The organism is Cuneatibacter sp. NSJ-177, assembly GCF_022867805.1.
In the GTDB taxonomy this organism is placed as follows: Bacteria; Bacillota; Clostridia; order Lachnospirales; family Lachnospiraceae; genus Pseudolachnospira.
In genome coordinates, this window is the sequence record NZ_JALIFO010000006.1 from 230,687 (window position 1) to 288,357 (window position 57,671).

At 53.3% G+C, this 57,671-nt stretch carries 53 protein-coding genes (2 of these 53 running past the window's edge); 44 read left to right on the forward strand and 9 right to left on the reverse strand.

Annotated elements, in window-relative coordinates; genetic code table 11:
* The 25 genes from MUB23_RS09000 to thiI all read left to right on the forward strand — a co-directional run.
* Positions 1 to 475 carry the 3' portion of an AEC family transporter gene (locus tag MUB23_RS09000; protein ID WP_244800149.1) on the forward strand. It extends 440 nt beyond the left edge of the window, so the window shows 475 of its 915 coding nt (coding positions 441-915); its start codon lies off the left edge, out of view; the stop codon is at positions 473 to 475.
* Positions 476 to 585: 110 nt separating this feature from the next.
* Positions 586 to 2,859, forward strand: coding sequence for a helix-turn-helix transcriptional regulator (locus MUB23_RS09005; protein ID WP_244800151.1), 2,274 nt, complete (start codon positions 586 to 588; stop codon positions 2,857 to 2,859).
* Positions 2,843 to 3,895: a TRAP transporter substrate-binding protein gene (locus MUB23_RS09010; RefSeq protein ID WP_244800153.1), complete on the forward strand. Its 1,053-nt coding sequence runs from the start codon at positions 2,843 to 2,845 to the stop codon at positions 3,893 to 3,895. The genes MUB23_RS09005 and MUB23_RS09010 overlap by 17 nt, the downstream gene beginning before the upstream one ends.
* Before the next feature lie 458 nt (positions 3,896 to 4,353).
* Positions 4,354 to 5,196 (forward strand): sulfide/dihydroorotate dehydrogenase-like FAD/NAD-binding protein, encoded by an 843-nt coding sequence (locus MUB23_RS09015; protein WP_244800155.1) that lies wholly within the window; start codon positions 4,354 to 4,356, stop codon positions 5,194 to 5,196.
* Positions 5,197 to 5,198: 2 nt separating this feature from the next.
* On the forward strand, positions 5,199 to 6,593 hold the full coding sequence (gene gltA, locus MUB23_RS09020) for an NADPH-dependent glutamate synthase (RefSeq protein WP_244800157.1): 1,395 nt from the start codon (positions 5,199 to 5,201) through the stop codon (positions 6,591 to 6,593).
* A gap of 392 nt (positions 6,594 to 6,985) precedes the next feature.
* Positions 6,986 to 8,335 (forward strand): ABC transporter substrate-binding protein, encoded by a 1,350-nt coding sequence (locus tag MUB23_RS09025; protein ID WP_244800159.1) that lies wholly within the window; start codon positions 6,986 to 6,988, stop codon positions 8,333 to 8,335.
* A 76-nt stretch (positions 8,336 to 8,411) separates the two neighbouring features.
* On the forward strand, positions 8,412 to 9,263 hold the full coding sequence (locus MUB23_RS09030) for a branched-chain amino acid ABC transporter permease (RefSeq protein WP_244800161.1): 852 nt from the start codon (positions 8,412 to 8,414) through the stop codon (positions 9,261 to 9,263).
* The gene (locus tag MUB23_RS09035; RefSeq protein WP_244800162.1) at positions 9,257 to 10,300 is read left to right on the forward strand and encodes a branched-chain amino acid ABC transporter permease; all 1,044 of its coding nucleotides are present in this window, start codon (positions 9,257 to 9,259) and stop codon (positions 10,298 to 10,300) included. The genes MUB23_RS09030 and MUB23_RS09035 overlap by 7 nt, the downstream gene beginning before the upstream one ends.
* A complete protein-coding gene (locus MUB23_RS09040) occupies positions 10,275 to 11,024 on the forward strand; it encodes an ABC transporter ATP-binding protein (protein ID WP_244800164.1) in 750 nt (249 codons plus the stop codon). The genes MUB23_RS09035 and MUB23_RS09040 overlap by 26 nt, the downstream gene beginning before the upstream one ends.
* Positions 11,002 to 11,706 carry an ABC transporter ATP-binding protein gene (locus MUB23_RS09045; RefSeq protein ID WP_244800166.1) on the forward strand — a complete coding sequence of 235 codons (705 nt, stop codon included), beginning with the start codon at positions 11,002 to 11,004 and terminating at the stop codon, positions 11,704 to 11,706. Before MUB23_RS09040 ends, MUB23_RS09045 begins: the two co-directional genes overlap by 23 nt.
* Before the next feature lie 173 nt (positions 11,707 to 11,879).
* Positions 11,880 to 12,764, forward strand: a complete 885-nt coding sequence (locus MUB23_RS09050; RefSeq protein WP_244800168.1) for a LysR family transcriptional regulator — start codon at positions 11,880 to 11,882, stop codon at positions 12,762 to 12,764.
* A gap of 10 nt (positions 12,765 to 12,774) precedes the next feature.
* Positions 12,775 to 14,169 carry an MFS transporter gene (locus tag MUB23_RS09055; RefSeq protein ID WP_244800171.1) on the forward strand — a complete coding sequence of 465 codons (1,395 nt, stop codon included), beginning with the start codon at positions 12,775 to 12,777 and terminating at the stop codon, positions 14,167 to 14,169.
* A complete protein-coding gene (locus tag MUB23_RS09060; RefSeq protein ID WP_244800172.1) occupies positions 14,169 to 14,924 on the forward strand; it encodes a YlmH/Sll1252 family protein in 756 nt (251 codons plus the stop codon). Before MUB23_RS09055 ends, MUB23_RS09060 begins: the two co-directional genes overlap by 1 nt.
* Positions 14,925 to 15,037: 113 nt before the next feature.
* Complete coding sequence (locus tag MUB23_RS09065) at positions 15,038 to 15,823, forward strand: peptidoglycan recognition protein family protein (RefSeq protein WP_244800173.1); 786 nt, start codon at positions 15,038 to 15,040, stop codon at positions 15,821 to 15,823.
* 8 nt (positions 15,824 to 15,831) lie between these two features.
* A complete protein-coding gene (locus tag MUB23_RS09070; protein ID WP_244800174.1) occupies positions 15,832 to 16,038 on the forward strand; it encodes a DUF1858 domain-containing protein in 207 nt (68 codons plus the stop codon).
* A gap of 132 nt (positions 16,039 to 16,170) precedes the next feature.
* Positions 16,171 to 16,551, forward strand: coding sequence for a hypothetical protein (locus tag MUB23_RS09075; RefSeq protein WP_244800175.1), 381 nt, complete (start codon positions 16,171 to 16,173; stop codon positions 16,549 to 16,551).
* A gap of 262 nt (positions 16,552 to 16,813) precedes the next feature.
* Positions 16,814 to 17,839, forward strand: a complete 1,026-nt coding sequence (gene hrcA / locus MUB23_RS09080) for a heat-inducible transcriptional repressor HrcA (RefSeq protein WP_244800176.1) — start codon at positions 16,814 to 16,816, stop codon at positions 17,837 to 17,839.
* A gap of 12 nt (positions 17,840 to 17,851) precedes the next feature.
* Positions 17,852 to 18,454, forward strand: a complete 603-nt coding sequence (gene grpE, locus MUB23_RS09085; protein ID WP_244800177.1) for a nucleotide exchange factor GrpE — start codon at positions 17,852 to 17,854, stop codon at positions 18,452 to 18,454.
* Positions 18,455 to 18,536: 82 nt separating this feature from the next.
* Entirely contained in the window at positions 18,537 to 20,417 is a 1,881-nt protein-coding gene (gene dnaK / locus MUB23_RS09090; RefSeq protein ID WP_244800178.1) for a molecular chaperone DnaK, read from the forward strand.
* A 143-nt stretch (positions 20,418 to 20,560) separates the two neighbouring features.
* Positions 20,561 to 21,694 carry a molecular chaperone DnaJ gene (gene dnaJ / locus MUB23_RS09095; protein ID WP_244800179.1) on the forward strand — a complete coding sequence of 378 codons (1,134 nt, stop codon included), beginning with the start codon at positions 20,561 to 20,563 and terminating at the stop codon, positions 21,692 to 21,694.
* Positions 21,694 to 22,722 (forward strand): 50S ribosomal protein L11 methyltransferase, encoded by a 1,029-nt coding sequence (prmA, locus tag MUB23_RS09100; protein WP_244800180.1) that lies wholly within the window; start codon positions 21,694 to 21,696, stop codon positions 22,720 to 22,722. The genes dnaJ and prmA overlap by 1 nt, the downstream gene beginning before the upstream one ends.
* 98 nt (positions 22,723 to 22,820) lie before the next feature.
* Complete coding sequence (locus tag MUB23_RS09105; protein ID WP_244800181.1) at positions 22,821 to 23,684, forward strand: hypothetical protein; 864 nt, start codon at positions 22,821 to 22,823, stop codon at positions 23,682 to 23,684.
* Positions 23,685 to 23,933: 249 nt separating this feature from the next.
* Positions 23,934 to 24,698, forward strand: coding sequence for a 16S rRNA (uracil(1498)-N(3))-methyltransferase (locus tag MUB23_RS09110; protein WP_244800182.1), 765 nt, complete (start codon positions 23,934 to 23,936; stop codon positions 24,696 to 24,698).
* Positions 24,679 to 25,833 carry a cysteine desulfurase family protein gene (locus MUB23_RS09115; RefSeq protein WP_244800183.1) on the forward strand — a complete coding sequence of 385 codons (1,155 nt, stop codon included), beginning with the start codon at positions 24,679 to 24,681 and terminating at the stop codon, positions 25,831 to 25,833. Before MUB23_RS09110 ends, MUB23_RS09115 begins: the two co-directional genes overlap by 20 nt.
* A gap of 12 nt (positions 25,834 to 25,845) precedes the next feature.
* Positions 25,846 to 27,027, forward strand: a complete 1,182-nt coding sequence (thiI, locus tag MUB23_RS09120) for a tRNA uracil 4-sulfurtransferase ThiI (RefSeq protein WP_244800184.1) — start codon at positions 25,846 to 25,848, stop codon at positions 27,025 to 27,027.
* A gap of 137 nt (positions 27,028 to 27,164) precedes the next feature.
* Here the strand turns inward: thiI and MUB23_RS09125 are convergent, their stop codons facing one another.
* Positions 27,165 to 27,401: an HPr family phosphocarrier protein gene (locus MUB23_RS09125; RefSeq protein ID WP_244800185.1), complete on the reverse strand. Its 237-nt coding sequence runs from the start codon at positions 27,399 to 27,401 to the stop codon at positions 27,165 to 27,167.
* A 78-nt stretch (positions 27,402 to 27,479) separates the two neighbouring features.
* Between MUB23_RS09125 and mtaB the strand changes: the two genes are divergently transcribed.
* The 12 genes from mtaB (at position 27,480) to recO (ending at position 39,514) form a co-directional block, all read left to right on the forward strand.
* Positions 27,480 to 28,757 carry a tRNA (N(6)-L-threonylcarbamoyladenosine(37)-C(2))-methylthiotransferase MtaB gene (gene mtaB / locus MUB23_RS09130; RefSeq protein ID WP_244800186.1) on the forward strand — a complete coding sequence of 426 codons (1,278 nt, stop codon included), beginning with the start codon at positions 27,480 to 27,482 and terminating at the stop codon, positions 28,755 to 28,757.
* Between the two features lie 151 nt (positions 28,758 to 28,908).
* Entirely contained in the window at positions 28,909 to 29,175 is a 267-nt protein-coding gene (locus MUB23_RS09135; protein WP_244800187.1) for an IreB family regulatory phosphoprotein, read from the forward strand.
* A gap of 8 nt (positions 29,176 to 29,183) precedes the next feature.
* Positions 29,184 to 29,603, forward strand: a complete 420-nt coding sequence (gene ruvX, locus MUB23_RS09140; RefSeq protein ID WP_244801172.1) for a Holliday junction resolvase RuvX — start codon at positions 29,184 to 29,186, stop codon at positions 29,601 to 29,603.
* Positions 29,604 to 29,607: 4 nt separating this feature from the next.
* Positions 29,608 to 29,868 (forward strand): DUF1292 domain-containing protein, encoded by a 261-nt coding sequence (locus MUB23_RS09145; protein ID WP_244800188.1) that lies wholly within the window; start codon positions 29,608 to 29,610, stop codon positions 29,866 to 29,868.
* Positions 29,869 to 29,966: 98 nt separating this feature from the next.
* The gene (locus MUB23_RS09150; protein ID WP_244800189.1) at positions 29,967 to 31,631 is read left to right on the forward strand and encodes a ribonuclease J; all 1,665 of its coding nucleotides are present in this window, start codon (positions 29,967 to 29,969) and stop codon (positions 31,629 to 31,631) included.
* A 21-nt stretch (positions 31,632 to 31,652) separates the two neighbouring features.
* Complete coding sequence (locus MUB23_RS09155; RefSeq protein WP_244800190.1) at positions 31,653 to 32,177, forward strand: endolytic transglycosylase MltG; 525 nt, start codon at positions 31,653 to 31,655, stop codon at positions 32,175 to 32,177.
* Positions 32,177 to 32,860, forward strand: coding sequence for an O-methyltransferase (locus MUB23_RS09160; RefSeq protein WP_330641838.1), 684 nt, complete (start codon positions 32,177 to 32,179; stop codon positions 32,858 to 32,860). The genes MUB23_RS09155 and MUB23_RS09160 overlap by 1 nt, the downstream gene beginning before the upstream one ends.
* Positions 32,847 to 34,064 (forward strand): peptidase U32 family protein, encoded by a 1,218-nt coding sequence (locus MUB23_RS09165; protein WP_244800191.1) that lies wholly within the window; start codon positions 32,847 to 32,849, stop codon positions 34,062 to 34,064. Before MUB23_RS09160 ends, MUB23_RS09165 begins: the two co-directional genes overlap by 14 nt.
* Before the next feature lie 19 nt (positions 34,065 to 34,083).
* Entirely contained in the window at positions 34,084 to 34,818 is a 735-nt protein-coding gene (locus MUB23_RS09170; RefSeq protein WP_244800192.1) for a YdcF family protein, read from the forward strand.
* A gap of 169 nt (positions 34,819 to 34,987) precedes the next feature.
* Positions 34,988 to 37,918 (forward strand): insulinase family protein, encoded by a 2,931-nt coding sequence (locus MUB23_RS09175; RefSeq protein WP_244800193.1) that lies wholly within the window; start codon positions 34,988 to 34,990, stop codon positions 37,916 to 37,918.
* Positions 37,919 to 37,950: 32 nt separating this feature from the next.
* Positions 37,951 to 38,853, forward strand: a complete 903-nt coding sequence (gene era, locus MUB23_RS09180; RefSeq protein ID WP_244800194.1) for a GTPase Era — start codon at positions 37,951 to 37,953, stop codon at positions 38,851 to 38,853.
* Positions 38,846 to 39,514: a DNA repair protein RecO gene (recO, locus tag MUB23_RS09185; RefSeq protein ID WP_244800195.1), complete on the forward strand. Its 669-nt coding sequence runs from the start codon at positions 38,846 to 38,848 to the stop codon at positions 39,512 to 39,514. The genes era and recO overlap by 8 nt, the downstream gene beginning before the upstream one ends.
* A 139-nt stretch (positions 39,515 to 39,653) precedes the next feature.
* On the opposite strand, the gene MUB23_RS09190 is transcribed toward recO, so the two are convergent.
* Positions 39,654 to 40,943: a sensor histidine kinase gene (locus tag MUB23_RS09190; protein ID WP_244800196.1), complete on the reverse strand. Its 1,290-nt coding sequence runs from the start codon at positions 40,941 to 40,943 to the stop codon at positions 39,654 to 39,656.
* Positions 40,936 to 41,616, reverse strand: a complete 681-nt coding sequence (locus MUB23_RS09195) for a response regulator transcription factor (protein ID WP_244800197.1) — start codon at positions 41,614 to 41,616, stop codon at positions 40,936 to 40,938. Before MUB23_RS09195 ends, MUB23_RS09190 begins: the two co-directional genes overlap by 8 nt.
* A 286-nt stretch (positions 41,617 to 41,902) precedes the next feature.
* Between MUB23_RS09195 and MUB23_RS09200 the strand changes: the two genes are divergently transcribed.
* From MUB23_RS09200 to MUB23_RS09225, 6 genes are read left to right on the forward strand one after another with little or no spacing between them, the layout of a single operon-like run.
* A complete protein-coding gene (locus MUB23_RS09200; RefSeq protein WP_244800198.1) occupies positions 41,903 to 44,272 on the forward strand; it encodes an extracellular solute-binding protein in 2,370 nt (789 codons plus the stop codon).
* Positions 44,273 to 44,310: 38 nt separating this feature from the next.
* On the forward strand, positions 44,311 to 45,165 hold the full coding sequence (locus tag MUB23_RS09205) for a carbohydrate ABC transporter permease (protein ID WP_244800199.1): 855 nt from the start codon (positions 44,311 to 44,313) through the stop codon (positions 45,163 to 45,165).
* A 3-nt stretch (positions 45,166 to 45,168) separates the two neighbouring features.
* Entirely contained in the window at positions 45,169 to 46,011 is an 843-nt protein-coding gene (locus MUB23_RS09210; RefSeq protein ID WP_244800200.1) for a carbohydrate ABC transporter permease, read from the forward strand.
* Between the two features lie 21 nt (positions 46,012 to 46,032).
* A complete protein-coding gene (locus MUB23_RS09215; RefSeq protein ID WP_244801174.1) occupies positions 46,033 to 47,658 on the forward strand; it encodes an HlyD family efflux transporter periplasmic adaptor subunit in 1,626 nt (541 codons plus the stop codon).
* Positions 47,655 to 48,902, forward strand: a complete 1,248-nt coding sequence (locus tag MUB23_RS09220; RefSeq protein WP_244800201.1) for an ABC transporter permease — start codon at positions 47,655 to 47,657, stop codon at positions 48,900 to 48,902. The genes MUB23_RS09215 and MUB23_RS09220 overlap by 4 nt, the downstream gene beginning before the upstream one ends.
* On the forward strand, positions 48,868 to 49,551 hold the full coding sequence (locus tag MUB23_RS09225; protein WP_244800202.1) for a DUF624 domain-containing protein: 684 nt from the start codon (positions 48,868 to 48,870) through the stop codon (positions 49,549 to 49,551). The genes MUB23_RS09220 and MUB23_RS09225 overlap by 35 nt, the downstream gene beginning before the upstream one ends.
* Positions 49,552 to 49,568: 17 nt before the next feature.
* Here MUB23_RS09225 and MUB23_RS09230 read toward each other — a convergent pair whose 3' ends face one another.
* The gene (locus MUB23_RS09230) at positions 49,569 to 50,648 is read right to left on the reverse strand and encodes a ribonuclease H-like domain-containing protein (RefSeq protein ID WP_244800203.1); all 1,080 of its coding nucleotides are present in this window, start codon (positions 50,646 to 50,648) and stop codon (positions 49,569 to 49,571) included.
* 229 nt (positions 50,649 to 50,877) lie between these two features.
* On the opposite strand from MUB23_RS09230, the gene MUB23_RS09235 reads away from it, so the two are divergent.
* Positions 50,878 to 51,633: a ClpP family protease gene (locus tag MUB23_RS09235; RefSeq protein ID WP_244800204.1), complete on the forward strand. Its 756-nt coding sequence runs from the start codon at positions 50,878 to 50,880 to the stop codon at positions 51,631 to 51,633.
* Positions 51,634 to 51,824: 191 nt separating this feature from the next.
* Here MUB23_RS09235 and nspC read toward each other — a convergent pair whose 3' ends face one another.
* The 5 genes from nspC to MUB23_RS09260 form a co-directional block, all read right to left on the reverse strand.
* The gene (nspC, locus tag MUB23_RS09240; protein ID WP_244800205.1) at positions 51,825 to 53,042 is read right to left on the reverse strand and encodes a carboxynorspermidine decarboxylase; all 1,218 of its coding nucleotides are present in this window, start codon (positions 53,040 to 53,042) and stop codon (positions 51,825 to 51,827) included.
* Entirely contained in the window at positions 53,042 to 54,244 is a 1,203-nt protein-coding gene (locus tag MUB23_RS09245) for a saccharopine dehydrogenase family protein (protein WP_244800206.1), read from the reverse strand. The genes nspC and MUB23_RS09245 overlap by 1 nt, the downstream gene beginning before the upstream one ends.
* Positions 54,245 to 54,500: 256 nt before the next feature.
* Positions 54,501 to 55,352: an agmatinase gene (speB, locus tag MUB23_RS09250; protein WP_244800207.1), complete on the reverse strand. Its 852-nt coding sequence runs from the start codon at positions 55,350 to 55,352 to the stop codon at positions 54,501 to 54,503.
* Positions 55,342 to 56,193 carry a polyamine aminopropyltransferase gene (gene speE / locus MUB23_RS09255; RefSeq protein WP_244800208.1) on the reverse strand — a complete coding sequence of 284 codons (852 nt, stop codon included), beginning with the start codon at positions 56,191 to 56,193 and terminating at the stop codon, positions 55,342 to 55,344. Before speE ends, speB begins: the two co-directional genes overlap by 11 nt.
* Positions 56,194 to 56,293: 100 nt before the next feature.
* Positions 56,294 to 57,671: the 3' portion of an aminotransferase class I/II-fold pyridoxal phosphate-dependent enzyme gene (locus MUB23_RS09260; protein WP_244800209.1), read on the reverse strand. The gene runs 101 nt beyond the window's last position; the window shows 1,378 of its 1,479 coding nt (coding positions 102-1,479); the start codon falls outside the window, past its right edge; it ends in the stop codon at positions 56,294 to 56,296.

Below are 57,671 nucleotides of genomic sequence, written 5' to 3' on the forward strand. Positions count from 1 at the left end.
CAAAGCGGAGGGGGAGAAGGTTACGGTGAAGGACATCTTCCGGAAACTTTTTCATTCCGTGACGATCCTGACCTATCTGACCTTGATTATTTTGGCTTTGTTCGGGATCCGTCCGCCGGAGGCGCTGGTGACGGTGGCTCAGCCCACAGGGAATGCCAATGCGTTTGTATCCATGTTTATGATCGGCCTGATGTTTGAGATCCGATTTGACAAAGCATACATCAAGGCGGCTTTTGGGATTCTCTGGAGAAAATATATTTGCGCGCTTTTACTCGCGTTGGTTTTCTATTTTCTGCTGCCCTTTGATGGCCTGACCAGACAGGTTCTGGTGATGTGCGCGTTTGCCCCGATTCCCAGTATCGCAGGCATTTATACCGAGCAGATCCAGGGCGATGTGGGACTGGCCAGCTTCACGACCTCGCTTTCCTTCCTGATCAGCTGCGGTATTATGGTAGTCCTGATGGCAATGTTGTAGATTGGATTTCAATTGCTGAAATAGGGAAACAAAACACGCAGGGATGATTTCTTCCTTGCGTTTTTTGTGCCTGGGCTTTATAATAAATAGATATGAAACGGGGAGGTAGCATGGGAAAAAATCGAAAAATGCCGTTGTTTGTGAACGCGTTTCACAGAAAGAGTATTTTTTATAAGACTTTTGGGATGCTGTCTATTCTGTCGGTAGTTACTGTTCTAATGTTTGCCCTTTTTATCAATCAGTTGGTGGTCCGCACGCAAAAGGACCGGATCGACGATTTGAATCTGACTCAGCTGCGCCGGATCGGGGATGATGTGGACACGCGGCTTCAAAATATTGCTCAGAATATGGAACAGAGTCTCTGGTCCAGTGATTTCATTTCTCTGATGGTGAATCCTTATAATAAAGACTCGGATCGTTCTTTCCGGATTGTGGATCAACTGGCCGGGTATGTGACGGGAAATGCTTTGATCGAGCAGGCGTTTCTCTATCTTCCCGCATCCGAGGAGGTTTTTGGTTCCGACGGAAACTATCTTCCCTTGGACAGTTTTTCCGACCAGAATGCGATTCGGTTGTATTTGGACAACCATGACCGGGAGCGGAAGAGCCAGGGGGACACAGAGTGGAAAATCTTTTCCTATGAGGATCACCTCTATGTGGCTGTGGATTTCTGCGTACCCAATTTTATCGGAGCTATTTTCGCCCAGCTGAACACAGATCAGCTCTACACGGTGATTCAGTCGGAGGGAGCTGAGGCGGTCGTGCAGGTGTTTGACGGCGGAGGGAATACGTTGTTTGCCGGGAAGAAGGGGCAGCAGGAGGGCGTGTCTTTTGAGGAACTGTCCGGGGATAATTGGTACCGGTATCAATCGCCGGTGACCGAGTGGACTTACCTGCTTCCGGTGGGAAGCGAGGGGCTGACCAGCAACCTGCTCCCTGCGGTCGGGATCGGCCTGCCGTTCTTGTTGGCATACGCCCTGTTCAGCCAGTTGTTTTCCGTCTATATTACCCGCAGCATCTATCAGCCGATCAACCGGCTGATGCAGATGACGGCCGGGCATCAGGATTTGGAAGGGATGCCGGCGGATAAGGTGCGGAATGAGACAGATTATCTGGAACTGGCCTACGCAAACCTGGTGGGAGAAAACATGCAGCACCGCCAGTTGATGCAGTCGGTGTCCCAGGATATCATGGAGCAGATGTTCCGGAAGATTTTGCAGCGCAAGGAGATCACAAAGGAGCAGATCAAGAATACACTGGAAGGAATCGGGATGTCCGATTTTATTACCGGCCGGTATCTGGTACTTGCCGGGGCGCTGGTTCTGCCGAAAGACCGGGAGCTGACCATGGTGGAGACCAATCTGTATCAGAGGAGTATCGTTGGTATCTTAAGTGAAATGGAGCCCAAAGAAGGGCGGCTGTTTCCCTTCTATATGGAGAAGGATATTTTGGCGGTGATCTGCTGTTTCCATGAAGAGATTTCCGTCATCCAGGTAAAACAGCAGGTCCGGGAACTGATCGGGCGGGTGGAAAACCAGACCGAGGCACTGCCTTATGAGGTTTTGTTTGGAAAAGGGAAAGTGTACAGCGACATGCTCTCCCTGTCCTACTCATTCCAGGAAGCCGTGGCAGAGGTGAGATACCGCCGGTACATGGCGGAAGACCCGGAAAACGAAAACATTGTGGATTTCGGCCAGAAATATTACCGGGACCGGGGCACTCAGATCGCCGAAATGGTGGAGAAGAGCGGAAAGGATGAATCGGAAAAGGCGGCGGAAAACCTGATCCAGGAGATCGGAGAAGGGGAAGAGCCGGGGGACTGCCTGCCTTATTATGAGTTGATTATGGAGATTATGCTGGAAAAGCTGGCCGCCTGTCATGTCATGGATGGGGAGAAAAAGGAAGAAAGTTTTTCTGAATGTCCGGAGCGGCTCCGGCAGATCGGCGACGTGCGGGAGATGGAACAGTTTATGCGCGATTTTTATCGCAGAGCCATTCACGTCATCCAGACCGGAAGCAAGAAAAACCGTTACAAATATGTGGAGGCGGCGAAGGATTATATTGCTTCCCATTATTCGGACGGGAATTTGTCCTTGAATGAAGTCAGCGAGGCCATCGGAATTTCCTCGCCTTACCTGAGCGGGATTTTTACCGAGGTGAATAAAGGAGGTTTTTCTTCCTATTTAAATGCGTTTCGTGTCGAACAGGCCAAACAGTTTTTGAAGGAAGCCGAGGAGAGTGTGGCTGAGATCGGTTACAAGTGTGGATTTAATTCAGCCCAGAGTTTCAGCCGGGTATTTAAGAAGCATACGGGATTTACTCCGGGCCAATACCGGGAGCGCCAGAAGGAAGGGGGAGAGGGAAATAGTGAAACGCATTCTTAGCATCGCCCTTGTACTGTTGCTCGGCCTGGCCGGATGCAGTGGGCCGATGGAGGAAATAACGACGGAGGCCCCGACCGAAGCGCCGGAGACGGATTCCGTCCGTCTGGTCATGGCGACTTCCGCCAACTGGACCGGCGTCCTTCGGGGGGAAGTGTTTGAACAGTGCTGCGATGCCCTGGAGGAATGGTCCGGCGGGAAACTGACCATGGACATGTACGATGCGGCTAAATTGGGCGGCGATATCGAGCTCATTGAGGGTGTAAAACTAGGGACGTTGAACATTGTCAACACGGTGCCGGCCTATCAAAAGGAGGCTGTGGCAGAAGCGGCGCTCCTGGATGCGCCGGGGATTTTTTCCAGCGTGGAGCAGTACAATCAGATGATGGACGACGGGTATCTGGAAATCATGCAGGAATATTACCGGGATGCCGGTCTGGAACTTTTAGAAAGCTATGCCCTGTCCTTCCGCCAGCTGAGCAGCAACAAGCCTGTGTACACGATGGAGGATTTTAAAAACCTGCGGATTCGGACGATGGAAAGCCCTTACCAGTCTCTGTATTGGTCTTCTTTGGGCGCCGTTGCCATGCCGCTTCCCTACAGCGAGGTCTATATCGCCCTCCGCCAGGGAACCGTGGACGCCCAGGAGAATCCGTTGTACAATTTGGTCTCCAAGCGGTTCTATGAGGTTCAGAAATACCTGATCTTGACCAACCATGTGCCGATGGTCACCAACTATGTAATGAATAAAGAGCAGTATGACGCGCTGTCTGAGGAGAATAAAGATCTTTTGGCGCGCTTTATGAGCAAGCTGAAAGAGGAGGATATCCGAATGATGCCCCAGGAAGACGCCAAGCAGTTGCAGCAGCTTCAGGAGGAATGGGGGATGGAAGTGATTGTGCCGTCCAATGACCTTTTGGAGCAGATGCGTTCCGGAAATGCGGATCTGTTGGATCAGCTGCGGGCGGATCTGGGGGTGGAAAAAGTCAACGACTTCTTGGCTGCGGCGGAGAAGGCGAGAATCGAGGTCAGCCGGTGAATGTTCCGTGACGGTGCGATAGCCCGGCGAAAAAATGGTAAAACAGGCCGTTTTCCAGGTATTTTTCCGGAGAGCTCCTGTTTTTCCTGCATTTAGAACAATTTTACACTGTGGAATTCTTTTTCAAGAAAAACCGTGATGTTCGATTAACAAAATAAAGTCTGACTGAGTTCCATGGAGTTAGAAGGTGCTTATAAATACATAATTAATATAAAAATATATAGAAATATTTATAAAAGATAGGGGATCTGCAATGGAAAACTTGTTAATTCTGTAACAGGGAAGCCTGTTAACCCGGAAAAAGCAAGGAAAACATAAGGTTTGGGGATACAATATATACCGTTGACAAATAAGGATTTTTCCTTCAAATTTTATTTTACAAATATGATCAACTTTGTTATAATACAGAAAACAGCGTTGCTGAGAGCTGTGTAAACTCAGAGAAAGGTATGGTGGATATGTACAAGATTTTACGAAAAGCTGAGCTGAATCCTACGGTGACCCTGATGGATATCGAGGCTCCCCATGTTGCCCGGAAAGCAGAACCCGGTCAGTTTATCATCTTGCGCGTGGATGAGAACGGCGAGAGGATCCCGCTGACGATAGCGGATTATGACAGGGAAAAAGGGGTCGTTACGATTATTTATCAGATTGTCGGAGCTACAACGGCAAAGCTGAACCACAAAGAGGCCGGCGATTATATTCAGGATTTTGTGGGACCGCTCGGTACTCCGTCCCATCTGGAGGGATTGAAGAAAGTTGCGGTTGTCGGCGGCGGCGTCGGCTGCGCGATTGCGTATCCGGTTGCGAAAAAGCTCCACAGCATGGGCTGTGAGGTACATACGATCGTTGGTTTCCGCAGCAAAGATATTGTGATTTTAGAAGATGAGTTCAAAGCTGTCAGCGATAAAATGATCATGATGACGGACGACGGAACCTACGGCGTCAAGGGACTGGTTACTCAGGGACTGGAGGAACTGATTCTGGCCGGTGAGAAGTACGACGAGGTCATTGCCATCGGACCGGTTATCATGATGAAATTTGTTTGCCAGGTTACCAAGAAATATGACATCAAGACCGTGATTTCCATGAATCCGATCATGATTGACGGTACGGGTATGTGCGGCGGCTGCCGTCTGACCGTGGGCGGCGAAACCAAATTCGCCTGCGTGGACGGCCCGGAATTCGACGGACACCAGGTAGACTTCGCAGAGGCAATGTCCCGCGGCGCGATGTATAAGCCGTTCGAGAAGGAAAGATACGATGAAACCTGCAATCTGTTTAAGAAGGAGGTTCAGTAATCATGGCAAACATGTCTCTTGTTAAAAATAAAATGCCGGAGCAAGATCCGAATGTCAGAAATAAAAATTTCAATGAAGTAGCGCTGGGATATACCGCAGAACAGGCGGTCGATGAAGCGCAGCGCTGCCTGCACTGCAAGAAGAAACCTTGCGTACAGGGATGTCCGGTTAACATTAAGATTCCTGAGTTCATCGCCAAAGTGGCGGAAGGAGATTTTGAGGGCGCTTACCAGGTCATCAATGAGGACAGCTCCCTGCCCGCCGTCTGCGGCCGTGTCTGCCCCCAGGAAAGCCAGTGTGAGAAGTACTGTGTCCGCGGCGTAAAAGGCGAGCCGGTTGCCATCGGCCGTCTGGAGCGTTTTGTGGCGGATTATCATAACGCGAACTGCTCTGAGGCTCCGGCGAAACCGGAACAAAACGGCCACAAGGTTGCCATCGTCGGCGCCGGCCCGGCCGGACTTACCTGCGCCGGTGATCTGGCGAAGATGGGCTATGCAGTAACGATCTATGAAGCGCTGCATCTGGCTGGCGGCGTGCTGGTATATGGTATTCCGGAGTTCCGTCTTCCGAAGGCCATCGTCCAGAAGGAAGTCGATACTTTGAAGGAGCTGGGCGTAAAGGTTGAGACCAATATGGTGGTCGGCCGTTCCATCTCTGTAGACGAGCTGATGGAAGAAGAGGGCTTCGAGGCTGTATTCATCGGGTCCGGCGCGGGACTTCCGAGCTTCATGAAGATTCCGGGCGAAAACTTAAAGGCAGTATACTCGGCCAATGAATTCCTGACCCGCGTAAACCTGATGAAGGCTTACAAGGATGGAAGCGATACGCCGGTCATGCACGCGAAGAGAGTTGCGGTAGTTGGCGGCGGAAACGTGGCCATGGACGCCGCCCGTTCGGCCAAGCGTCTGGGCGCGGAGGAAGTTTATATCGTATACCGCCGTTCTGAGGCAGAGCTTCCGGCCCGTGCCGAGGAAGTGGAGCACGCGAAGGAAGAGGGAATTATCTTCAAACTCCTGACTGCTCCGACTGAGATCATCGGAAATGACGAAGGCTTTGTGGCAGGCATGAACTGTATTCAGATGGAGCTGGGAGAGCCCGATGCCTCCGGCAGACGCCGTCCGGTAAAGATCGACGGATCGGATTTTAAACTGGATGTCGACTGTGTAATCATGGCCATCGGAACCTCGCCGAACCCTCTGATCCGCAACACGACCAAGGGTCTGGAGACCAACCGTCACGGCTGTATCGTGACCAACGGCGACGACGGGCTGACCAGCCGCGAGGGCGTATATGCCGGCGGCGACGCGGTGACCGGCGCGGCTACGGTTATCCTGGCCATGGGCGCAGGAAAATCGGCTGCCGCTGCCATTGATCAGTATATTAAAGGAAAGAAATAAGGTGCCTTGGTAGGATTTACTGAGAAATTTTATCATGCTTAGGGAAGAGTCTGTGCGGCTCTTCCCTTTTTGTTGTTCAGACAAGGAGCGTCCGCAGTTTGAGCCCTGCCGCCAAAGAAGACAGTTAATTTACCAGGAAGAAGACCGGAAGGTTCGGTATGGAAACCATTGGATTTCCAAAAGGGAGCTTTGAAAAACAAGAATAGCGGGAGTTAACTTGAGAAAAGTAAGGGGGATGGTTTTGCGTGCGAAAAAATTGATGATACCATTAGTTTATTTGGAATATGTTTGAAAAAGAAACTGTGATAAACTCTAAATATCGAAAACCTAATCTTTTTAATATAAAATTAAAAAAATAGGTTGGGATCGAAAAAAAATCAGGGAGGTAAAGTATGAAAAGGAAAATGTTTGGCAAAGTTGTCTCAGTCTGTCTCTGTTTGGCAATGGTGTTCGCCTTCACTGCCTGTAGTTCAGAATCGGGGGCCACAACAGAAGCGCCCGCTTCCGGCTCCGAATCACAGGCGCCTGCCACGGATAATACGAAGGCGGAAGCCACGACGGCTGCCCCTGCTGCTGCCGGCGATACGATTGAAATCGGCGCCGTTTTACCTTTGACCGGATCGTCCACCGGCGAGTACCTGAAGGCAGCCATGGAAGTGGCCCAGGATATCATCAATAACTCCCATGATTTGGATTGGGATCTGGCAAAAAAGGAAGGAATCCTGGGCGGATCAAAGATCGAACTGGTTTTTGCGGACCACGAAGCCAACTCGGATAAAGCCACCACCGAAGCCAGCAAACTTTTGGACCAGGGCGTCGTAGCGATCACCGGCGCATACAACAGCGGATGCTCTGCGGCAGTGGCGAATGCAGCGCTGGAATACAACGTTCCGATGATCTGCGGTTCCTCCAGCTCCGCAGCTCTGACCGACGGGACCACCTACGCATTCGGCTCCATTTTTAACCGGGTAGCGGCTAATGATGAGCAGGAGTCCGACGAATTCTTCGAATACCTGACGTATCTCAATGAAAAGTACAATGCCGGCATTGAGAAGGTTGCCATTGCCTGGATCAATAATTCCTACGGCATCCACGCGGAAGAAATGTTTAAGAAATTTGCGGAACAGTATCACTTTGAGGTTGTGGAAAGCGTTTCCTACGATGCGTCCAGCACCTCCTTTGATACCGAGGCGGCAAAGATCAAAGAATCCGGCGCGCAGGTGGTCTTCCAGGCCTCCTACATCGGCGACCTGACTTCCTTTGCGAAAGCCTACAAGTCTCTGAATTTTGACCCGACGGCAATCATCTGTTACTGCGGCGGCTTCCAGGATGCTTCCTTTGCTGCGGTGGCGGCGGATCTCGGCACGGATACCTATGCCGGAGGCCAGGCCTGCACGGCCCAGCTTTCCAGCAAGATGGAGATTTTTTCCTATGTAAATGAGCTGTACAAGGCGAAAACCGGCCAGGACATCGACGGTCCGGCCCTCGAAGAATTTGCTTCCGTTATTGTAGCGGCCCAGGGAATTGAGAAGGCGGGCAGCACCGACGCCGACGCCATCATCAAAGCGCTGAAAGAAAATAAATTTGAAGCTCCGTATCTGATCACAGAAGAAATCCAGTTTGACGAAAATGGCCAGAACATTATCATGCCGGCCGTCGTCACACAGTTGATCCAAGGGAAGTATGAGGTGGTCTATCCGATCAACGATTACACCACGGCAGAACCCGTGCTGAATCCGTAAATTTAGCAAAGGGAGGCCGGAAAAGAACCGGCCTCCCTTTTTGGAACACAGGCTCTGTGAGGAACAGGAGGATTTTATGGGACAGATCATGATCAATGGGCTCATGAACGGTTTCGTCTATGCGCTGGTTGCCGTTGGCCTGACGCTCACCTGGGGAGTGATGGACATCGTCAATTTTGCCCATGGCGAGATGCTGCTCTGGGGCATGTATGCGGCATTCTGGATTTGGAGTCTCCTCTCCATTGACCCGATCCTATCTTTGCCGATCGTTATACTCCTTATTTTTATTCTGGGCGTGCTGATGTATTTCCTGGTCATCAAACGAGTGTTAAACGCCCCGCCTTTGACGGCGCTTTTGGCTACCTTTGGTCTCAGCATGGTTTTGAAAAATTTAACTCAGTTTTTCTGGACCGCCAACTACCGGAACATTACAAACCCCCTGGTCGGGAGCGACAGCATCCAGATCGGAGAACTGTTCATCCGGAAAGACTATATTGTGGCCGCCGTGGGATCCCTGCTGCTGACCTTTGTGGTCATCTGGTTCGTCAATAAGACGAAGACCGGCGTGGCAATCAAAGCCACCTCGATGAACAAAAGCGCGGCAAAACTGATGGGAATCAATACCAGCAAGATCTTTGCGATTACCTTTGGGCTTTCAGGAGCCTGCGTCGGTGCAGCCGCGGCCCTGATGTCCTCCTTTACCCCGATCTATCCGGAAGCCTGCGCGCTCTACAGTACGTTAGCCTTTGTCATTGTAGCGCTCGGCGGCTTCGGGAACATCAAGGGGGCCTTGTTCGCCGGTCTTTTGATCGGCCTTGCCGAGGCGGTGGGCGGATACCTGATCGGTACCTCGTTTAAGTATCTGGTGGTTTTCGTGATCTACCTTGTAGCCATTCAAATTCGTCCAAAGGGGTTGTTCGGATGGTAATGCTGAAAAAATACCGGTTTGCAATCGTAATCTTTGCTGCACTTTTCCTTATCCCTCTTACGATTGGAAACAATACGGATGTCCATAACGTGATCATTTATATGCTGATTTATGCCATGGCCGGGGAAGCCTGGAACCTGATCACCGGTTTTACCGGGCAGACTTCTTTCGGGCACGCCGCCTATTTTGGAATCGGCGCATATACTTCCACCGTCCTGCTGGAATATTTTCATATCACTCCCTGGGTCGGGATGTTTACAGGCGGGATCATTGCCGCGGCGCTGGCCTTTGTGATCAATTTTAAAATGTTCCGATTAAAGGGCCACTATTTCGCCATTGCAACGCTCTGTGTGGCGGAGATCCTCCGGGTGCTGTTCAGCAAGTGGAGTTACGTGGGCGCCGGCGACGGCATCGCGCTGACTCCCATCAATACGCTGGTGGAAGGATCCTCCAAGTCGGCCTGGGGAAAGATTGCCTGGCTGAGCCTGGACGTCAGAAACCGCATTCCGTTTTTGATCGTCACCCTGGCCGTATTTATCCTGGTCTTCATCCTCTGCCTGGCTTTGGAGCACTCCAAGCTTGGATTTTATTGGAAGGCGATCCGGGAGAGCCATGAGGTGGCGGAGTCGGTCGGCGTTAACCCGCGGAATTATAAGCTGGCCGCCATGTGCATCAGTGCATTCCTGGCCGCCGTCGGCGGTACCTTCTTCGCTCAGTTTTTCAAATACATCGATGCGGAGACCGTATTTCCCTTGAGCGTCTCCATGATCTTTGTACTGGTCACGGTTCTCGGCGGGATCGGGAACGTGTACGGCCCGATTATCGGTTCGGCAATCTATTACTCGCTGGAACTTTGGATGCGGCGGCTGACCGGAGGTTCCGGTTCCGGGCTGAATCTGATTATTTTCGGCCTGCTGATTGTGCTGGTCACTTGCTTTGAGCCTCAGGGGATCATCGGCGTGGCAAAGCGGATTCAAAGCCGGTTTACCCGGAAGAAGGAAGCGGGAGGTGATGGTAAGATTGAAACCCATTCTTGAGATTCGGAATATCACGAAAAAGTTTGGCAGCCTGGTGGCCAATGAGGACGTTTCCTTCACCGTCGGGGAAAAAGAGATTGTCAGCCTGATCGGACCGAACGGAGCCGGAAAAACCACCCTGTTCAACAGTATCGCGGGTTTTTATCCCCCCACCTCCGGAACCGTCTTGTTTCACGGAAAAGATATCACCGGGCTTCCGTCCTATAAGATCTGCAAGCTGGGGGTCACCAGAACCTTTCAGATTGTGCAGACGCTAAAAGAAATGACGGTGGAAGAAAATATCATGACCGGCGCCTTCCTCCACACCAACAGCGCGAAAAAGGCCAGAGAGGCGGCAGGGGAGATTCTGGAACTGACCGGTCTGACCGCCAAAAAAGATGTGCTGGGGGGAAGCCTGACCATCGTCGACAAAAAGCGGGTGGAAATCGCCCGCGCCCTGGCCACAAAGCCGGAGCTTTTGATGCTGGATGAATGTATGGCCGGTTTGAACCAGACGGAGATTAAAGACGTGATGCAGTTGTGTTTAACGCTGCGGGAGAAGGGGCTGTCCCTTTTGGTCGTAGAGCATATCATGGAAGCGATCATGCCGATCTCCGACAAGATTGTGGTTCTGAATGCAGGAAAGAAGATCGCAGAAGGCCTGCCGAAGGATATTGTAAACAACGAAGAGGTTATCAAAGCTTATTTGGGAGACAGATATCATGCTAAAAGTGGAAAATCTTAAATTGGGATATGACGGCGTACCGGTCATTTTCGATGTATCCCTGGAGGTGCATGAGAAGGAAATCGTCTCCATCGTCGGTTCCAACGGCGCAGGAAAATCAACGATTCTCCGGGGGCTTTCGGGCCTTCTCAAACCAATGGCCGGAACGATCACGTACATGGGGCAGAAAATCAATCAGGTGCCCGCCCACAAGCTGGTGGAGATGGGGATGGCCCATGTGCCGGAAGGACGCCAGCTCTTTGGGAAGCTGTCGGTAAAAGAAAATCTGATGATGGGCGCCTATGTGCTCAAAGACGAGGTGACCAAGAAAGACTGCCTGGAGCAGGTGTTTGAGCTGTTCCCCCGACTGAAAGAGCGGGAAAACCAGGCGGCGGAAACCTTCAGCGGCGGGGAGCAGCAGATGCTGGCGATCGCCAGAGGAATGATGAGCCGTCCCAAGCTTTTGATGATTGATGAGATGAGCCTGGGGCTGGCGCCGGTTCTGGTGGATAAGGTCATGGATTCTCTGAAAGTGATCAATTCCATCGGGATCACGGTACTGCTGGTGGAACAGAAGGTGCAGGAGGCGCTGGAATACGCTGACCGCGGCTATGTCCTCCAGAACGGAAGAATGGTCATCAGCGGCACCAACGAAGAGCTGCTGGCGTCCGACATTGTGAAAAAAGCTTACCTCGGCATGTAACGGCGGAGGATGAGCCATAGGCCGGAGATTCCCGAATGTGCGAGCAGCGGGATCTCCGGTTTTTCTTTGCCGGGATTGCGGATCAATCGTGCGGCTTATTACGGATTTACTTGAAATGATGGGGCAATTATGCCATAATAAATAGAAATAACGAGCGTTGTGGTGGGAAAGGTATGTCGATTGATAAATATCGGGTTTTGTTGAAAGTTTTAGAAACCAAGAGTATCCAGAAGGCGGCCAAGGCTCTGAATCAGGCTCCATCCACGGTCAGTTATGCGATCGCAAGCCTGGAGGATGAGCTGGGAATTCCGATTTTAACCCGCAGTCACCGCGGAGTTTATTTGACTGCCTATGGGGAGGAGATCCTGCCGAAGGTCCGGCAGCTGATGGATTGTCAAAAAGAGATTGAACTGCTGGCGGTCCAGTACCGGCGGTTTCATTCCGGCGTCCTGCATGTGGGAGGATCCCAGACTTTCCTGGCCCGCTATGTCGCGGATCTTTTGACGGCGCTGGGGGAATCCTGCGGAATCCAGGCGGAGCTGCAAATTCGTCCCTATCAGGAGATAGAAACCGATCTCTATAAAGGAAATCTGGACGTGGCCTTCCTTCCAAAGACCATTCTGCCGGACTTTAAATTCATTCCGCTGGTGGAAAACCACTTTGTCTTTATCTTGCCAGAGGATCATCCGCTGGCCGGCCGGGAGTCTGCGACGCTGGGAGAGGTAAAGGAAGAAAACATCATGGTGCCGGACTGGTTTTCTCACCACCCGGAGCTGAATTTCTGGCAGGAACTGCTGCAGAAAGAATTTCCGAGGGACCATCTTTATTCGGTGGACGATGTCAGCGCGACGATTTCTCTGGTTCAAAACCATTTCGGCGTGGGAATTTTGTTTGAATCGATTCTTCCCGCAGCGCGGGATTTTGTGACTTGCAGGGTAACGGGCGTGGATTCTTATCCGGTGGGAATGATGTTTTTAAATACCACTTTATCCCCGGCGATGCGCACATTTGTAAAATTCTCCAAGCAATATTTTCAGGAAAAAGGGCTGAAGCTGTAGGGAGGTGCCGATGGAAAAAAGAACGTCTACCATGAGCCGCGGGGAATTGGTTGGATACGGCTTCGGTGATTTGGCGGGCCAGCTGCTGATCAATTTTGTCAGTATGTTCTTTTTGATCTACTGCACGGATATTCTGATGATATCTGCCGAAGCGGCCGGACGGATTTTTTTATTTACCCGGATCAGCGACGCGGTGACCGACCTGATTATGGGGCGGGCGGCGGACCGGACGAGAACTCGCTTCGGGTGCTACCGGCCTTGGATTCTGGCCGGGATTCCGGTGGCGTCGATTTCCATTGTAATGATGTTTTCCCGCGCGGCGCTCCGGAAGGAGGAGGCGATTATCTGGATGGCTTCCTGGTATTTCATCTACAGCCTGGGCACGACCATGACGGGCGTTCCTTACGGGGCCCTGCCCAATGTGACCACGATGGACCGCCGGGAACGGACTTTGATGGGAGTCATCCGGGACTACGGGGCGAATTTGGCCGGATTTCTGATCAGCACCTTTGGAACGATTCTGGCGCTGACGTTCAGCGAAAATGAGCAGGCCCCGGACGCCGGCGGCTACCGGGCAACGGTACTCCTGGTGGCGGGTTTTGCTGTGATTGGCTATCTGGTTGTGTTCTTTACCCAGAAGGAGCGTTACCGGATGCCCCGAAATGATGCGGATGCCAAAGCGGCGCTCCACGCCTTTTTCAAAAATAAGCCTGCCATGTGCCTGATCGGGATTGCTCTGGTATTTTCTTTTTGTCTCAATTTCCGTACCGCCTGTACCAGTTATTTTTGCATTTATTATTTAAAGAAGACCGAGGCGATTTCCGTCCTGTTGTCAGTGGTATTTACCATGCCTTTATTCTTGCTGCCGCTGGTGCCGAAGATGATTCAATGGGTCGGAAAACGGAATATGCTGATGGTTTCGGGGGTTCTCCCGGTTTTTTCCGGGATCCTGGTCTTTGTCAGTGAGAAAAACATGGTTTGGCTGGTAGTTTCGTCTATTCTGCTTGGAATCGCTCTTAGCTGTGTCTTCGCCCTGGTATGGGCATCGATCCCGGAAGCGGCGGAATTCGGCGAGATTGAAACCGGCGTCTGTTGTCCCGGCGTCATCTATGCCATTGCTACCTTTGCGATCAAATGCGGAAGCGGATTTTCCGTTTATTTTGCCAGCCTCGTCATGGATTCGATCGGATACAATTACGCGCTGGAAGTTCAGTCGGTGGCGACGGAGCGTGGCTTTGCTTTTTGGTATGGGATTTTACCGGTGGTGGCCGGGATTTTGATGGTGTTCATTTCTGGGCGCTATCATCTCGATGAATCCACGGTTTTGAAGAATACGGAGAAAATCCGAAAGAAGCGCCTGACTGTCGTGGATGGCTATGTGCAGGCGGGTAAAGAAGGGGAATGATGGAAGAAGAACAAATTTTGCGAAAACGCTTTCTCGATTTAGCGGAAAAGGCGTACCGGCAGAACCTTTATTGCTACACCGGCTTTTTGTCGATGGCGGAGCAGAGCGTGCTTGGGGCCATGGGACGGGATCTGGCTTTTGTGGAAGTCCGTCTCTTCGGAGGCCGGGAGGGCTGCGACCGCCAGATGGCGGAATTTGGTTCGGAAAAGGATTTTGGCTACCCGGGAGAATTTCCGATCGCTCTCCTGCATGTCTCGCCAAAGCAGGAAAAGTTTGCGGATAAACTGACCCATCGGGATTTTTTAGGAGCCATCTTGAATCTGGGCCTGGAGCGGGATGTGATCGGGGATATCCTGGTGAGCGGCAAGGATGCCTATGTTTTTTGCTCGGAACAGATGGCCCCATTTCTATGCGAGAACCTGGACCGCGTCAAACATACGGCTGTGACCTGCGAACCGGCGGGCGAAATTCCGGAGGAGATTGCTGTGCGGAAGGAAGAACGCCTGCTGCTGACGGCTTCCGAGAGAGCGGACGCCGTGATCGCAGCTTTGTGCGGAAAGTCGCGGAGTCAGGTGGCGGAGATGTTTCGCAGAAAACTTATCTTTATTAATGGAAGAGAGGCGGAGAATTCCAGCTATTTCTTAAAACCCGGAGACAGGATTGCCGTGCGGGGATTTGGAAAAGCAGTCTATCAGGGAGTGGAAGGGGAGACAAAGAAGGGACGATGCCGTGTCCGAATGGAAGTGCTACTGTAATCTTAAGAAAATTGTAGGATTTTGTCCCAAATTCGGTTACAAGTCATTTACAAATTTTCTCTATACTGATTATGACAAAAGCAAACGGTTCATACGGGGAGTGTTGAGGCGGAATGAGCGAGAAGGTATGGAGGAATGAAGACGACGGGAAAAACAGCCAGGTACGGGAGAATAGTTGGGAACAGCGAGTGGAGAGCAAAAGGAAAAAACAGAAGCAGGAACGGCAGATCCGGGCCGCAGTCTATGCCGGAATTTTGCTCGTGGTTTTTCTGTTTGGCTTTGTGACCGGAAAGGGATGCCAGGGCGGGGCCGCGGAAGTACAGGCCGCCGGGGGGAAGATCCCTGATGTGGAAAAAAGTACGGTGGCCGTGAAGATGGGAGAGGTGCGAAAGCTGCCGGAATATGTGGACGAGCAGTACCTGACGGTCAATCCTCATTCCAGGCCGGGGAAAGCAACCGGCGACATCCATGCGGTGGTGATTCATTATGTGGGGAATCCGGGAACGACGGCGCAGCAGAACCGGGATTATTTTGAGGATTTGGCATCCGGGGAAGAGGATGTCTACATGAGCAGCAATTTTGTGATTGGGCTAAACGGGGAAGTGATTGCCTGCGTGCCCCTGGGGGAGGTGGCATACGCCTCCAACAACCGGAACAGCGATACGATTTCCATCGAGAACTGTCATCCGGACGAGACGGGAAAGTTCAACGACGCCACCTATCAGTCCTTGGTAAAGCTGACGGGCTGGCTCTGCCGCCAGTATCAGCTGGACCCGCAAAACGGCGGGGTGATCCGCCACCATGAGGTGACGGGGAAATGCTGCCCCAAGTATTTTGTGGAGCATGAGGAAGCGTGGAAACAGTTTTTGCAGGATGTAGATGCCTGGCTGAAGAAATGAGGTTGAGAATGAAAATAACAGAGAGAACAAAAATTTCGGAGCTGCTGCAGACGGATGAACGGGCGGCGCAGGTGCTGGCTTCTGTGGGGCTTTCCTGTGTCGGCTGCCTGACCGGCGGGGAGGAAACCTTGGCGGAAGCAGCGGCAGAGCACGGGATGGACCCGGTTCTTTTGGTAAGGAAGCTGAATCTGTACTTGAATGAAACCATTGAATAATACAACGGCTCCTGTAAATTCCGCTTGTAATTGCCGGCCGGAAGGGGTATACTGTTTTTATTCCCGGATGCGGTGCGGTTTTGGAATACCGGACGGTGATCCGGGAAAATAAGCGGGGAAGGAGGGAAAAGCATGGCCTTAAGCAGAGAGGATTTGGCGGCGATCTCCGAGGTGGTCCGGGAGCAGATTCAGGCGACAGTTCCTGGGATCGTGGACGACCGGATCCGGGCGATCGTACCTGGAATTGTGGACGACCGGATCGATGCCCGTGTGCCGGGGATGATCGAGGAGAAACTTCATCATTCGGAGAACCTGATTCTGGCTGAGGTGGACCGCGTCTGGGAGGTTGCCCAGGAAAACCGGCGGGAGATCAAGGAGCTCCGGGAGGATGTAAGAGTCTTGAAAGCCCGGAACGATATTCCGGATCTCTACGGTCTGGTGAATCACTTGGCAGGCCGGATGGACCGTTTGGAAGAGAAATTGACGGAGCATCTGGAAGAACAGGGAGCGTAGCTTAGGGGTGTGATATCATTATGTCAAGTCTTGGGGTGTAAGACCGCAGCGTCCGCTGGTAAGCGGAAGGGGCTGCGGTCTTTTTATTTCCCGGTGCGTGCGCCAAGCGCTTCCTTTCTTCTTGAATTTTTTTGCGGAAGGAGAAAATTTATAAAATTTCCATGAAAGGTGTTGACAAAGAAATACCGCAGTGGTATCTTATGTAAGAAAGGTGTTAGCACTCTAATGAAACGAGTGCTAATAACGAAAAAGGGGTGAGCAGATGGAGCTGGACGAAAGAAAGCAGAAGATTCTGAATGCGATCATCCGGAACTATCAGGAGACCGGCGAGCCGGTGGGTTCGCGGACCATCTCCAAGTATACGGAGCTTCAGCTATCCCCGGCGACGATTCGGAACGAGATGGCGGATTTGGAGGAGATGGGACTGATCATCCAGCCTCACACTTCAGCAGGCCGGATCCCGACCGATAAAGGGTATCGGCTTTATGTGGATCAGCTGATGCAGGAGCAGCATCTTCCGGCGGTGCCGGATCAGGATTTCCTGCTGAAGCGAGTGGACCGGGTGGAGGAGCTGCTGATGCAGATGGCAAAGATTCTTGCTGCCAATACCAATTATGCCACGATGATTACCGGGCCCCGTTATCGGAAGAATAAGGTGAAGTTCATCCAGCTTTCGATGATGGGCGGCGGCAAGCTTTTGGCGGTGATTGTCCTGGAAGGCAATATCGTTCGAAATAATATTCTGAACATTGAATTTGACCTGGAGCAGGATGAGGTGCTGAACCTGAATTTCCTGCTGAACAGCAGCCTGAACGGTCTTGCCATCGAGGAGATTAACCTTGGCGTGATCGCAAAGCTGAAGGAGGATGCCGGGTGCCACAGCGATGTGGTCAGCAAGGTGCTGGACGCGGTGGCTGAGGCCATTGGCCAGGAGGACGATGTGCCGGTCTACACCAGCGGGACTCCGAACATTTTCAAATACCCGGAGCTGACCGGAGGCGATAAAGCCAGTGAGCTGATCAGTACATTGGAAGAGAAGGAACGGCTGGGCACGATCATTGCCGAGGAAAGCGGCGAGGAAAAGAAGGATATCCAAGTTTATATCGGCGATGAAGTGCCGGTGGAATCCATGAAGGACTGCAGCGTAGTTACAGCCACTTATGAATTGGGAGAAGGCGTTCAGGGCAAAATCGGTATTATCGGCCCGAAGCGCATGGATTACCAAAAGGTGGTGGACACCTTGAAGAACACCATGTCCCAATTGGACGATATATTTAAAAAAGAATAGGAGGGATTCGTGGTGGCGAAGAAGGATAAAGCAAAAAACGAAAAAGAAATGGAACAGGACCGGAAGAATCAGGAGGCGTCTGCGGAGAGCGCAGAGCAGCAGGCGAAGAATGACGGTCCTGATGAAGCAAAGGATTCAGGCGCGGCGGATCAGGAACAGGAAACCGCGGAGATGGAGAACGACTTGGAGAAGAAGCTTTCGGAGATCACCGACCGGCTTCAGAGAACCATGGCGGAATTCGATAACTTCCGGAAGCGCACGGAAAAAGAAAAGGCGGCCCGGTTTGAGATTGGCGCCCGCAGCGTGATCGAAAAGATTCTGCCGGTCCTGGATAATTTTGAGAGGGGCTTAGGAGGCGTCGAGGAGGAGAAAAAGGAAGATCCTTTTGTCAGCGGAATGGATAAGATCTACAAACAGCTGACGTCCACGCTGGAGGAAATCGGCGTCAAGCCGATCGAGGCATTGGGCCAGGAGTTCAACCCGGATTTCCACAATGCCGTGATGCACGTGGAGGATGAAGACGCCGGTGAAAATACAATCGTGGAAGAGTTCCAGAGAGGGTACACATATAAAGACAGCGTCGTACGCTATAGTATGGTGAAAGTGGCGAATTAGCGGAGTTTCTCCGATCAAATAAGACAACAATCAGGCAGGGCAAAAGCCCAATTTGACAAATATCAATTAGGAGGAAAAAACAATGAGTAAAATAATCGGAATTGACTTAGGAACGACCAACTCCTGTGTAGCCGTTATGGAAGGCGGTAAGCCGGTTGTAATAGCAAATACAGAAGGAGTGCGCACCACCCCTAGCGTGGTGGCATTTACCAAGACCGGCGAGCGTCTGGTCGGCGAACCGGCCAAGCGTCAGGCCGTCACCAACGCAGAGAAGACCATCTCTTCGATCAAGAGACAGATGGGCACCAACTACAAAGTAACCATTGACGACAAGCAGTATACACCGCAGGAAATTTCCGCGATGATCCTGCAGAAGCTGAAAGCCGATGCGGAGAGCTACCTGGGCGAAAAGATTACCGAGGCGGTGATCACGGTTCCTGCCTATTTTAATGATGCGCAGAGACAGGCGACCAAGGACGCAGGTAAAATTGCGGGCCTCGATGTGAAACGTATCATCAATGAGCCGACGGCTGCTGCCTTGGCTTACGGCCTGGACAATGAAAAAGAGCAGAAGATCATGGTTTACGACCTGGGCGGCGGTACATTCGATGTCTCCATCATCGAGATCGGCGACGGCGTAATCGAAGTATTGGCTACGTCCGGCGACAACCGTCTGGGCGGCGACGACTTTGACGAAAAGATCACCCAGTATATGCTGGCTGAGTTTAAGAAAAACGAGGGTGTGGACCTGTCGAACGACAAGATGGCCCTCCAGAGACTGCGCGAGGCCGCAGAGAAGGCAAAGAAGGAGCTGTCCAGCGCGACGACCACCAACATCAACCTTCCGTTCATCACCGCGACCAGCGAAGGCCCGAAGCATTTTGACATGAACCTGACCCGCGCGAAATTCGATGAGCTGACCCATGACCTGGTTGAGCGCACGATTATCCCGGTAAACAATGCACTGAAAGATGCCGGAATCACGGCTTCGGATCTGCACAAGGTGCTGTTGGTCGGCGGTTCCACCAGAATCCCGGCAGTCCAGGATAAGGTAAAACAGCTGACCGGCCATGAGCCCAGCAAGAACCTGAACCCGGATGAGTGCGTGGCCATCGGCGCTTCGATCCAGGGCGGCAAGCTGGCCGGAGATGCCGGCGCCGGCGAAATCCTGCTGCTGGATGTCACCCCGCTGTCTCTGTCTATTGAGACCATGGGCGGCGTGGCGACCCGCCTGATCGAGAGAAATACGACGATCCCGACCAAGCACAGCCAGGTATTCTCCACGGCTGCGGACAATCAGACCGCTGTGGACATCAATGTGCTCCAGGGCGAGAGACAGTTTGCAAAAGACAACAAGAGCCTCGGCCAGTTCCGTCTGGACGGAATCCCGCCTGCCAGACGCGGCGTTCCTCAGATCGAGGTTACCTTTGATATCGATGCCAACGGTATTGTAAACGTATCCGCGAAGGACCTTGGCACCGGAAGAGAGCAGCACATCACGATCACTGCCAGCTCCAATATGTCCGAGAGCGATATCGACAAGGCGGTCAAAGAAGCCGCTGAGTTCGAAGCTCAGGACAAGAAGCGCAAAGAAGGCATTGACGCGAGAAACGATGCGGACGCCATCGTGTTCCAGACCGAAAAGGCGATGGAAGAGGTCGGCGACAAGCTGGATGCAGGTCTGAAGTCCGAGGTGGAAGCAGATCTGAATGCGCTGAAAGAGACTGTGGCCGCTACGATTAACGCCGATGAGCTGACCGATTCCCAGATCCAGGAGTTAAAGGACGGGAAAGAGAAGCTGATGAAGAGCGCGCAGGCACTGTTTGCCAAAGTCTACGAGCAGGCGCAGGGCGCTCAGGGCCAGCCTGGACCGGAAGCAGGACCGAATCCGGAAAACATGGGCGGCGGCGCGGCCGGCGGAGCCGATGACGACGTTGTGGACGCGGACTACAAAGAAGTATAAAATAAATCCTGTGTGGCATCTCAGAATCAGATGCTCTGCAGGCGGGCTTGGCCCGGCAAAGGTAAGAATAGAGTCTGTAGCGGGCGGCCAATTTTGGTCGCCCCTATGGACGTTAAAACCGATGAAACAGAAAGGGCAAAACCATGGCGGAGACTAAAAGAGATTATTACGAAGTGCTGGGCGTCGGCCGTGATGCAGACGACAACGCTTTGAAGAAAGCCTATCGCGCTCTGGCTAAGAAATACCACCCGGACATCAATCCCGACGACAAAGAGGCCGAAGCTAAATTTAAAGAGGCTTCGGAGGCTTACGCTGTTTTGAGTGATCCGGAGAAACGCCGTCAGTATGACCAGTTCGGCCATGCTGCATTTGAGAACGGCGGCGCCGGGGCAGCCGGCGGATGGGATTTTACCGGCGGCGATATGGGCGATATATTCGGCGATATTTTTGGCGATCTGTTCGGAGGCTTCGGCGGAAGAACCCGTACCCGCCGGTCAAACGCCCCGATGAAAGGCGCCAATCTGCGGACCAGCGTCCGCATCACCTTTGAAGAGGCGATATTCGGCACAGAAAAAGAATTAGAGATGAACCTGAAGGACGAGTGCACCCACTGCCACGGCACGGGCGCAAAGGAAGGGACCACCCCTCAGACTTGTCCGAAATGCAGCGGAACAGGCCAGGTAGTCTATACCCAGCAGTCCATGTTTGGTATGGTGAGAAACGTACAGACTTGTCCGGACTGCGGCGGAAAAGGGACGATTATCAAGGACAAATGTCCTCACTGCTACGGAACCGGATTTATCCAGAACCGGAAGAAGATTCAGGTGTCGATCCCGGCCGGGATTGATTCCGGGCAGAGTGTCCGCATTCGCGGAAAAGGAGAGCCGGGAGTAAACGGCGGCGAGCGCGGCGACCTGCTGGTGGAAGTGGTGGTCTCTCAGCACCCCACCTTTAAGCGTCAGGATACCAATATATTTTCTACCGTGCCGGTTTCCTTTGCCCAAGCGGCATTGGGCGACACGCTGCGGATCAAAACCGTGGACGGCGAGGTGGAATATCAGGTGAAGCCCGGCACCCAGACGGATACAAGAATCCGCCTGAAAGGAAAGGGCGTACCGTACTTAAGAAATAAAAATATGCGCGGCGATCACTATGTGACGCTGGTGGTGGAGGTGCCGGAGCATCTGAACGAGGAACAAAAGGAAGCCCTGCGTGCCTTTGACGATGCGATGAAGGGAAAGCCCCACGAAAAAAAGAAAAAAGGACTCTTTAAATAATGAAGTGGAAAAAGTTCACGATTGAGACGACGACGGCGGCAGTGGATTTCATCAGCGAAGAGCTTTCGGAGCTTGGAATCGATGGGATTGAGATTGAGGATCATGTGCCCTTGACGGAGAGCGAGACCAAGGGGATGTTCATCGACATCCTGCCGGAGATGCCGCCGGACGACGGCTCAGCCAGGATCAGTTTTTATCTGCCTGGAGACCGTGAGACAGCCGAGACCGCTTTTAACGGAGGGGACGCCCCTCATATGGGCTGCACGCTTTTGGACCATGATCAGGTACTGGAAAAGGTCCGGGAGGCCCTTGAGGAGATCCGGCTCTTTGTGGAAGCGGGAAGCCTTACGATTCAGGAGTCCGAGACGGAAGACAAGGACTGGATGAACAATTGGAAGGAATTTTTCCACCCCTTTGCGGTCGGTGATATCCTGATCAAACCTACCTGGGAGGAAGTCCCAAAGGAGCACCAGGATAAGCTCTGTATCACCATTGATCCAGGCTCGGCCTTTGGCACAGGAACCCATGAAACCACACAGCTTTGTATCTCCGGCCTGCAAAAATATCTGCAGCCAAATGACAGGGTGCTGGACGTGGGGACCGGCAGCGGGATTTTGGCGATTACCGCTTTGAAGCTGGGGGCCGGCGCAGCTTTTGGAACGGATCTGGACGAGAGCGCAGTGACGGCCGCCAGGGAGAACGCGGCGGTCAACGGCATCGGGGAGGATCAATTTAAGGTGATCCCCGGCAACTTGATCGATGATCCTGCTGTTCAGGAAACGGCGGGCGACGAGGCCTATGATGTGGCTGTGGCCAATATTCTGGCTCCGGTGATTATTTTGCTCCAGGATGAAATCGGCCGCCATATCAAACCCGGCGGAATCTGGATTACTTCCGGTATTGTTGACAGCAAGGAAGAAGAAGTAAAAGCCGCCTTTGCCGTACATCCGGAATTTGAGCTTCTGGAAGTGAATCACCAGGGCGAATGGGTTTCCGTGATCGTTCGAAAAAAAGAAAAGAATTTATGAATTTTCAATTCTCCATTGTATTTTGAATAGGGATTTGTTACAATGTTCGACAGGCAGGCGGAGACCGGCCTGTCGAATTTTTGAAAAGAGGAACCGATATGAAAAAAATAGTTGCATGGGCAATGACCCTAATGCTGGCGTTTTCTTTGACGGCGTGCAGCGGAAATGATACAAAGACAACAGCGGCGGATACCACGGCTGCTGAGTCCACCGAGGCGGCCACCACGGCGGCTGAGACTACTGCAGCGGACACGACGGCCGCTTCCTCGGAAGCCGGGACAACTGTGGCGGAGACGGTTTCGGCGGAAGAGCTGGCGGAGTTTAAGGAAGCTCTCGCCCAGTACAACGCGCTGAGCGCCAAAGAGGAACATATTCAGTTAAGCCAGATTCTGGGAGAAGGGACTTCGGCCCAGACGGTCAACCTGGATGCGACGATTAAGCAGATCGGTGATGGAGACACTGCCCAGGTTGAGTTTAGCGGAACCCAGATCAATAACGGCACCTCGACAGACATTCTCCTTTACTATAAGGACGGCGTGGCATATTTGTCCACCGGCGGTCAGAAGGTTCAGGTTGCCAGCTCTTTTGCCAGCGTGCAGCAGATGATCGGCGGCAAGTATATTTCCGGAGTCGAGGACATTACTTATACGTCGGTTGCCAAGGAAGAGCAGGCGGACGGCAGTGTGAAGCTGGTTCTGACGGTCAGTGCCAGTGAGGAAGGCATTGACAGCGGAATTGTCGAGCTTGTGATCGGATCGGACGGCCAGATCATCTCTCTCCATGCGCTGCAAGAAGGATCTATCACCAGCGGTACGACTTCCATGAAGGCAACGGTGGAGATGACCGTGGAAGTGCTGAACACCAACGACGCGGTTAAGATTGATTATCCGGATTTCAGCGATTACGTGGATTCCAACGCCTCTTCGAATACGACGGCGGCAGAGACCACGGCGGAGGGCTGATTTCAGAGACCAAAATACCAGAGGCGCTGCTCCGCTCTGCCGTCCGTATCCGGGCGGAGGGCGGTCCGGCGCTGTTTTTGTTTCATGGGAAATTCCAATGGAATTTCCCATGAAACAAAAAATGCTCCGCTAAGGATGCACTCGCAAGTGCAAAGGAAGATGTCGCTGACGCGACGCATTTGCGGCGCGGAATTTCGCAGAGCGAAATTCTTTATCATTTGATAGGAAATTCCGACAGAGGAGGGTTCCATGTATCATTTTTTTGTGCCGGCAGGCAGAGAAAACGAAGAGGAGTTCCGGATTACCGGCCCGGACGTCAATCATATCCGAAATGTGCTCCGGATGAAGCCGGGAGAAAAAGTGGCAATCAGTGATGGACAGGATCGGGACTGGTATTGTATAATAACAGAGATTGCAAAGGACTTTGTCCTGGCAAAAGTCGAGAGTGAGGCGGAGGCAGCGGAGCTTTCTGCGGAGCTGATCCTCTACCAGGGGCTTCCGAAAAGCGATAAGATGGAGTTCATTATTCAGAAGGCCGTAGAGCTGGGAGCAAAGCGGATCGTGCCGGTTCAGATGAAACGGTCCGTTGTGAAATGGGAAGAAAAAAAGCAGCAGGGCAAACTGGCCCGCTGGAACGCAATCAGCGAGAGCGCGGCCAAGCAGTCCGGACGGAGCACGGTGCCTGCGGTGGATCCGGTCCTTCGTATGGAAAAAGCGGCGCAGGAGGCTGCGGAGCTGGATTTGATCCTGGTTCCGTATGAAAATGCAAAAGGAATGGAGGCTACGGCCGAGGCGATTTCCCTGGTGAAGCCGGGAATGCGGGTCGGAATCTTTATCGGGCCGGAAGGCGGCCTGGAAGCCTCGGAGGTGGAACGCCTGAGGGAAGCGGGCGCCCGCGTGATCTCACTGGGCCGCCGGATTCTTCGGACCGAGACCGCGGGACTGGCGGCGCTGACCCTTTGCATGTATGCACTGGAGCTACAGGGAGGAAACAATGGAAATCTATTTGGATAATTCAGCCACGACCGGGACTTTCCCCAAGGTGCGGGAGATGATGGTCCGAACCATGGCGGAGGATTTTGGAAATCCTTCCTCCATGCACCGGAAAGGAGTGGACGCAGAGCGATATGTCCGTCACGCCAAGGAGCAGATTGCAAAGAGCCTGAAGGCGGAGGAAAAGGAGATCTTTTTTACTTCCGGCGGAACGGAGTCCAATAATCTGGCGATTCTCGGCACTGCAGCGGCGAACCAGCGGGCGGGGAAACATCTGATCACCACGTCCATCGAACATCCTTCGGTCTCGGAGACCATGCGGTACCTAAAGGAGCAGGGATTTTCCGTTACCTATCTTCCGGTAGATTCTCTCGGAAGGGTTTCAGCAGGGGATTTGGAGAACGCCATGACTCCGGAGACGATCCTGGTGTCAGTGATGGCGGTAAACAATGAGATTGGGACCAGGGAGCCCATTGAAGAACTGGGGCCTTTGATCAAAGCGAAAAATCCCAACTGCCTGTTTCATGTGGATGCGGTGCAGGGCTTTGGGAAATATGTATTTCGGCCCAAAGCCGCAAAAATCGACCTGCTGTCGGTCAGCGCCCACAAGATTCACGGACCCAAGGGCGTCGGTTTTCTCTATGTCCGGGACGGTGTGAAAATCCGCCCGATCGTGTTTGGCGGAGAGCAGCAAAAAGGCCTTCGCTCCGGTACGGAGAACGTGCCGGGGATCGCGGGGCTCGGCACGGCGGTGGAGGAGATCTACCGGGATCATGAGGCACGGATTGACCGGCTTTACGCCTGCAAGGAACGGCTGGTTCAAGGGCTGCTGCAGCTGCCCGATGTCACGGTCAACGGGCCTTCCGGGCGGGACGGCGCCCCCCATGTGGTCAGCGCCAGCTTTGGCGGCGTCCGCAGCGAAGTCCTGCTTCATGCCTTGGAGGAAAAGGGGATTTACGTTTCGGCCGGTTCGGCCTGCGCTTCCAATCATCCGGGACTCAGTTCCACTTTGGTGGCCATCGGACTGCCCAAACGGCTATTAGAGAGCACCCTCCGGTTTAGTATGAGCATTTTTACCACGGAAGAGGAGATCGATCAGACTCTTTTGGCGCTGAGGGAGCTGCTTTTGTTCCTGCGCCGGTTTACACGGAAATAAAAGGAGAAAAAGATGGTATTTCAGGCATTTTTGATTAAATATGCGGAAATCGGGATCAAGGGCAGGAACCGGTATGTGTTTGAGGACATGCTGGTCAGCCAGATTGCGCGGGCGCTGCGGGCTGTGGAGGGGCGCTTCTCAGTGAGCAAGACCCAGGGACGGATCTATGTGAAGGCGGAGTCCGATTATGACTATGACGAGACGGTGGATGCGCTGGGACACGTGTTCGGCATCGCCGGAATCTGCCCGCTGCTGCAGGTGGAAGATAGTGGGTTTGAGGAGCTGTGCCGCCAGGTGGTGGCTTATATGGATGAGATGTATCCGGACAAACACATGACGTTTAAAGTGATGGCCCGGCGGGCGAGGAAAAACTACCCGATGGATTCCAATGAGATCAACCGGCAGATCGGGGAGGCCGTGCTGGAGGCATTCCCGGATATTCGGGTGGATGTACACCAGCCGGACGTCTATTTAAATATTGAGGTGCGGGAGATGATCAATATCTATTCGGAGATTCTTCCGGGACCCGGCGGGATGCCGGTCGGCACCAACGGAAAAGGGATGCTTCTGCTTTCCGGCGGCATCGACAGCCCTGTGGCCGGTTATATGGTTTCCAAGCGCGGCGTCCGGATCGATGCGGTTTATTTCCACGCGCCGCCTTATACCAGCGACCGGGCAAAGCAAAAAGTCGTGGATCTGGCGCAGATTATTTCCCGGTATACCGGGCCGATTCACCTGCATGTGGTAAACTTTACGGAAATTCAGCTTTATATTTATGAGACCTGCCCCCATGAGGAATTGACGATTTTGATGCGGCGGTACATGATGCGGATTGCCGAGCGGCTGGCCAAGGAGAACGGCTGCCAGGCGCTGATCACCGGCGAGAGCATCGGCCAGGTGGCGTCCCAGACCATGCAGAGCCTGGCTGCGACCAACGACGTGTGCACGATGCCGGTGTTCCGCCCGGTGATTGCGTTTGATAAGCAGGATATCGTGGACATTGCAAAGAAGATTAAGACCTTTGAGACATCGATCCAGCCCTTTGAGGACTGCTGTACGATTTTCGTGGCCAAGCATCCGGTTACAAAGCCGAACCTGAATATTATCCGGCATTCGGAGACGAAGCTGACGCAGATCGATGAGATGGTGGAGAGAGCTCTTCAGACCGTGGAAGTCATCCGGGTCGGCGAGTAAAAATATCTGTTTCAAGGCTGGGGAGCCCGAACAGAGCAAAATAAAAAGTGCTGTGAAAGCCAGTTCCCGCAAGTTTTGGATGCCGGTGCGGCATCCATTGACTGCGGGGCTGCTTTCCGCAGCACCCAAGCGGCGGATCAGCCTTTGTAGAGATAGGGATCCAGGGATTTCATGATGTCGTCCATGTTGGAGTCGGAATGGATGTTCAGCGTGATCGGTTTGGAGAGATCCAGACTGAAAATACCCATGATGGATTTGGCATCGATGACATAGCGTCCCGAAATCAGATCGAAATCGGTGGGAAAATGAGTAATATCACTGACAAAACTCTTGACTTTATCAATCGAATCCAGGACAATCTGTACGGTTGTCATAATTAGTTCCCCCTTTATTTTCCTTTCTTGTAGTGTAGTCCGGCCCCGAAAAAAAGTCAAGTGTTAGGAGCGAAAACCATGAAAAAAGTAGCATTTCACAATCTGGGCTGCAAGGTCAACGCCTATGAGACCGAGGCCATGCTGCAACAGCTGGAAAGCCGGGGATACGAGATCGTTTCCTTTGGGGAGACGGCCGATGTCTATGTGGTCAACACCTGTTCGGTGACGAATATTGCGGACCGAAAGTCCCGCCAGATGCTGCACCGGGCCAAAAAGAAGAATCCGGACGCTCTGGTGGTGGCCGTGGGATGTTACGCCCAGGCCGACCCCGGCCGGGCCCTTGCCGACGATGCCGTGGATCTGGTGGTGGGAAACGATCAGAAAGGCCGGCTGGCAGAGCTGATCGAGGAGCGGACAAACGGAGTTTTGGATATCGGAGCGGTGCGGGAGTATGAGGAGCTGACCATCTCCGGCAGCGAAGAGCACACCAGGGCTTTTTTGAAGATTCAGGACGGCTGCAATCAGTTTTGCAGTTACTGCCTGATTCCCTATGTGCGGGGGCGGGTGAGAAGCCGCCGCGAAGAGGAAGTGGTCGAGGAGGCTGCCCGGCTTTCGGATAAGGGGTTTCAGGAGATCGTTCTGACCGGAATCCATCTCAGCTCCTACGGCCTGGATTTCGGCGAGGCTAAAATGGGAGAGCCGCTGCTTCACTTGATCGAAAAGCTCGCAGAGATTCCTGGGCTTGCCAGGATCCGTCTTGGATCCCTGGAACCTAGGATTGTGACCGAGGAGTTTGCCGCGGCGCTGGCGGAAAATCCGAAAATCTGCCCCCATTTTCATTTGTCCTTGCAGAGCGGCTGCGACGAAACGTTAAAAAGGATGAATCGACGCTATACGACCGGGGAATACTATGAAAAATGCGAGATTCTCCGAGCTCATTTTGAACATCCGGCGATTACCACCGATGTGATCGTCGGTTTTCCAGGAGAGACCGAAGAGGAGTTCGAGGCGACCCGGCAGTTTTTGGAGCGCGTGGGTTTTTATGAGATGCACGTGTTTAAATTCTCCAGGCGGAAGGGCACCAAAGCAGACACGATGCCGGATCAGGTGCCGGAAGAAGTGAAAGCAAAGCGGAGCGCGGTTTTATTGGAGATGACGGAACGCCATTCCAGAGAATTCCGGAATTTCTATGAAGGTAAGCAAGGAGAGATTTTGCTGGAAACCGAGACGGTCCGGAACGGAAAGGCTCTCTATGAAGGCTTTACGAAGGAATATGTAAAAGGGTATGCCGAGACGAAAGATCACCGGCCCGGCCAGCTTGTGACGGTCGCGCTGGGAGGAGAATACGGATTTTAGAGCATCATACACACGAAAACGCCTCGCAAAATTGCGGCCGTGAAAAGTAACAACAAAAACAACTATTTTCCGTAACAACTGAAAGTCCGCTTGCTTCTTTGAAAAAATTGTATTAGAATAGAATGGAATCTTAATTAAGGACGTGACGGTTATGGCAGATTTGCAGAGAACACAGAGCTTCGTGACAGTGCAGGAAAAGAAGATCGAAGTTCGGGAAGTATTGGAGCGTGTGTACCAGGCGCTGACCGAAAAGGGTTATAACCCGGTGAACCAGATTGTCGGGTATATCATGTCCGGCGATCCGACCTACATCACAAGCTACGCAGGAGCCCGCAACCTGATCTCCAAAGTGGAGAGGGACGAGATTTTGGAAGAGCTGATGAAGGTATACATTGAAGTCATGCAGTCCAAGTTCTAGGAGGAATGATGCGAATACTGGGGTTGGACTATGGAAGTGTGACGGTTGGGGTGGCGATCAGTGACCCTTTGGGAATTACGGCCCAGGGTTTCGAGACGATCACCCGGCCGGCGGAAAATAAACTGCGCCGGACCCTGGCCAGGATTATGGAGCTGGTGCAGGAATACCAGGTAGAGAAAATCGTGTTGGGATTTCCCAAGAATATGAACAATACCGTGGGAGAACGCGGTGAGAAGGCGTTGGAGTTCAAGGCACAATTGGAACGCCGGACCGGTCTCCCCGTTCTTATGTGGGACGAGCGTCTGACGACGGTCGCCGCCAACCGGTCGCTGATGGAAACCGGCGTCCGAAGGGAAAATCGGAAGGAGGTAATCGACCAGATTGCGGCTGCGCTGATTTTGCAGGGATATCTGGATTCGATTCGATAGGATTGTGGAGGAAAAGCTGACATTTACCGGTGAAAACGGGGAAGAGATTGAACTTTATATTTTAGAAAGCACCCGCATTGGCGGTGTGGATTATATTTTAGCGACCGACGCCGCTTCCGGCGACGGGGATTGCTATCTTTTCAAGGACAAATCGAACAGCGCGGATTCTACAGCGGTTTATGAGCTTGTGGACGATGAGAACGAGATGGATTACCTGCTGTCGGTGTTCGCCGAGCTGCTGGACGATGTGGATTTGGAATTTTAAGTGAGAAATCAAGTGGGGGAAGGGAAACTTTTGGCCCTTGTTTTCTTGCGGAATAAAATGAAAAACGAGAACGGAAATAAGAAATAGGAGGTTTATTTTTGAAGAAACAAGACAATTTAAGATTGAAAGTCATTCCTTTGGGCGGCCTGGAGCAGATTGGAATGAATATGACTGCCTTCGAGTACGGAGACAGTATCATTGTGGTGGACTGCGGTCTTTGCTTCCCGTCGGATGACATGCTTGGAATCGATCTGGTGATCCCGGACGTGACGTATCTGGTAGAAAATCTTCACAAAGTGAAGGGATTTTTCATCACTCACGGCCATGAGGACCATATCGGGGCGCTTCCCTATGTGCTGAAACAGGTTCCGGTTCCGGTTTACGGGACCAAGCTGACCCTCGGCATCATTGAGAACAAGCTGAAGGAGCACACGATTCCGAAAAATATCAAGCGGAAAGTAGTGCGGTACGGCCAGTCCATCAATGTCGGAGATTTCCGCGTTGAGTTCATCCGGATCAACCACAGCATTGTGGATGCGGCGTCTCTTGCGATCTTTACACCGGTGGGGACCTTGATTCATACCGGAGATTTTAAGATCGACTATACGCCGGTGTTCGGCGATCCGGCGGATTTGTCCCGGTTTGCCGAGCTGGGCAAAAAGGGCGTGCTGGCTATGCTCTGTGAGAGCACCAATGTGATGCGGGAAGGCTTCACGATGTCCGAGCGGACCGTGGGAAAGACCTTCGACGGCCTGTTTGCGGAACATGAGGACAGCCGGATCATCGTAGCCACTTTTGCGTCCAACGTGGACCGGGTGCAGCAGATCATCAATACCGCGTATAAATATGGCAGAAAGGTCGTTGTGGAAGGCCGGAGCATGGTGAACATCATCTCCACGGCCCAGGAGCTGGGCTACATCAAGATTCCCGACGGCTGCCTGATCGACATTGAAAAACTGAAAAACTATCCGAAGGAGAAGACCGTGCTGATCACCACCGGCAGCCAGGGCGAGTCCATGGCCGCTCTGTCCCGGATGGCGGCCAGCATCCACCGGAAGGTTTCCATTGAGCCGGGAGATACAATAATCCTGAGCTCTACACCGATTCCGGGCAATGAGAAGGCGGTCTCTAAGGTCATCAACGAGCTGTCCCAGCTGGGCGCCAACGTGATTTTCCAGGATACCCATGTGTCGGGCCATGCCTGCCAGGAGGAGATCAAACTGATCTACTCCCTGGTGAAACCGAAATATTCGATTCCGGTCCACGGCGAATACCGCCATCTTCAAGCGCATTCCCGCCTGGTGCAGGATATGGGCATCCCGAAGGACAATATCTTTGTCATGCACTCCGGCGAAGTTTTGGAGATGGACGAGCAGTCGGCCGGGGTGACCGGCCAGGTGCAGGCCGGATCCGTGCTGGTGGACGGCCTGGGTGTCGGCGATGTGGGAAATATCGTGCTTCGTGATAGACAGACCCTGGCCCAGCATGGTATAATCATTGTAGTAGCTGTTTTGGAACGGGGAACCAATCAGCTTTTGGCAGGACCGGATATCGTGACCCGCGGCTTCGTTTATGTGCGGGAGGCCGAGGATTTGATGGAGGATGCCAAGAGCGTTGTGCTGGGCTCGATTATGGAGTGTCAGGACAAGCGGATAACCGATTGGAGCAAGATCAAAAATGTGATCCGCGACGATCTGAGCGATTATCTGTGGAAGCGGATGAAGCGGAGTCCGATGATTCTTCCGATCATCATGGAGGCATAAGAAAAGACGCCGGGAGGGAGCATGAAAAAGAAAAAGGACAGACTGAAAACCTTAGATACCTTGACCAGGATTCTCAGCCGGTTCGGTATCCGCATTGTGATCTATGCGGCGCTGGCCGTTCTGTTCTATGTCGGAATCACCAAGGCATACGCCTTTGGCTATTCGGTGTTTACCTCCGATCCGATCTCCGTACCGCCGGGAACCGATATCGTTGTGACGATCGAGGACGGGATGGATTCGCAGCAGATTGCGGAGCTGTTAAAGGAAAAAGGAGTGATCCGGGACGAACAGGTTTTCACGGTGCAGGAGCTGCTTTATACCAGTAAGAAGCATAAGATTTATCCCGGCACTTACACCCTCAACACGTCTTGGGGGGCCACGGAAATCATTGATTTGCTGACCAAAGAACCGGAAACCACAGAGGAGACCACGGCTTTGGCCGGTGCGGCCGACGCGGCGAAGCAGTCGAAGGAAAACTCTTCGGAGAACGCGGAAGGCAGCGCGGGGAGCACCGAAAATACAAAGAAGACAGAGGCAGAGGACTGATGGATTCAGAAAGGCTCCGGGTGTATCTTTCCTCCCTGGAACAAACCCCGTCCCCTTTGATTCAGGAGATTGAGGCCCACGCGGCCGCAAACTTCGTTCCCATCATCCGGCGGGAGACCGCGGCACTTCTAAAGACGCTGGTGGCGATGAAGCAGCCGAAGGAAATCCTGGAAGTGGGGACTGCGACGGGGTATTCCGCCCTCCGGATGTGCGAGGCGCTCCGGAAGGATGGAAAAATCACCACGATTGAAAAATATGAAAAACGGATTCCCATTGCCCGGAAGAACTTTCAACGGGCCGGAGAGGAAGACCGGATTACGTTTTTGACAGGGGATGCGGCTGAGGTTTTAAAGACCTTGGCCGGTCCCTATGATTTTATTTTTATGGATGCGGCCAAGGGGCAGTATCTCTCTTTTTTGCCGGAGGTGCTGCGACTGCTTCCGGAAGGCGGCGTGCTTTTGACGGACAATGTGTTCCAGGACGGCACGCTTTTAGAGTCCCGCTACGCCGTGTGCCGCCGCGACCGGACGATTCACGCAAGGCTGCGGGACTATCTCTATGAATTGAAACACCGGGAAGATCTTCTGACCAGCGTGGTGCCCATCGGCGACGGCGTGACGGTCAGCGTAAAGATTTTGCCGGAAAAGAAAGGGACAAGCGAGGAAAATCATGAAGAAACCTGAGTTATTGATGCCGGCGGGAAGCCTGGACATTTTGAAAACCGTGATTACCTATGGGGCGGACGCCGTCTACCTGGGCGGCGAGATGCTGAGCCTTCGGGCCAAGGCTAAAAATTTTACCATGCCGGAGATCAAGGAAGGAATCCGTTTTGCCCATGAGCACGGGGCAAAGGTTTACGTGGCCGCGAATATCTTCGCCCACAACTGGGATCTCAAGGCTGCGATGAAATTTTTTCTTCTGCTGAACAATTATCAGCCCGACGCTCTAATCATCTCGGATCCGGGCCTGTTTACGCTGGCCCAGAGCCTGGTGCCGAACATTCCGGTTCACATCAGCACCCAGGCCAACAACACCAATTACGGAACCTATCTCTTCTGGCATAAGCAGGGCGTAAAGCGCGTGGTAGCAGCCAGGGAGCTGAGCATCGAAGAACTGAAAGAGATCAAGGCCAATATTCCAGATGACATGGAGATCGAGGCCTTCGTCCACGGCGCTATGTGCATTTCTTATTCGGGCCGCTGCCTGATCAGCAATTTCCTGACCGGACGGGACGCCAACCAGGGCGCCTGCACCCATCCTTGCCGGTGGAAATACCATCTGGTGGAGGAGACCAGGCCGGGCGAATATATGCCTGTCTTTGAGGATCAGCACGGCACTTACCTCTATAATTCCAAGGATCTGTGCATGATCGATCATATTCCGGAGCTGGTGGATGCGGGAATCAGCAGCTTTAAGGTGGAGGGCCGGATGAAGACGGCTCTGTACGCTGCCACCGTGGCCCGCGCCTACCGGGCGGCCATCGACGACTATGCGGAAGACCCGGAGACTTATTATAAAAAACTGCCCTGGTACCGGGACGAGGTGGGAAAATGCACCACGAGAGAATTCTGCACCGGCTTTTATTTTGAGCGGCCGGGGGCGGAGGCTCAGATTTACGACAGCAACACCTACAGCAAAGAGTGGACTTATCTGGGGACCATTGAAGAACAGGAGGGACGTCCTTTCCTGCTCCAAAAAAATAAATTCTCCGTCGGCGAGGAAGTGGAAGTCATGCGGCCCGACGGCAGCAACCTGCCGGCCGAGGTAAAAGGACTGGTCACGGAGAGCGGTGAAGCGGTGGAGAGCGCACCCCATCCGGGACAAAAGCTCTTTATCGATCTGGGGATCCCGCTGATGCCCTATGACATTCTGAGAAAAAAGGCTTAAAACATACGGGGGAAAAGGAATGACGGTTTTTTTGCTGATCCTGGCGGCGGTCTGTCTGATTTATTTCCTAATCCTGATGATTGGGGCTGGGGTCAGCTCCGCTTTCGTTTGGTTCTGGGCCGCCGCTGCGGCCGGTTTTGGAGGTCTCGGATGGCTCCGCAGGAGGATTCATCTGCCCCGGCCGGTCCGGGTGACGGTTCTCATCCTGGTAATCGTGGGGCTGATCGTTTTCCTGGCGGTGGAGGGCATGATCCTGTCCCACTTCCGCGATGAGGGGGATCCGGATTTGGATTATCTGATCGTTCTCGGAGCCCAGGTGAAGGGAACCACAGTGTCCCGATCCCTGCGGATGCGGCTGGACACCGCCGTCAGCTACCTAGAGGCCAATCCAAGAACGATTGTGATCGTCACCGGCGGTCAGGGCAGAGGGGAAGAGATCACGGAAGCCCAGGCCATGGCGGATTATCTGATCGAGAAAGGGATTCCCGAAGTACAGATCCGCCGGGAGCAAAACTCCACGACCACGGAAGAGAACCTGCTTTTCAGCCGTGAATTTTTTGCGGAGGAAGCCCCATCCATCGGCATTGTGACCAATGACTTTCATCTGTTCCGGGCCATTCGCCTGGGAAAGAAAATTCTTCCCCAGGCCAAGATTTTGGGCATTGCAGCCCCGTCGGAGACTTTTTTGCAGCCCAATTACCTGGTACGGGAGTTTTTTGCCGTAATAAAATATGGAATTTCTGGAAACCTATAAAAAATAGCTGCGGAACGAAGTGGAGCAGATATTTTTGTCCAAACGTAGCGAAGCGGAGTTCGGACTCCCCGTCGTTTTTATGGAGCGACGGAGGAGCGCAATAAAAAATAGCTGCGGAACGAAGCAGAGCAGCGCAAAAAAAATAGCAACACCTGTCGGAGGTAATAATATGAGAGTGCCGGAAGCATACACCTTGCTCCAGGAAGAAGAAGTGAAAGAGCTGCGGTCCGCCGCTTATCTGCTTCGTCACAAGAAAAGCGGGGCCCGTCTATTCCTTCTTTCCAATCAGGATGAGAATAAGGTTTTCACGATTGGATTTCGGACTCCGGCCGGAGACAGCACCGGCGTGCCCCATATTTTGGAGCATTCCGTGCTCTGCGGTTCGGACAAATTCCCGTTGAAGGATCCGTTTATTGAGATGGAGAAAAGTTCTCTTCAGACCTACTTGAATGCAATGACCTTTGCGGATAAAACGATTTATCCGGTGGCCAGCTGCAATGATAAGGATTTTCAAAACCTGATGGATGTCTATATGGATGCGGTGCTGCATCCGGCGATCTACCAGGAACCCAAGATATTCCGTCAGGAAGGTTGGCATTACGAGCTAAAGAGCCCGGATGAGCCGCTGACCATCAACGGCGTGGTCTACAATGAGATGAAGGGGGCCTTCTCCTCACCGGATGAGATTTTGGAGCGTTACTGCCAGTCTGCTCTGTTTCCGGATAATACCTACCAGTATGAATCCGGCGGAGACCCGGAGGTGATTCCGGATCTCACGTATGAAGAGTTTTTGGACTTCCATCGGACCTATTACCATCCGTCCAACAGCTATATTTATCTCTATGGCAATATGGATATGGAGGAAAAGCTTCGTTTTCTGGATGAGGAATACTTGAGTCACTATGAGGCAAAGCCGGTGGATTCTGAGATTCCAATGCAGAAGGCCTTCCCGACTCCGGTAGAGCAGGAAATCTTTTATCCGCTGGAAAAAGGCGAAGACCCGGCGGAGCAGACCTGGCTGTCCATCCAGTGGGTGCTGGGCACGGTGACGGATGAAAAACTTTATCTGGCGTTCCAGGTTCTGGAATATGTCTTGCTGTCGGCTCCCGGAGCGCCGCTTCGGAAAGCACTGGTGGACGCAGGAATTGGAAAAGATGTATTCGGCGGCTACCGGAACTGGATTTTACAGCCCTATTTTTCCTTGGTGGCGAAGGATACTGAGGGAACGAAAAAAGAAGAATTTCTCGCGGTGATCCGCCGGACCCTTGAAGAATTGGTGGAAAGGGGAATTGACCAAAAGGCGCTGAAAGCCGGGATCAACAACCTGGAATTTCGCAGCCGGGAAGCAGATTTCGGACCGTATCCCAAGGGCCTGATGTACGGAATCGAATGCTTTGACAGCTGGCTTTACGGGGGAGATCCTCTGCTTCATTTAAAGTATGAGGATACCTATGCGTTTTTGAAAGAGCAGCTTTCCACCCGGTATTTTGAAGAGCTGGTGCAAAAATATTTCCTGGAAAATACCCACGAGGCGTTGGTCATTCTGACGCCCAGGCCGGGCATGGAAGAAGAACGGGAGACAGAGCTGAAAAATCGGCTTTCCGCTTACCAGTCCTCCCTTTCCCCGGAAGAAACCGAGCGCCTGATCCGGGAGACCAAGGAGCTGGAAGCGTATCAAGACCAGCCGTCCGCCCCGGAGGATTTGGCGACCCTGCCGAGACTGACGCTTTCTGATATCGGGGAAGAGGTGCCCCGCCTGTCCACGGCGGAGCGGAGCGCGGGCGAAGTACCGGTGATGTTCCACGAAACCTTCACCGGGGGAATCGCATATCTGCGGTTCCTGTTTGACGCGAGCCATGTGAAAAAAGAAGATCTTCCCTATCTGGGCCTGCTCCGTTTTATGCTCTGCCAGGTGGACACCGAGGAGTGGGGATACGCGGATCTGTGCAATGAGATTAACATCCACACCGGAGGCATCGGCAGCGCGGTCTCCATGTTTGAGCAGGTGAAGGAACCGGGGGTGTTTACGCCTTACTTTGAGATTCAGGGAAAGGCGCTGTACGGGGATCTGAAAAAGGCGCTGGAGCTGATCTCGGAAATCCTTACAGGTTCTCGGTTTACCGATGAAAAACGTCTGCGGGAGCTGGTTTTCCAGGTCAAGTCCCGCGGAGAGATGCAGTTGTCCGGAAACGGCCATTCCACGGCGGTGCTGCGGGCAAACTCCTACGGCTCCCCGTTCTCCTGGTTCAATGAGCAGTTGTCCGGCATTGATTATTTCCGTTTTTTGGAGGACCTGCAAAAACATTTTGACGAGAGAAAAGGAGAGCTTGCGAAAAAGCTGGCGGAACTGACCAGACATCTGTTTCAGGAAGAACGGTTCTTTGTCAGCCTGACGGCCGACGAAGATGGGTTCCAGGCATTGGAGAAGCTGCTGCCGGAATTTGCGGAAAGCCTGGGAGGAGAAAAGGCAGAGAGAACGGGCCATCGCGGATACGCGGAAGAGATCCTGCTGGAAAAGAAAAACGAAGGATTTACGACGCCCGGCCAGGTGGTCTATGTAGCGCGCAGCGGAAATTTCCGTGAGAAAGGGCTTCCCTACACCGGAGCGTTGCGGGTGCTGCGGGGGATTTTGGGTGATGAGTATCTCTGGAATAACGTGCGGGTGAAGGGCGGAGCCTACGGCTGCATGTGTAACTTTGGGCGGAACGGCGTCAGCTATTTTTGCTCTTACCGGGACCCGAACCTTCGCCGGACTAACCAGGTATTTGAGGACATCGTGCCTTATCTGGAGCAGTTTTCCATGGATCAGGAAGAACTGGTGAAATTCATCATCAGCGCCATCGGGACCTTGGACCGGCCCATGAACCCCTTGGAATGGGGAATCGCGTCCTTGCAGACGCATCTTTGCGGAATTACGGATGAACTGCGCAGAGAGGACCGGAGGCAAGTGCTTTCCTGCACGCCGGAGGTGATTCGTTCTCTGAGCCGCTATATCAAGGCGGTGCTTTCCTGCAATCAATTCTGCACCGTGGGGAATGCAGGAAAAATTGAGGAAGACCGGGATCTGTTTTACCGGACGGAGCCGTTGGTGCGTTCCTGACTGGATATGAGAAGAAAGAGGGAGGAAATCGATTGGAGAAATGCTTTAAATCCGGCTTTGTGGCCTTGATCGGCCGGCCGAATGTCGGAAAATCTACCTTGATGAACCATTTGATCGGCCAGAAGATTGCGATCACGTCCGACAAGCCCCAGACCACCAGAAACCGGATCCAGACCGTCTATACCGACGAGCGCGGGCAGATTGTGTTTTTGGACACGCCAGGGATCCACAAGGCGAAGAATAAGCTGGGCGACTATATGGTTAATGTGGCCGAGCACACGCTGCGGGAGGTGGACGTGGTGCTTTGGCTGGTGGAGCCGACGACCTTTATCGGGGCCGGGGAGCGCCATATCGTGGAGAAACTAAAACAGGTGAAGACGCCGGTGATCCTGATCATCAATAAGGTGGATACGGTGGAAAAAACCGAGGTGCTGAAATTCATCGACACCTACCGGAAGATCTACCAATTTGCGGAGATTATCCCGGTTTCGGCGCTCAAAGACATCAACACCGACGAAGTGCTGAACGTGCTGTTCCGGTATCTGGGGGAGGGCCCCCAATACTTTGACGACGATACGGTGACCGATCAGCCCATGCGTCAAATCGCAGCGGAGCTGATCCGGGAAAAGGCCCTGCGGTATTTGAGCGATGAGATACCCCATGGTATCGCGGTGACCATCGAGAAAATGAGTGAGCGGAAAAACGGCCTTTTTGACATCGAGGCCAATATCGTCTGTGAGCGGGATTCCCATAAAGGCATCATCATCGGAAAACAGGGGGCTATGCTCAAAAAAATCGGTTCGGCGGCCCGCCGGGAGATCGAGGCGCTGATGGGCGCTCCGGTCAATCTCCAGCTCTGGGTCAAAGTCCGGAAGGAATGGCGGGACAATGAACTGTTCTTAAAGAATTACGGGTACAGGAGCGAAAATGAGTGATCTGATCACTGTGACCGGGATGGTGCTTTCTTCGATGCCCATCGCCGAGTACGACCGGCGGCTGGTGATTTTGACCAGGGAGCGCGGAAAGATTTCCGCCTTTGCCAAAGGAGCCAGGCGGCCGAACAGCAGCCTTCTGGCCGGCAGCCGGACGTTTTCCTTTGGAACCATGGAGCTTTACGAAGGGAGGACTTCCTATAACGTGCGCTCCATGGAGATTCAGAATTACTTTGAGAATCTCAGCACGGATTTGGAGCTGGCCTGCTATGGCAGCTATTTCATGGAGTTCGTCGATTATTACGGCAAAGAGGGGATCGACGGAACCCCTCTGCTGAAACTTTGCTATGTGACACTGCTGGCCCTTGGAAAACCAAACCTGGACCGGCAGTTGGTCCGGTACATATTCGAACTGAAGGCCATGGCCGAGAGCGGAGAGTATGCGGAGCAGCCTTTAAAGCCGGTGGGGGAGGCGGCCGCCTATGCCTGGAAATTTGTATTGAACACCCGTCCGGAAAAGCTTTACACCTTTGCGTTGGAAGAGCACGCCAAAAAAGAGTTCATCTCGGCGGTGGAGGAACTCAAGAGGTATTATTTGGACCGGGAATTTAAATCGCTGGAAATACTGGAAGGAATTTCAAAGATCGGGCTGCCGGATCGGTGAGTAATCACGGGATGGCGGCCCGATCATTTATTATTTGATAGAAAATTCCTTTTTCGTTATCCGTAAAAAGAATGGATTCTTGCGCATTGCCGTATTCGGAAACCCAGAGGTGGGAGTAGGATTTGTTTTCGATCCATTCCTAAATCGGGATTCGAATCCGGAAGGTGGCTCCGCCGCCCTCCGTGTCCTCCACCCAAATCTTTCCCCGGTGCAGGCGGACGATCTCCTGGACGATGCAGAGCCCTAGCCCAAAGTGTTCCTTATCCTTGTGGGCGGAGTCAACCCGGTAAAAACGGTCGAAGATGTGTTCCTTTGCATCGTCGGGGATTCCCGGTCCGTTATCACAGATCTGAAATTCCACAAAGGAACCGGCGCATGCGGCGGCCAGACGGATTTTGCCGCCTGGGGGCGTGTAAGAGATGGCATTGTCCGTAAGGGCCGAGAGAATCTGAATCATCCGCTCCCGATCGCAGAAGACGGCGGGCAGGGGGTCTTCCGGAAAATGGATGCCAAAAGCAATGGATTTTTGTTTTGCTGTCTGTTCGAAGTTTTCATAGACGGTGAGAAGCAAAGTCTCCGGTTCCCAGCGGCCCATCTGCATGCTCCAGGTCTGATTGTCGGCATTGGCGAGCTGCAGCATATCGTCAATCAAGCGGGACATGCGGCGGCCCTCCGACTCGATGGCGGCCTCATAGCGCTCCCGGTTCTCTCCGGAGCTCTTTTTTAATGCAGAGAGGCTGGAAAGAATAACGGCCAGGGGAGAGCGCAGTTCATGGGAGGCCGCGGCGATGAATTGAACCTGCCTTTTTCGGTTTTCCTCCAAAGGCTGTATCTGCCGCTTGGTAAAAAACCAGGCAAAAAGGCCTAAAAACAGCAGGGCGATGAGATCAACGGCGACGAAGAGCTGACGTTGACTTTGAATCTGGCGGTTTTGCGATTCCTGGGAATAGCAGATTAAAGCGCTGAGCTTCCCGCGGGATTTTGAGAATCGGACCGCCGAGACATAGTAGCCGGGGCCTTCCGGACTGTCCAGCTCAAATTCCGTGTGCTGGGTCAGTTTTGAAGCGCCGGCCGGGTTTTGGACGTCCAATCCGTATTCATCGCGGGCCTTTGTAAGGGCTGCTTCCAGAAGCTGATCCCGGTACTCTGAACGGTGGATGGATTGAAAGAGCAGCGGTTCTCCGTTGTCAAAAAGGTAGATATAACAGATTCCATCCTGTTCCATCTGACTCAGCCACTGATGGGAGACCGTGAGCTGTGTCTCCACGGAGCTGAAAATCGTCTGGATACTGCTGAGGAAAAGGTTGTAATTGCTGTCTTTCATCCCCTTCTCCGAGATTACAAGACAGATGCCGGACATGGTGGCAAGGATCAAACCTGTGATCAGCGTGCAGAAAAAGGTTAGTTTTTTGTGGAGACGTTTATACATCCGCCACCTCCAATCTATAACCGATCCCGCGGACGGTTTTGACTTCAATGGCGCTCTTTACGGATCGCAGCCGCTTCCGCAGAAAATGGATGTAATTGTCCAAGTTGCCGTCCTCCACCTCTGCGTCGGGTCCCCAGACGCGGGAGAGAAGCACGGCCCTGGGAAGGGTCTGCCCCGGATTTTTGAGGAAGAATTCCAGGAGGCTGGCTTCCTTTTTGGAGAGGGAGCAGGACGCCTGTCCGCGGGAGAGAAGCAGGCGGACCGGGTCAAAAGAAATGTCCCCAACGTTTAAGTTTTCGGAAGCTTCAAAATTTCGCGGTCTCCGGCTGATGGAATGGATCCTGGCCAAAAGTTCCGGGAAGGCAAAGGGTTTTACGATGTAATCGTCGGCGCCGCTTTCCAGGCCAATCACTTTATCGGTCAGTTCTCCCAGGGCGGTCAGGAGGATCACAGGAGTGAAATATCCTTCGGCCCGGATTTTTTTGAGAAGGGAAATTCCGTCCATGCCCGGCATCATTCGGTCCAGGAGGATCAGATCGTGGGCATTCTGCCGGATCCAGGGAAGAGCATCTTCGCTGTCGCTGCAGACGTCTACCTGGAATCCTTCTTCTTTTAAGGTAAAGCCTAAGGAATCGCATAAGCGGGGATCATCGTCTACCAATAGAATTCTCATCACTGCCTCCTGATTCATACGGTCTATTTACGGGGATTCTATTCTTAACAATATATCTCAACAATTGGTTTTTGTAAATGGTAAAATTGGGTTACGATTCACAGCCGCAAAATTGAAAATGACCAGGATTGCGCTGCCGCAGAATATTTTTTCTTTTTAGAGAAAGTTTAGAGATTGGTGTGTTATAGTTTCGTTGAACGAAAAGATCCCGCAGGCAACATCAAGGCCAAGCAAGTTTTCTTGACCGGCTGCCTTCGGGCGAATCAATGGATAGGGGGATACGAACATGAAAGGTTTCGGAAAAAAAGTGATGGCTCTATTCCTGGGAACTTGTCTGCTCTTTGGAGCAGCCTGTTCCAACGGAGAAGCAGAGCCGGCGGGAAATGGCGGGGGAAACACCTCGGCAGCCGGGTCGCCGGGGGGCGCCGGGACATCCGGAAACGCTGGGACCTCCGCGGGGAACGGAGGCGGCGGCCAGGGTATGGGGCGCTTTGTGGAGACAGAGTATTCTCTCCCGGACGGAGTGGAATACATGATGGATTTGAGGCTGTTGGAGGACGGGACCCTGCGCATGGCTGCGATCGGAACAAATCCTCTGATGCTGTATTCATCGAAAGATGAGGGGAAAAGCTGGGAGCCGGTTGAAATATCCATGGAGCAGCTGGGAGTAGATAAAACCATGATCCAGTCTGCCAGGTGGAGTCCCAGCGGACAGTTGTTCATCATCTATATGAATCAGGATGAGGTGATGGCAGGGAATATGAAAACCTACTGTCTGCTCTTTGACCAGAAGGGAACAGGAAAGGAACTGACGATTGACCTTCCGCCGCTTTCCTCCGGGTCAGGAAATTCGAATCGGATCTCCGATGTACACTTTGCGCCGGACGGCGGACTTTATATCGTCGATGTCAACCAAACCATTTACCAGATTGACCTGGAAAGTGGAAAAATTTTAAAAAATTATGCCAATCCAGATACCGTGGTGGAAACTTTTGCTGTGATCGGAAAGAATCTCCTGGTGAAAACCGAAGACGGGGTGGAGTTTTATGACCTGGAAACCGGTAAGAGCCTGGCGCGTCAGGAAGCCCTAAATGAGTATATCAAGGCGTTTGACAGCCGTCATCCTTCGGCGGCGGATGTATCCACCGGTGTTTCCGACTATGTATACACAGCCGGAAAAGACGGCAATGATCTATATTTTTGTGATGAGACGGGATTGTACCATTACACGCTGGACGGCAGTGTGGTGGAGCAGGTGATCGACGGGGGATTAAATTCCTTGTCTTCGACCACTCTGAAGGTGAGAGGACTGATCCGGTCGGGCGAAGAGGGATTTTTGATTTTCGGAACGGAAAATAGCAAGGCGAAGCTGATTGCCTTCAATTTTGACAGTTCGGTTCCGACCCTGCCCGGTACAGAGCTTACAGTATATGCACTGGAGGACAACACGAGTCTTCGCCAGGCGATTCGGATGTACCAGCATGACAACCCGGACGTCTATGTCACTCTGGAAATTGGAATGAGCGGGGATGACGGCGTCACGGCGGCGGATGCGATCCGGACTCTTAACACGAATCTGATGGCCGGAAAAGGGCCGGATGTGCTGATCTTAGACGGGATGACCATCGGAAACTACGTGGAAAAGGGAATGCTGACAGATCTTAGCGATGTAATCGGGGAAGTCTCGTCGGCGGACGGCCTATTTGAGAACCTGGTAAATGCTTACCAGTCAGACGGCAAGGTGATGGCGGTTCCGGTGTGTGTGATGCTCCCGATGATTTTGGGGAATGCAGATGGTCTCGGCAGTGTCACGGATTTGAAAACACTGACAGCTTATGTGGAGTCTCTGCGGCAGAAGAATCCGGATGCCCCTGGGATCTGCGGAACGGAAACGGTGGACGGCCTTTTACGGTGGATGTATGGAATTTCCTCAGCAGCTTGGCTGAAGGATGGAAATATCCTGGATGAGGCGGCACTGAATGAATTTTTCGATTGTTTGAAACGAATCAGTGAGGCGGAAAAAAGTCAAATTCCGGCAGGCAATGAAAGCATCATTACGTCGGGGGGCGGCAACCTCTACCTGTCCTACAATATGGACCTTTTCTCTTACCTTGGCGGAGATTCGCTGATTTGCGCAGGGCAAATGGATTCTTTCCAGGTCTTTGCGGTATTGGAAACCTTCCGAAGCCAGGGGGACGCTTACCAATCGCTGAATGGCCAGACCGCGGGTGTGTTCCAGCCGATGCTGACCGTCGGAGTCAACGCCAAAGGAGATCAGAGCGAGACTGCAAAAGGGTTTGTCAAATATCTGCTCGGCAAGGACTTCCAGTCCAACGAGAATCTGGGCGGCCTGCCGGTGAACCGGGCGGCATTTGACGCTGGGAAGAAAAATCCGTTCCCATCAGATCTGACGCCTTCTATGAGTTCCATGGGTGCAAGCGGGGAGCTGAAGGATTTGGAGATTCAGTGGCCGTCGGAGAACAGCTTTGCCGAGCTCCAAAAGCGAATGGAATCCGTAAACATTCCTGCCGATTCGAACCAGGTGATCCGCGAGGCTGTGGAGGCGGAAGCTAAAAATCTATTGGAAGGCGGAAGCGTAGCGGATGCCGTTCAGAATGTGATAAAGAAAGTAAATCTCTATCTGTCGGAACAGTAAAGAAAATCGGAACCGCAAAAGGAAAAGGATGAACTGCGATGAAAAGATTCAGGATACGGCGGGGGCAGAGAGCGGGAATTCTCTTTGTCCTCCCCAGCCTGCTGGGTGTGGCCTGGTTTCTCCTGCTGCCGTTTCTCGATGTGGTGGCCCGTTCCTTCCTGGGAGCGGTAAACGGAGAGTGGGTTGGAATCTCAAATTATCAAACCATTTTCTCCAACGAGGCATTCCGGCTGGCAGCGGGAAATACGGTAAAATTCGCTGTGGTCTGCATCCCCCTTTTGATCGTCATCTCCCTGCTGATCTCCGTTGGGCTGACTCATTTCGGGCGGAAGTTAGGATTTTTAAAGTCCGCGTTCCTGCTGCCCATGGCGATTCCGGTGGCGTCGGTGGCGCTGATTTGGCGGCTGCTGTTTCACAGCCAGGGGATCGTCAACGGGCTGATGGAGCAGCTGGGAGGAAATCCGGTGGACTGGATGAATTCTCCGGCTGCCTTCTGGGTTCTGGTGCTCACCTATCTGTGGAAAAACGTGGGTTATGATGTGATTTTGTGGATGGCGGGCTTGTCCGCCATTCCCTACTCGATCTATGAGGCGGCCGAGGTGGACGGGGCGGGCTCGTGGAAATGCTTTACGAAAATCACTTTGCCGAACCTGAAACCTACGCTGTATACGATCACGGTTTTGTCTTTCCTGAATTCTTTTAAGGTGTTCCGGGAGGCCTATCTGGTGGGCGGGGCTTACCCCCATGACAGCATGTATTTGATGCAGCATTTATTCAACAACTGGTACCGGGACTTGTCCATGGATAAAATGGCGGCGGCGGCCGTCGTCGTGGCTGTGGTTATCTTTCTGGTGATGCTGTGTTTTCAGCGGATCTGGGCCAGAGAGGATTAGAGGATGGGGAAAAAAGTGTTGATTGCCGGTGCCTTGACGGCGCTGGGGTTTGTCATCTGCTATCCGGTGATTTATCTGATTTCCGGAAGCTTTATGGGAAATGGGGAATTGGGGGAGGGCTTATCCCCGATCTTAAAAAACGGCGGTGGTTTTGTGGCCTGGCATGTGATTCCCCTCTTTCCCACTTTGAAAAACTTTGTGGAGTTATTGCTGGACTCTCCGGAATTCTTCGTAATGTTCTGGAATTCCGTGAAAATTACTGCGGGAGTTTTGGCGGGACAGCTGATCCTTGGGGCGCCGGCTGCCTGGGGCTTTGCAAAATACCGGTTTCCCGGCAGAAAGCTTTTGTTTGGCCTGTATGTACTGCTGATGATTTTACCGTTCCAAGTGATGATGCTGTCCCAGTATCTGGTGCTCGATGAGCTTCATCTGCTGAATACCCATCTGGGAATCATCTTGCCTGCGGTCTTCTCCACATTTCCCGTCTTTATCATGGTCCGATTTTTTGACGGGGTTCCGGATCAGATTCTGGAATCCGCCAAGATCGACGGAGCAGGAGCCTTTCAGATTTTTTGGAGCATTGGCCTTCCCCTGGGGGCCGGAGGGATTATCTCCGCTTTGGTCTTAAGTTTTCTGGAATATTGGAATCTGGTGGAGCAGCCCTTAACCTTTCTCAAAGACCCAGCCCTCTGGCCCCTATCCTTGTACCTGCCGAATATTGACCTGAACGATGCGGGGATTGCGTTTACCTCCTCGGTCGTCACCTTGATCCCGGCGGTGCTGGTGTTTTTCTGCGGACAGGAATATCTGGAACAAGGGATCGTGGCTTCGGCAGTAAAAGAATGAGGTGAAAATAAAGTGAAACAGATGGAACAGAAAAGCCGGAAACGCTCGCTCCGGGAAAAAAGTGTCCGTTGGCTGGCCGGTTTCTTCCTGGTGATGCTTTTGCTGACCCTGCTTTCCAGGGCTGCCGATGCGGTTACGGTGCCGGTGGTCCAAACCGGCTATCTGAAAAAGTCCACCATCGACCGCACCGTCACGGCGGAGGGCCGGATCGTACAAAACCAGGAACGGGCCGTTTCCACTGTGGCGGGGCTGCGGGTCGGATCCGTACCGGTCCGGGAAGGGCAGCCGGTGGCGGCCGGGGATGTGCTCTTTGAGCTGGACGCGGAAGATTTGTCGGAGAAAATCCGTCAGGCGGAACAGGAATACCGGAAGCTGGAGCTGGCGTTAAAGGATTTGGAAAGCGGAAAAGACCTGACGGAGCAGGAGCGGAACAAAGCGAAGCAAAGAGCGGATGAGGACTACGCCAACACTTCGGTGCGCACCGGCAGGGAAGTCGAGGACGCGGAACGGGCCATGACCAAGGCGAAGGAAGACCTGGAAAACTTTTTGGCCGGGGATTCGGACGCGCCGGCGGAAGACCCTGTTTTGACCGGGCTGGAAAATACCTGCCAGGAGAAACAGGATGCCTTGGATCAGGCGGAGCAAGAGCAGAAAGATCTGGAACAGGAAATCCAGGCCGCCGTAGCTGCCGATCCGCCGCAGGAGGCGGAAATCCGCCGGAGCTATGAGGCAAAGCTGGCGGAGGCGGCAGAACGGGTCAAAACCTGTGAACAAGAAAAAGAACAGGCCGACAATGCGCTCGAATCCTATCTGGCTCAGAAAGACGCTAAGAACGAAGAAGACCGCGGGGCAATGGAAGAGAGTCTGCGGGCCGCCTATGAGGAAAAAAAGAAGGCTTATGAAACAGCATTGCAAAACCGGAAGGACAGCTTAGAGAACGCGTCCCGGAATGTGGAGGACGCCAATGCCCCGACCAAGGAGGACAGCAGCGGGGAGACGGCCCGTATGGATCTGGAGAACAAGAAACGGGAACTGGATCAGCTGAAAGCCCTCGAAGAGCAGGCGGGGAAGATCGTTTCCCCTGCGGATGGCCTGATATCGAAGGTGAATGTGACAACTGGAGATTTTACCGGGGAGGGGACCGCGGTCTTGATGGCGGATCTGACCGAGGGAGGCAGGTTCCAGGCCGCCATCTCCAAAGCGCAGGAAAAATATCTGTCCCGAGGGGATACCATCAGCCTGAAACAAAATGGGGCGGAAGCCCTGGAACTGCCCATTGATACGATTCAGCAGGATACGGAGAACCCCAATTCCTATGTGGTGACCGTGCAGGTGCCGGCCGGTACGCTGGAAATCGGGACGGTTGCCGTGATGACCGCAGTGCGGCAGTCGGAGACCTACACCGCCTGTGTTCCTTTGTCGGCGATTCACCGGGAGGATGGGCAGGACTATGTCCTGGCGATTCAGGAAACAAAGACCGTGCTGGGAACCGAGCTGACAGCGGAGCGGATCCCGGTGACGATTTTGGATAAAAATGAGAGCTTGGCGGCCCTATCTCCCGGCGCATTGACAGAGGACCAGAAACTGATCACGGGGAGCAACAAAGAGGTGAACGGGGGTGACCGCGTACGGCTGGAAGATACATGAACAACAAAGTAAGGTATGGAGCCGGTATTCTGCTGGCCCTCCTGGTTCTGTTTTGTCTGGGGAGGGCATTGTCTTTGAAAGAGGGGCTAAAGCAGGCGGAGGGAGCTGTTCTCGATCTGGGGGATGCGGGCATTGGGATGTTGGCAGCCGCCGAAATGCTGGAAAAAAATCAACTGCTGGAGGAGCCGATGGAATTTACGCTCTGGGAACAGCAGGAAGATCAGACAGTGGAAAGCCCGGAATTTTCCCGGAGCGCTCTGGTCCGCGGGATTGCTCTTTGGGGGGATTCCCGGCTGGTGCTGGGCGGGAACGGATTTTTGGACGCGTCGGATCCGGACGGGTGCCTGCTTGACGGGGATACCGCGCTTTCGCTGTTTGGAAGCCGGAATATAGTAGGGCAAACCGTCCGGTACGGCGGCAGGGAGCTGCCGGTGCGCGGGATTTTGGACGGTGTCTCTGACACGATTGTGCTGGAGGCCGTCCAGGAGGAGAAGGCAGACACCGGCCAGGAGAACTTTGCCTTTCATCATGTGACCCTTTCCTACGGCGGGGAGCGGGGGAAAGAGGTCTTGGCAGAGTTTCGCAATCAGTTTGGCGTGTCCGGAACCGTTTTGCCATTGTCCGGGTATCCAGGCATCGCAAAGGGGATCCATGGGATGTTCTTTCTGGTTGTACTTTGTTCGGTCTGTTTCCCTTTGCTCCGTCTGGCGCGGACCAAGGCTTTCCGGGAGGAGCGCTATCTTTGCTTGGCAGCTGCTTTCGGCATGATTTTCGCATTTTTCTGGATTGTCCGGCCGGATTTCCTTTGGCCGGAGGACTGGATTCCAGGCCGATGGTCGGATTTTTCTTTCTGGGAGGCGCTGTGGAAAGAACAGACCGGGGTTGCCCAGGAGCTGTTTTTCGGAGATTCCTCCGTGCCCATCTGGGCGCTGAAAAGTCCGCTGCTGCAATGCCTGTGGTATACGGTCTGCGGGACGGCGGCATATATAGCCGGACGAAGGTTTTGGAAGGTGGAGGGAGAACGAGAATTGTGGATCGGGGCATTTGCTGTGATCGCAGCAGCGTTTGCCGTGATCTTATGGACGGATTCGCCCGAACGGCGGATCCTGTGGGGACTTCCGTTATATGTTTTGGTTGGCTTGTTTCTCCGTTCGCGTTTTTGCACGGAACCGGAGGGGACGGACCGGCTGATCGATAAGGAGAATAAAAATGAAGCGGTCGAAGGAATGGTCAAACACGGTTGAGTCGGGTTTCCCACAGCCGGTAACCGGCGAAATGAAAGGTTTTTCATTGGGACGTATTCTGGGAAGAAACCTGTTCCGGCTGGTCAAACTGAATTTACTTTTTCTTGTTTTTTGTCTGCCGGTGGTCACAGCCCCGGCAGCCACCGCTGCGATGAGCAGGGTTACGAAATCCATGTGGAAAGAATCCCACTTTTTCTGGTCGGATTATTGGGAAACGTTCTTAGGCGAGTTTGGGAAAGCGTCTTTGGCCGGAATCCTTCTTTATGGCGGAGGCGGGGCCGCTGCAGTTGGTTTTCTGTTTTACCGGGAGATGGCAAAACGGACAGCGCTCCTGCTGGCCCCGGCCTGGATCTGCGCCGCTGTTTTCCTTCTTTTCTTGGTCATGGGCGCTTATGTGTTCCCGATGATTGCCGCTTTGGATCTTCCGCTGAAGGCTGTGTTAAAAAATGCCTTTCTGCTGGTTTTTCTTCGGTTTCCCCAGAATTTGCTGCTGGCGCTGATCTTGGGGGGGATCACGGGCGTCTGCTTTTTATTTTTTCCGGTATCGATTCCTTTCGTAGTCTTGCTTGCCTCCTCCCTGCAAAGCCTGACCGGCGCGGCAATTGTCTGGCCGGGGATCGAGCAGTATGTGTGCGGTGGTGCTCAGTGAAACAGGCGGAACCAGGCCTAGATTTTTTGAATCAGGGCGCAGAGATAGTTCTTCCAGAACGCGGAATCTTCAAATAATGTTTTCTCATATGCTACATATCTGGGGCCTTGCGGCAATTCTTGAAAGGCGGGCCGGTCCGGGGGCAGGGAGATTTTTTCCGGTACCGGAAGGAAGAGTCCGGACTTTTTGGTATAGCAGTTTTCCGGCTTGGCCTTGACGCGGAACTTTGGATCCACGTAGACGGCCACGCTTTTATGTACGGCAGTATCCTCCGCCGGCAGATAATAATAATCCTTATAGTTGGGAAAATAATAGCGGAGCTCTCCGGTCCGAAGTGGGATTTTCAGGCGAAGGCTGTCTCTTTTTGCGATTCCGTACCAGTCTTCCGTGTGAAAGGAGACCGGCTGCGGCAGCCGCAGTTCCAGGGGAAAGCGGAGAAAGAGCTCAGTATCGGATTCTTCTTCCACCGTGGGAAGTCCGGAGGCGGCCGCGCCGCTTTTCAGGTCGAAATAACAGAGCATGGGAAGGATCTGCAGCATGCCCAGCACATCTTCTTCGTTGTGGAGCAGGAGGAGTTCAAGCAGCTTGGGATTTCCCGTTTTGACGAACTGATGGTAGATCGGAATCAGTTCGCCGCCGCCGTATTGGTCGTCCCGCTCAATGTTCAAAAACTGTTCCACCGATTTTTGTTTGACATTCGTCAGACCGCACAGGTTCTTGCATTTTTTGATATTTTGATAAAGATCCAGGCCGTCCATGGTGAGAAACGAGTCTTTCAGACCTAGTTTCTCACTTCTTTTGTGGAGAAAGGGAAGATCAAACCGGCTGCCGTTAAAATGAATCAGACAAGAAAAATCCCGGCAGAAAGCGATCACCCGCTCCAAAAGCAGCCTCTCTTCCAGCGGGGACTCGGTCAGCCATTGGCGGAAGCCCCAGCATTCATTCGTGTGGGGAAAAAGGCAGCCCACAAGATAGACCTTGGAGCGCTCCGATGATAAGCCGGTGGTCTCGATGTCGATAAAAAGGGGCTGATCCGCGCCCAGCCGGTCGATGGGATAGTCGGTTTGGAGAAAAAATTCTTTTTCAATCGTTTTCATTGGTTATCCTGTTCATGGAGTATCGATTGTCAGCCTTGCCACTTTGGCGGTAGGGATGGCCGCGCGGCTTTGCTGCGGGCCATTTTATTACGCCTGTCGGCATTATAACATAGTAAATTTAAAGAGTAAAGTGGGGAAATCGGTGGGCTGGTCCGCATAAACCCCAGGCTTTTCGCGCATCCTAAGGAAAAAGCAGAGCAACTATCTAAATTTGCGAGGAGGCATAGCGATGGGAAAATCGGAGGACGAGAAAAAAGAGCAGAAGGACGAGGAGGTCAAAGAGTACGGCCAAATGACGCTGGAAGACAATGCAAAGGATTATAAGATTCATTTGCTCTCCGTGATCGGTGAGATTGAGGGCCATGAAAATCTTCCCGGAAACAGTAAAACCACCAAATACGAACATGTGCTGCCGCAGCTGGCGGCTATTGAGGACAGCCGGGAAATTGACGGGCTGCTGATTCTGATCAACTCAGTGGGTGGCGATGTGGAGGCTGGTCTTGCCATTGCGGAGATGATTGCTTCATTGAGCAAGCCCACGGTTTCGCTGGTCCTGGGAGGAAGCCACTCCATCTGCGTGCCATTGGCTGTGTCCACGGATTACTCTTTTATCGTCAAGACGGGCACCATGCTGATTCATCCGGTGCGGATGAGCGGAATGATCCTCGGCGTGCCTCAGACTTATGATTATTTTAAAAAGATCCAGGATCGAATCACCGGTTTTATCTCCGGACATTGTGATATCACCCAGGACCGGCTGGAAGAGCTGATGCTGGAAACCGGAATGCTGACGAAGGATATGGGGACGATTCTGGTCGGCGGGGAGGCCGTGGAGGAGGGCCTGATCAATGAGATCGGCGGAATCCGCGAGGCATTGGACAAGCTGTATGAGCTGATTGAGACCGACGATAACGCGGGCCAGACGCGGCGGTTCGGTCAGAGAAACCAGGGACAGCAGGAGAACAACGGAAATCAGCAGGAGTAGAAGCGCAGTGAAAAATAGCTGCGGAGCAAATCGTTCTATCTGTAGATAAACCGGATTCTGCGGATTGGAATGGGAAGACAATCTGTAAATACAGAGAGCGGCAAAAGATCATATCGGACTAGCGCAAGATCAATGCCCCCGAATTCGGGGGCATTGATCTGTTACAACGGGTTCGGCAAGGAATCAATGCTTTAGGATAGTCTTTCTTTAAAATCCTCATATCCAAAGGAGCGGACCAGGCGGCTCCTTCCCACTGCGTCCCGGTATACGAGGGAGGGAAGGCGCATTCCGTTGAAGGTATTGGTCTTTACCATGGTGTAGAGGGCCATATCCTCAAAGATCACCAGATCTCCCTCTCGAAGAGGGCGGTCGAAGGAATAGTCTCCGATTACATCCCCGGCCAAACAGGTGGGGCCGGCCAGACGGTAGGTGTAAGCCTTTTCGCCCGGCTCGCCGCCAAACTGCACAGGCGGCCGGTAAGGCATCTCCAGCACGTCCGGCATGTGGCAGGCGGCGGAGGCGTCGAGAATCGCAATCTCCATCTGATTATGGACAATTTCCAGAACAGTGGCGGCCAGAAAACCTGCATTCAAGACGACCGCCTCTCCTGGCTCCAGATAGACTTCGACCCCATAGGCAGATTGAAAATGCCGGATTACTCGAATCAGAGTTTCCCGGTCGTAGCCAGGCCGGGTGATATGGTGGCCGCCGCCGAAATTTACCCATTTTCTTCCGGCTAGGTACCTGCCAAATTTTTCTTCCACGGCAGCGGCCGTGACGGCAAGGGCGTCCGAATCCTGCTCGCAGAGCGTGTGGAAGTGAAAGCCGTCGAGAAGGGGCAAAAGTTCTTCCTCAAAGTTTTCCCTGGTGGTGCCGAGGCGGGAGCCTGGGGCGCAGGGATCGTAGATCGCATGGCCCTCCTGGGTGGAACACTCCGGATTCAGGCGCAGGCCAACGGATTTTCCGGCGGCTTTGGCCCGAAGTGCAAATTTCCTGACCTGGGCGGGGGAGTTGAACACGAAGTCATCGGCGTACCGGAGCAGCTCTTCGAATTCATCTTCCCGGTAAGCGGGGGAGAAGACGTGGGTCTCTTTTCCAAATTCCTCATGACCCAGCCTTGCTTCATGGAGGCCGCTGGCCGTTGTCCCGGCCAGATAGCGGCGGAAAAGCGGGTAGCAGGAGAACATGGAAAAAGCTTTTTGGGCCAGGAGGATCTTGCAGCCCGACTGATCCGAAACCTGTTTCAAGATTTCCAGATTCCGAATCAGCCGGGATTCGTCCACGAGAAAGTAGGGGGTGCGAAACTGTTTCCACTGGGAATCAGTGATTTCAGCGAAGCTACTATCTGTCCCGAAATCGGAGATTTCAGCGAACGCTACGTCTGGCCCGGAATTTGAACCCGCGCCCATCAGTCCACCAGCGCCGGGTGATGGCTTTCCTTCCAGGGCAGCCCCCAGGTGTTCAAGGCTTCCATGAAGGGATCGGGATCGAACTCCTCCACATTGTGGACGCCGGGTGTATTCCATTTTCCGGTCATTATCATCATGGCTCCGATCATGGCCGGGACGCCGGTGGTGTAGGCTACGGCCTGGGAGCCGACCTCACGGTAGCATTCCTGATGATCGCAGATATTATATAGGTAGTAATCCTTTTCTTTTCCGTCTTTCACCCCGCGGAAGATGCAGCCAATGTTGGTCTTTCCTTTGGTCCGGGGGCCCAGGGTAGAAGGATCCGGCAGCACGGCTTTTAAGAATTGAAGCGGGACGATCTCTTTCCCCTCATATGAAATGGGTTCGATGGACGTCATCCCTACGTTTTCCAGGCATTTCAGGTGGGTCAGATAGCTTTGGCCGAAGGTCATAAAGAAGCGGATCCGCCGGATTCCCGGAATATTTAACGCCAGGCTTTCCAATTCCTCATGGTGGAGCAGATACATATCTTTTTTTCCGACGCCTTCAAAGTCGTACTCTTTCTTGATCTCCATGGGTTTGGTTTCAATAAAACGGCCGTCTTCCCAGTAGGAGCCATTGGCAGAGACCTCCCGGATATTGATTTCCGGGTTGAAGTTGGTGGCGAAGGGGTAGCCGTGATCGCCGCCGTTGCAGTCCAGGATATCGATGGTGTGGATCTCGTCGAATTCATGTTTCAGGGCATAAGCGGAGAAGACGCCGGTGACGCCGGGGTCAAAGCCGCTGCCCAGCACCGCGGTGATGCCCGCTTTCTCAAAACGCTCCCGGTAGGCCCACTGCCAGCAATATTCAAACTTTGCCGTATCCTCCGGCTCATAATTGGCGGTGTCCACGTAGTGGGTCTTGGTGGCGAGGCAGGCGTCCATGATGGTAAGGTCCTGATAGGGGAGGGCGAGATTTAAGACCACGTCGGGCTTTTCGGCTTCTATCAGCGCGATCAGCTGATCCACCTGGTTGGCGTCCACCTGAGCTGTGGTGATCTTTGTCTTGGTGACGGGCTGTAATTTTTCTTTCAGGGCGTCACATTTGGATTTCGTGCGGCTGGCAATGCAGATTTCTTCAAAGACTTCGCTGTTCTGGCAGCACTTGTGGATGGCGACTGAGGCGACGCCGCCGCAGCCGATGATCAGGGCTTTTCCCATTGGGTGAATCCTCCTTGAGTGTTTTTGGTGGTATGCGAGGGGGGCCCAGCTCGGAGTCTTGATGCCCGCAGGTCCCCCCTCGCGCTCCCCCTGCCTTGGGCACGCTTTTTTGGGGCTAGTGGGGGAGGGTGAGCTAATAAGCAAATAAGCTAATGAGCTAATGAGATTTTTAATACAGGGCTGGTAGTAGTTCCTGCATGATTGTTTGGTTTTTTAGTGCAGGGCTGGTAGTAGTTCCTGTATGATTGTTGGGTTTTTAATGCAGGGACAGGAGCATTTCTCGGACGATTTTGCAGGCTGCGGCGGCGGAGATGCCGCTGGGGTCGTAGGGGGGGCTGAGTTCGGTTACGTCGCAGCCGATGATCCGGGCTTTGGAGCAGACAAGGGTGGCGGCTTTTCGGAGTTCTTCGAAGGAGACGCCGCCTGGCTCCGGTGTTCCGGTTCCTGGGAATACGGAAGGATCCAAAATGTCGAGATCCAGGGTGAAATAGATTGGTTTTCCGGATAGCTGTGATAATGTCTGTTCTAGACAGGAAAAGTCGTAGAGGACCGTGCTTACGTGTTTCCTTCCCCAGAGAAATTCCGGGCGGTCTCCGGAGCGGATGCCGAACTGGAAGATTCGCCCGTCCCCGACGAATTCATGGCAGCGCCTGAGGACGCAGGCGTGGGAGAGGGGCGTTCCGAGATACTCGTCTCTCAGATCAGCGTGGGCGTCGAAGTGGATGACGGCAAGGTCCGGATACCGGCGCGCCGCGGCCCGGAAAGCGCCCAGGGTCACAAGATGCTCTCCGCCCAGCAGGAAAGGGCGTTTTCCGTCGGACAGGATCTGGTCTGCGCATGCTTCTATTTGATCCAGCGCTTTTTTTGTGTCGCCCAGACAGAGTTCCAGGTCTCCGATGTCGATCACCTGTGTGGCCTTAAGGTCCCGGTCCTGATAGGGGCTGTAGGTTTCCAGACCGTAGGACTCCCGGCGGATCACCCCGCTCCCGAAACGGGCGCCGGGGCGGTAGGAGGTGGTGCAGTCAAAGGGCGCGCCGAATAAGACGGTATCGGCTTCCAGGTAGTCCCGGTCACAGCCCATGAACACTTCTGTATTTTTATTCCACATTTTTTAATAACTCCTCTACATAGGCGGGGATATAAAAGGCTCCTTTGTGGAGCGTGGTGGTGTAATAGCGGCAGGAGAGGCCCCGCATATTCCAGCGGGTTTCATCGAGATCCCGCAGGGGATGATATTTTTTGGAGGCAAAACCGAACAGCCAGTGGCCAGAAGAATAGGTCGGGATATGGGCCTGGTACACCTTGCTGATCGGAAAGGATTCGACGATCCGTTTGTGGGCTCTTTGGCAGGCTGCGGCATCCTCGCTGTAGAAGGGGCTTTCATGCTGATTTACCATGATTCCGTCTTCCTTCAAAGCCTTGTAGCAGTTGCCGTAGAACTCACGGGTAAACAGGCCTTCTCCTGGCCCGAAGGGGTCGGTGGAATCCACGATGATCAGATCGTAATGATTTTCCTTGGATCGGATAAAACGGAGCCCGTCCTCGAAATGGATGGTCAGCCTGGGATCGTCCAGCCGGCAGGCGGTCTGGGGCAGATATTTTCGGCAAACTTCCACCACCAGGGGATCGATCTCCGCCATATCAATGTGCTCGATCTCCGGATAACGGGTCAGCTCCCGGATTACGCCGCCGTCCCCGGCGCCGATCACCAGGACATTTCGGACATGAGGGTGGACGGCCATGGGGACGTGGGTGATCATCTCGTGGTAGATGAATTCATCTTTTTCCGTCAGCATCATGTAGCCGTCCAGCGTCAGAAAACGGCCGAATTCCGGGGAATCAAACACATCGATGCGCTGATATTCACTTTTTCCGCTGTAGAGCTGCCGGTCTACCCGGATCGAAAATTTAACATTCGGGGTCTGCGCCTCCGAAAACCAGAATTCCATGTCAGATTTCTCCTTTCCATCCCTTTGCCCGGTTCTTTCGGGCATTCAGGGATCTCCCTGCGGTATTGGTTCCTTTTGTTTCTTTTTTCAGGGGCCCCAGCTATTGTGCGCCTCCGGGAATCCCCCGTAGATCTTTCAAAACATTGAGCCGGTCGATGTCGGGGGCTTCCGGCCCGGTCATCGAACAGCCTTTGGCTTTGGCGTACTCGATATAGTCTAAGATTTCGCCGGTGATCCGCTCCCCAGGCGCGAGGATGGGAATACCCGGTGGATAGCACATGACAAACTCGCTGCATACCCTCCCCGCGGTCTGCCGCAGAGGAAGCGATTCTTTCTCCGCGTAAAAGGCTTCCTGGGGGGAGACGGCCACGGCCGGGTCAATGTATTCCTGCTTCATCAGGCCAAAACGGGTTTTCCCGAACCTCCGCCGGACTTCCGAGAGGGCGCTGACCAGCCGCTCCACCTCCCGCAGGCGGTCTCCGATGGAGAGGTAGGCTAGAATATTGCCGAGGTCGCCGAATTCGATCTGGATGTCGTACTCATCCCGGAGCAGGTCGTAGACTTCGATACCGGCCAGACCGATGTCCAAGGTATTGACGGAAAGTTTGGTGACGTCGAAGTCAAAAATGCTGTCGCCGTTGATCAGCTCTCTTGAATAGGCGTAATAACCTCCGATGGCGTTGATTTCCTCCCTGGCATACTCCGCCAGCGCAGTCACTTTGGCAAAGGACTCTTTTCCCCGCAGCGCCAGGTTGCGGCGGGAGATGTCGAGGCTCGACAGCAGAAGGTAAGAACCGCTGGTGGTCTGGGTCAGGTTAATGATCTGGCGCACATGCCCTTCCTGCATGGCCGGACCGGTCAAAAGCAGGGAGCTTTGGGTCAGGCTGCCTCCGGATTTGTGCATGGAGACTGCCGTCATGTCGCAGCCGGCAGCCATGGCGGATACCGGCAGGTTGTCGCTGAAATAGAAATGGGTTCCGTGGGCCTCATCGGCCAGGCAGAGCATACCGTGGCCGTGGGCCAGACGGACGATCGCTTTTAGATCAGAACAGATGCCGTAATAGGTGGGATTGTTCACCAGAATCGCCTTGGCATCCGGGTGGGCTTTAATGGCGCGGGTTACGGCCGATACGCTCATGCCCAGCGGGATGCCCAGCCGGTCGTCGCACTCTGGGTTGACGTAGACGGGGACTGCGCCGCAGAGCACCATGGCTCCCATGACGCTGCGGTGCACATTCCGCGGCAGGATGATTTTATCCCCCCGCTTGGCCACGGAGAGGATCATACTCTGAACCGCAGAGGTGGTTCCGCCCACCATCAGGAAGGCATGGGCGGCGCCGAACGCCTCGGCTGCCAGCTCCTCCGCCTCCCGGATCACGGAGATCGGGTGGCAGAGATTATCCAGAGGCTTCATGGAGTTTACGTCCATCCCGACGCACTTTTCCCCCAAAAGCTCCACCAGTTCCGGATTTCCCCGC

What these genes read in the sequence shown, in the direction of transcription:
- MUB23_RS09005 (WP_244800151.1), top strand. Translation starts at nt 586, where the DNA reads ATGGGAAAAAATCGAAAAATGCCGTTGTTTGTGAACGCGTTTCACAGA.
- MUB23_RS09015 (WP_244800155.1), top strand. Translation starts at nt 4,354, where the DNA reads ATGTACAAGATTTTACGAAAAGCTGAGCTGAATCCTACGGTGACCCTG.
- gltA (WP_244800157.1), top strand. Translation starts at nt 5,199, where the DNA reads ATGGCAAACATGTCTCTTGTTAAAAATAAAATGCCGGAGCAAGATCCG.
- MUB23_RS09025 (WP_244800159.1), top strand. Translation starts at nt 6,986, where the DNA reads ATGAAAAGGAAAATGTTTGGCAAAGTTGTCTCAGTCTGTCTCTGTTTG.
- MUB23_RS09030 (WP_244800161.1), top strand. Translation starts at nt 8,412, where the DNA reads ATGGGACAGATCATGATCAATGGGCTCATGAACGGTTTCGTCTATGCG.
- MUB23_RS09035 (WP_244800162.1), top strand. Translation starts at nt 9,257, where the DNA reads ATGGTAATGCTGAAAAAATACCGGTTTGCAATCGTAATCTTTGCTGCA.
- MUB23_RS09040 (WP_244800164.1), top strand. Translation starts at nt 10,275, where the DNA reads ATGGTAAGATTGAAACCCATTCTTGAGATTCGGAATATCACGAAAAAG.
- MUB23_RS09045 (WP_244800166.1), top strand. Translation starts at nt 11,002, where the DNA reads ATGCTAAAAGTGGAAAATCTTAAATTGGGATATGACGGCGTACCGGTC.
- MUB23_RS09050 (WP_244800168.1), top strand. Translation starts at nt 11,880, where the DNA reads ATGTCGATTGATAAATATCGGGTTTTGTTGAAAGTTTTAGAAACCAAG.
- MUB23_RS09055 (WP_244800171.1), top strand. Translation starts at nt 12,775, where the DNA reads ATGGAAAAAAGAACGTCTACCATGAGCCGCGGGGAATTGGTTGGATAC.
- MUB23_RS09060 (WP_244800172.1), top strand. Translation starts at nt 14,169, where the DNA reads ATGGAAGAAGAACAAATTTTGCGAAAACGCTTTCTCGATTTAGCGGAA.
- MUB23_RS09065 (WP_244800173.1), top strand. Translation starts at nt 15,038, where the DNA reads ATGAGCGAGAAGGTATGGAGGAATGAAGACGACGGGAAAAACAGCCAG.
- MUB23_RS09070 (WP_244800174.1), top strand. Translation starts at nt 15,832, where the DNA reads ATGAAAATAACAGAGAGAACAAAAATTTCGGAGCTGCTGCAGACGGAT.
- MUB23_RS09075 (WP_244800175.1), top strand. Translation starts at nt 16,171, where the DNA reads ATGGCCTTAAGCAGAGAGGATTTGGCGGCGATCTCCGAGGTGGTCCGG.
- hrcA (WP_244800176.1), top strand. Translation starts at nt 16,814, where the DNA reads ATGGAGCTGGACGAAAGAAAGCAGAAGATTCTGAATGCGATCATCCGG.
- dnaK (WP_244800178.1), top strand. Translation starts at nt 18,537, where the DNA reads ATGAGTAAAATAATCGGAATTGACTTAGGAACGACCAACTCCTGTGTA.
- dnaJ (WP_244800179.1), top strand. Translation starts at nt 20,561, where the DNA reads ATGGCGGAGACTAAAAGAGATTATTACGAAGTGCTGGGCGTCGGCCGT.
- prmA (WP_244800180.1), top strand. Translation starts at nt 21,694, where the DNA reads ATGAAGTGGAAAAAGTTCACGATTGAGACGACGACGGCGGCAGTGGAT.
- MUB23_RS09105 (WP_244800181.1), top strand. Translation starts at nt 22,821, where the DNA reads ATGAAAAAAATAGTTGCATGGGCAATGACCCTAATGCTGGCGTTTTCT.
- MUB23_RS09110 (WP_244800182.1), top strand. Translation starts at nt 23,934, where the DNA reads ATGTATCATTTTTTTGTGCCGGCAGGCAGAGAAAACGAAGAGGAGTTC.
- MUB23_RS09115 (WP_244800183.1), top strand. Translation starts at nt 24,679, where the DNA reads ATGGAAATCTATTTGGATAATTCAGCCACGACCGGGACTTTCCCCAAG.
- thiI (WP_244800184.1), top strand. Translation starts at nt 25,846, where the DNA reads ATGGTATTTCAGGCATTTTTGATTAAATATGCGGAAATCGGGATCAAG.
- MUB23_RS09125 (WP_244800185.1), bottom strand. Translation starts at nt 27,401, where the DNA reads ATGACAACCGTACAGATTGTCCTGGATTCGATTGATAAAGTCAAGAGT.
- mtaB (WP_244800186.1), top strand. Translation starts at nt 27,480, where the DNA reads ATGAAAAAAGTAGCATTTCACAATCTGGGCTGCAAGGTCAACGCCTAT.
- MUB23_RS09135 (WP_244800187.1), top strand. Translation starts at nt 28,909, where the DNA reads ATGGCAGATTTGCAGAGAACACAGAGCTTCGTGACAGTGCAGGAAAAG.
- ruvX (WP_244801172.1), top strand. Translation starts at nt 29,184, where the DNA reads ATGCGAATACTGGGGTTGGACTATGGAAGTGTGACGGTTGGGGTGGCG.
- MUB23_RS09155 (WP_244800190.1), top strand. Translation starts at nt 31,653, where the DNA reads ATGAAAAAGAAAAAGGACAGACTGAAAACCTTAGATACCTTGACCAGG.
- MUB23_RS09160 (WP_330641838.1), top strand. Translation starts at nt 32,177, where the DNA reads ATGGATTCAGAAAGGCTCCGGGTGTATCTTTCCTCCCTGGAACAAACC.
- MUB23_RS09165 (WP_244800191.1), top strand. Translation starts at nt 32,847, where the DNA reads ATGAAGAAACCTGAGTTATTGATGCCGGCGGGAAGCCTGGACATTTTG.
- MUB23_RS09170 (WP_244800192.1), top strand. Translation starts at nt 34,084, where the DNA reads ATGACGGTTTTTTTGCTGATCCTGGCGGCGGTCTGTCTGATTTATTTC.
- MUB23_RS09175 (WP_244800193.1), top strand. Translation starts at nt 34,988, where the DNA reads ATGAGAGTGCCGGAAGCATACACCTTGCTCCAGGAAGAAGAAGTGAAA.
- recO (WP_244800195.1), top strand. Translation starts at nt 38,846, where the DNA reads ATGAGTGATCTGATCACTGTGACCGGGATGGTGCTTTCTTCGATGCCC.
- MUB23_RS09190 (WP_244800196.1), bottom strand. Translation starts at nt 40,943, where the DNA reads ATGTATAAACGTCTCCACAAAAAACTAACCTTTTTCTGCACGCTGATC.
- MUB23_RS09195 (WP_244800197.1), bottom strand. Translation starts at nt 41,616, where the DNA reads ATGAGAATTCTATTGGTAGACGATGATCCCCGCTTATGCGATTCCTTA.
- MUB23_RS09200 (WP_244800198.1), top strand. Translation starts at nt 41,903, where the DNA reads ATGAAAGGTTTCGGAAAAAAAGTGATGGCTCTATTCCTGGGAACTTGT.
- MUB23_RS09205 (WP_244800199.1), top strand. Translation starts at nt 44,311, where the DNA reads ATGAAAAGATTCAGGATACGGCGGGGGCAGAGAGCGGGAATTCTCTTT.
- MUB23_RS09210 (WP_244800200.1), top strand. Translation starts at nt 45,169, where the DNA reads ATGGGGAAAAAAGTGTTGATTGCCGGTGCCTTGACGGCGCTGGGGTTT.
- MUB23_RS09215 (WP_244801174.1), top strand. Translation starts at nt 46,033, where the DNA reads ATGGAACAGAAAAGCCGGAAACGCTCGCTCCGGGAAAAAAGTGTCCGT.
- MUB23_RS09220 (WP_244800201.1), top strand. Translation starts at nt 47,655, where the DNA reads ATGAACAACAAAGTAAGGTATGGAGCCGGTATTCTGCTGGCCCTCCTG.
- MUB23_RS09225 (WP_244800202.1), top strand. Translation starts at nt 48,868, where the DNA reads ATGAAGCGGTCGAAGGAATGGTCAAACACGGTTGAGTCGGGTTTCCCA.
- MUB23_RS09230 (WP_244800203.1), bottom strand. Translation starts at nt 50,648, where the DNA reads ATGAAAACGATTGAAAAAGAATTTTTTCTCCAAACCGACTATCCCATC.
- MUB23_RS09235 (WP_244800204.1), top strand. Translation starts at nt 50,878, where the DNA reads ATGGGAAAATCGGAGGACGAGAAAAAAGAGCAGAAGGACGAGGAGGTC.
- nspC (WP_244800205.1), bottom strand. Translation starts at nt 53,042, where the DNA reads ATGGGCGCGGGTTCAAATTCCGGGCCAGACGTAGCGTTCGCTGAAATC.
- MUB23_RS09245 (WP_244800206.1), bottom strand. Translation starts at nt 54,244, where the DNA reads ATGGGAAAAGCCCTGATCATCGGCTGCGGCGGCGTCGCCTCAGTCGCC.
- speB (WP_244800207.1), bottom strand. Translation starts at nt 55,352, where the DNA reads ATGTGGAATAAAAATACAGAAGTGTTCATGGGCTGTGACCGGGACTAC.
- speE (WP_244800208.1), bottom strand. Translation starts at nt 56,193, where the DNA reads ATGGAATTCTGGTTTTCGGAGGCGCAGACCCCGAATGTTAAATTTTCG.